Source organism: Acidovorax sp. GW823-FHT01C06 (assembly GCF_058798375.1).
Genome location: NZ_JBXAKN010000001.1, coordinates 560,398 through 616,447, shown reverse-complemented (window position 1 = coordinate 616,447; position 56,050 = coordinate 560,398). Strand labels below are relative to the sequence as shown.

50 protein-coding genes (1 of these 50 cut by a window edge) are annotated in these 56,050 nt (G+C 68.7%); 26 read left to right on the top strand and 24 right to left on the bottom strand.

The annotated features are described in order from the left end of the window. Positions 1-212 carry the start of a cation diffusion facilitator family transporter gene (locus AC1RCS_RS02825; RefSeq protein ID WP_218340562.1) on the bottom strand. The gene continues 739 nt to the left of window position 1, outside the view, so the window shows 212 of its 951 coding nt (coding positions 1-212); its start codon is at positions 210-212; the stop codon falls past the left edge of the window. Positions 213-330: 118 nt separating this feature from the next. On the opposite strand from AC1RCS_RS02825, the gene AC1RCS_RS02820 reads away from it, so the two are divergent. From AC1RCS_RS02820 to AC1RCS_RS02805, 4 genes are all read left to right on the top strand, one after another. After that, positions 331-1,920, top strand: coding sequence for an ATP-binding protein (locus AC1RCS_RS02820; RefSeq protein ID WP_492246324.1), 1,590 nt, complete (start codon positions 331-333; stop codon positions 1,918-1,920). Beyond that, positions 1,917-2,540, top strand: a complete 624-nt coding sequence (locus AC1RCS_RS02815) for a response regulator transcription factor (protein WP_218340564.1) — start codon at positions 1,917-1,919, stop codon at positions 2,538-2,540. Before AC1RCS_RS02820 ends, AC1RCS_RS02815 begins: the two co-directional genes overlap by 4 nt. A 185-nt stretch (positions 2,541-2,725) precedes the next feature. After that, positions 2,726-3,223 carry a GlcG/HbpS family heme-binding protein gene (locus tag AC1RCS_RS02810; RefSeq protein WP_218293099.1) on the top strand — a complete coding sequence of 166 codons (498 nt, stop codon included), beginning with the start codon at positions 2,726-2,728 and terminating at the stop codon, positions 3,221-3,223. A gap of 86 nt (positions 3,224-3,309) precedes the next feature. Beyond that, positions 3,310-4,008: an ankyrin repeat domain-containing protein gene (locus tag AC1RCS_RS02805; RefSeq protein ID WP_492246323.1), complete on the top strand. Its 699-nt coding sequence runs from the start codon at positions 3,310-3,312 to the stop codon at positions 4,006-4,008. A 48-nt stretch (positions 4,009-4,056) separates the two neighbouring features. Here AC1RCS_RS02805 and AC1RCS_RS02800 read toward each other — a convergent pair whose 3' ends face one another. From AC1RCS_RS02800 to dbpA, 4 genes are all read right to left on the bottom strand, one after another. Beyond that, positions 4,057-4,875 (bottom strand): amidohydrolase family protein, encoded by an 819-nt coding sequence (locus tag AC1RCS_RS02800; RefSeq protein WP_218293097.1) that lies wholly within the window; start codon positions 4,873-4,875, stop codon positions 4,057-4,059. Positions 4,876-4,878: 3 nt separating this feature from the next. After that, positions 4,879-5,889, bottom strand: coding sequence for a tripartite tricarboxylate transporter substrate binding protein (locus tag AC1RCS_RS02795; protein ID WP_492246322.1), 1,011 nt, complete (start codon positions 5,887-5,889; stop codon positions 4,879-4,881). A 122-nt stretch (positions 5,890-6,011) separates the two neighbouring features. Continuing rightward, positions 6,012-6,755: a GntR family transcriptional regulator gene (locus tag AC1RCS_RS02790; protein WP_492246321.1), complete on the bottom strand. Its 744-nt coding sequence runs from the start codon at positions 6,753-6,755 to the stop codon at positions 6,012-6,014. A 197-nt stretch (positions 6,756-6,952) separates the two neighbouring features. Further along, entirely contained in the window at positions 6,953-8,356 is a 1,404-nt protein-coding gene (dbpA, locus tag AC1RCS_RS02785) for an ATP-dependent RNA helicase DbpA (protein WP_492246320.1), read from the bottom strand. A 139-nt stretch (positions 8,357-8,495) separates the two neighbouring features. Between dbpA and AC1RCS_RS02780 the strand changes: the two genes are divergently transcribed. From AC1RCS_RS02780 to AC1RCS_RS02770, 3 genes are all read left to right on the top strand, one after another. Next, positions 8,496-10,595 (top strand): putative bifunctional diguanylate cyclase/phosphodiesterase, encoded by a 2,100-nt coding sequence (locus tag AC1RCS_RS02780; RefSeq protein WP_492246319.1) that lies wholly within the window; start codon positions 8,496-8,498, stop codon positions 10,593-10,595. Positions 10,596-10,661: 66 nt separating this feature from the next. Next, a complete protein-coding gene (locus AC1RCS_RS02775) occupies positions 10,662-12,143 on the top strand; it encodes an AMP nucleosidase (protein WP_218293092.1) in 1,482 nt (493 codons plus the stop codon). A 30-nt stretch (positions 12,144-12,173) separates the two neighbouring features. Next, positions 12,174-13,310 carry a GGDEF domain-containing protein gene (locus AC1RCS_RS02770; RefSeq protein ID WP_218293091.1) on the top strand — a complete coding sequence of 379 codons (1,137 nt, stop codon included), beginning with the start codon at positions 12,174-12,176 and terminating at the stop codon, positions 13,308-13,310. Between the two features lie 27 nt (positions 13,311-13,337). Here AC1RCS_RS02770 and AC1RCS_RS02765 read toward each other — a convergent pair whose 3' ends face one another. Beyond that, complete coding sequence (locus tag AC1RCS_RS02765) at positions 13,338-13,964, bottom strand: FMN-binding negative transcriptional regulator (protein WP_492246318.1); 627 nt, start codon at positions 13,962-13,964, stop codon at positions 13,338-13,340. Positions 13,965-14,037: 73 nt separating this feature from the next. Further along, positions 14,038-14,844 carry a helix-turn-helix domain-containing protein gene (locus tag AC1RCS_RS02760; RefSeq protein WP_369641300.1) on the bottom strand — a complete coding sequence of 269 codons (807 nt, stop codon included), beginning with the start codon at positions 14,842-14,844 and terminating at the stop codon, positions 14,038-14,040. A 109-nt stretch (positions 14,845-14,953) separates the two neighbouring features. Between AC1RCS_RS02760 and AC1RCS_RS02755 the strand changes: the two genes are divergently transcribed. Continuing rightward, on the top strand, positions 14,954-15,895 hold the full coding sequence (locus AC1RCS_RS02755; RefSeq protein ID WP_218340572.1) for an ATP-binding cassette domain-containing protein: 942 nt from the start codon (positions 14,954-14,956) through the stop codon (positions 15,893-15,895). Between the two features lie 156 nt (positions 15,896-16,051). Here the strand turns inward: AC1RCS_RS02755 and purT are convergent, their stop codons facing one another. Then, positions 16,052-17,254 carry a formate-dependent phosphoribosylglycinamide formyltransferase gene (purT, locus tag AC1RCS_RS02750; protein ID WP_492246317.1) on the bottom strand — a complete coding sequence of 401 codons (1,203 nt, stop codon included), beginning with the start codon at positions 17,252-17,254 and terminating at the stop codon, positions 16,052-16,054. Positions 17,255-17,487: 233 nt separating this feature from the next. Here purT and AC1RCS_RS02745 point away from each other — a divergent pair, with 233 nt between their 5' ends. Continuing rightward, on the top strand, positions 17,488-18,063 hold the full coding sequence (locus AC1RCS_RS02745) for a DUF3455 domain-containing protein (protein ID WP_492246316.1): 576 nt from the start codon (positions 17,488-17,490) through the stop codon (positions 18,061-18,063). A gap of 86 nt (positions 18,064-18,149) precedes the next feature. Here AC1RCS_RS02745 and cynS read toward each other — a convergent pair whose 3' ends face one another. After that, positions 18,150-18,593, bottom strand: coding sequence for a cyanase (gene cynS / locus AC1RCS_RS02740; RefSeq protein ID WP_218340575.1), 444 nt, complete (start codon positions 18,591-18,593; stop codon positions 18,150-18,152). A gap of 142 nt (positions 18,594-18,735) precedes the next feature. Here cynS and AC1RCS_RS02735 point away from each other — a divergent pair, with 142 nt between their 5' ends. Genes AC1RCS_RS02735 through AC1RCS_RS02725 form a run of 3 tightly spaced genes read left to right on the top strand, consistent with a single transcriptional unit; the run spans position 18,736 to position 21,452 of the window. Next, positions 18,736-19,590 (top strand): ABC transporter permease, encoded by an 855-nt coding sequence (locus tag AC1RCS_RS02735; protein ID WP_218293084.1) that lies wholly within the window; start codon positions 18,736-18,738, stop codon positions 19,588-19,590. A 15-nt stretch (positions 19,591-19,605) separates the two neighbouring features. After that, positions 19,606-20,100 carry a hypothetical protein gene (locus tag AC1RCS_RS02730; RefSeq protein ID WP_492246315.1) on the top strand — a complete coding sequence of 165 codons (495 nt, stop codon included), beginning with the start codon at positions 19,606-19,608 and terminating at the stop codon, positions 20,098-20,100. Continuing rightward, positions 20,097-21,452: a GAF domain-containing protein gene (locus AC1RCS_RS02725; RefSeq protein WP_492246314.1), complete on the top strand. Its 1,356-nt coding sequence runs from the start codon at positions 20,097-20,099 to the stop codon at positions 21,450-21,452. The genes AC1RCS_RS02730 and AC1RCS_RS02725 overlap by 4 nt, the downstream gene beginning before the upstream one ends. A 4-nt stretch (positions 21,453-21,456) precedes the next feature. Here AC1RCS_RS02725 and AC1RCS_RS02720 read toward each other — a convergent pair whose 3' ends face one another. Continuing rightward, a complete protein-coding gene (locus tag AC1RCS_RS02720; protein ID WP_492246313.1) occupies positions 21,457-22,194 on the bottom strand; it encodes a hemerythrin domain-containing protein in 738 nt (245 codons plus the stop codon). 190 nt (positions 22,195-22,384) lie between these two features. Continuing rightward, on the bottom strand, positions 22,385-23,974 hold the full coding sequence (locus AC1RCS_RS02715; RefSeq protein ID WP_218340580.1) for a GMC family oxidoreductase: 1,590 nt from the start codon (positions 23,972-23,974) through the stop codon (positions 22,385-22,387). Between the two features lie 116 nt (positions 23,975-24,090). Between AC1RCS_RS02715 and AC1RCS_RS02710 the strand changes: the two genes are divergently transcribed. The 10 genes from AC1RCS_RS02710 to AC1RCS_RS02665 all read left to right on the top strand — a co-directional run bounded on the left by AC1RCS_RS02710 (position 24,091) and on the right by AC1RCS_RS02665 (position 32,999). After that, positions 24,091-24,939, top strand: a complete 849-nt coding sequence (locus AC1RCS_RS02710) for a 3-hydroxybutyryl-CoA dehydrogenase (protein ID WP_492246312.1) — start codon at positions 24,091-24,093, stop codon at positions 24,937-24,939. 83 nt (positions 24,940-25,022) lie between these two features. Continuing rightward, positions 25,023-25,844 carry a crotonase/enoyl-CoA hydratase family protein gene (locus AC1RCS_RS02705; protein WP_492246311.1) on the top strand — a complete coding sequence of 274 codons (822 nt, stop codon included), beginning with the start codon at positions 25,023-25,025 and terminating at the stop codon, positions 25,842-25,844. A 174-nt stretch (positions 25,845-26,018) separates the two neighbouring features. Continuing rightward, positions 26,019-26,483: a MarR family winged helix-turn-helix transcriptional regulator gene (locus tag AC1RCS_RS02700; RefSeq protein ID WP_218293077.1), complete on the top strand. Its 465-nt coding sequence runs from the start codon at positions 26,019-26,021 to the stop codon at positions 26,481-26,483. A 77-nt stretch (positions 26,484-26,560) separates the two neighbouring features. Then, positions 26,561-26,977: an organic hydroperoxide resistance protein gene (locus tag AC1RCS_RS02695; protein WP_218293076.1), complete on the top strand. Its 417-nt coding sequence runs from the start codon at positions 26,561-26,563 to the stop codon at positions 26,975-26,977. Between the two features lie 3 nt (positions 26,978-26,980). Continuing rightward, complete coding sequence (locus AC1RCS_RS02690) at positions 26,981-27,364, top strand: DUF1304 domain-containing protein (protein ID WP_369641293.1); 384 nt, start codon at positions 26,981-26,983, stop codon at positions 27,362-27,364. Positions 27,365-27,512: 148 nt separating this feature from the next. Beyond that, positions 27,513-28,271 (top strand): metallophosphoesterase family protein, encoded by a 759-nt coding sequence (locus AC1RCS_RS02685; RefSeq protein ID WP_218293074.1) that lies wholly within the window; start codon positions 27,513-27,515, stop codon positions 28,269-28,271. Positions 28,272-28,382: 111 nt separating this feature from the next. Beyond that, positions 28,383-29,834 (top strand): protein kinase domain-containing protein, encoded by a 1,452-nt coding sequence (locus AC1RCS_RS02680; protein ID WP_492246310.1) that lies wholly within the window; start codon positions 28,383-28,385, stop codon positions 29,832-29,834. Positions 29,835-29,908: 74 nt separating this feature from the next. Then, the gene (locus AC1RCS_RS02675) at positions 29,909-31,009 is read left to right on the top strand and encodes a DUF2855 family protein (RefSeq protein ID WP_492246309.1); all 1,101 of its coding nucleotides are present in this window, start codon (positions 29,909-29,911) and stop codon (positions 31,007-31,009) included. A 45-nt stretch (positions 31,010-31,054) separates the two neighbouring features. Continuing rightward, positions 31,055-32,119 (top strand): serine/threonine protein kinase, encoded by a 1,065-nt coding sequence (locus AC1RCS_RS02670; RefSeq protein ID WP_218293071.1) that lies wholly within the window; start codon positions 31,055-31,057, stop codon positions 32,117-32,119. A gap of 199 nt (positions 32,120-32,318) precedes the next feature. After that, the gene (locus AC1RCS_RS02665; RefSeq protein ID WP_492246308.1) at positions 32,319-32,999 is read left to right on the top strand and encodes a response regulator transcription factor; all 681 of its coding nucleotides are present in this window, start codon (positions 32,319-32,321) and stop codon (positions 32,997-32,999) included. A 41-nt stretch (positions 33,000-33,040) separates the two neighbouring features. Here the strand turns inward: AC1RCS_RS02665 and AC1RCS_RS02660 are convergent, their stop codons facing one another. From AC1RCS_RS02660 to AC1RCS_RS02650, 3 genes are all read right to left on the bottom strand, one after another. Then, complete coding sequence (locus AC1RCS_RS02660) at positions 33,041-33,661, bottom strand: exosortase H-associated membrane protein (RefSeq protein WP_492246307.1); 621 nt, start codon at positions 33,659-33,661, stop codon at positions 33,041-33,043. A gap of 27 nt (positions 33,662-33,688) precedes the next feature. After that, positions 33,689-34,303, bottom strand: a complete 615-nt coding sequence (gene xrtH / locus AC1RCS_RS02655) for an exosortase H (protein WP_492246306.1) — start codon at positions 34,301-34,303, stop codon at positions 33,689-33,691. A gap of 147 nt (positions 34,304-34,450) precedes the next feature. After that, positions 34,451-38,068, bottom strand: a complete 3,618-nt coding sequence (locus AC1RCS_RS02650; protein ID WP_492246305.1) for an IPTL-CTERM sorting domain-containing protein — start codon at positions 38,066-38,068, stop codon at positions 34,451-34,453. Between the two features lie 310 nt (positions 38,069-38,378). On the opposite strand from AC1RCS_RS02650, the gene AC1RCS_RS02645 reads away from it, so the two are divergent. After that, on the top strand, positions 38,379-38,687 hold the full coding sequence (locus AC1RCS_RS02645; protein ID WP_218293068.1) for a hypothetical protein: 309 nt from the start codon (positions 38,379-38,381) through the stop codon (positions 38,685-38,687). Positions 38,688-38,833: 146 nt separating this feature from the next. On the opposite strand, the gene htpG is transcribed toward AC1RCS_RS02645, so the two are convergent. Then, positions 38,834-40,810, bottom strand: a complete 1,977-nt coding sequence (gene htpG, locus AC1RCS_RS02640; protein WP_492246304.1) for a molecular chaperone HtpG — start codon at positions 40,808-40,810, stop codon at positions 38,834-38,836. Between the two features lie 329 nt (positions 40,811-41,139). Here htpG and aqpZ point away from each other — a divergent pair, with 329 nt between their 5' ends. Further along, positions 41,140-41,835: an aquaporin Z gene (gene aqpZ, locus AC1RCS_RS02635; RefSeq protein WP_492246303.1), complete on the top strand. Its 696-nt coding sequence runs from the start codon at positions 41,140-41,142 to the stop codon at positions 41,833-41,835. Positions 41,836-41,846: 11 nt separating this feature from the next. On the opposite strand, the gene AC1RCS_RS02630 is transcribed toward aqpZ, so the two are convergent. The 7 genes from AC1RCS_RS02630 to AC1RCS_RS02600 form a co-directional block, all read right to left on the bottom strand. Then, a complete protein-coding gene (locus tag AC1RCS_RS02630; RefSeq protein WP_218293065.1) occupies positions 41,847-42,782 on the bottom strand; it encodes an exopolyphosphatase in 936 nt (311 codons plus the stop codon). A 111-nt stretch (positions 42,783-42,893) separates the two neighbouring features. Beyond that, positions 42,894-44,183, bottom strand: a complete 1,290-nt coding sequence (locus AC1RCS_RS02625; protein WP_492246302.1) for an esterase/lipase family protein — start codon at positions 44,181-44,183, stop codon at positions 42,894-42,896. A gap of 64 nt (positions 44,184-44,247) precedes the next feature. Next, complete coding sequence (locus tag AC1RCS_RS02620; RefSeq protein ID WP_255591278.1) at positions 44,248-45,273, bottom strand: pseudouridine synthase; 1,026 nt, start codon at positions 45,271-45,273, stop codon at positions 44,248-44,250. Positions 45,274-45,379: 106 nt separating this feature from the next. Beyond that, entirely contained in the window at positions 45,380-47,725 is a 2,346-nt protein-coding gene (locus AC1RCS_RS02615) for a putative bifunctional diguanylate cyclase/phosphodiesterase (RefSeq protein ID WP_492246301.1), read from the bottom strand. Continuing rightward, on the bottom strand, positions 47,725-48,303 hold the full coding sequence (locus AC1RCS_RS02610) for a methylamine utilization protein (protein WP_492246364.1): 579 nt from the start codon (positions 48,301-48,303) through the stop codon (positions 47,725-47,727). Before AC1RCS_RS02610 ends, AC1RCS_RS02615 begins: the two co-directional genes overlap by 1 nt. A gap of 68 nt (positions 48,304-48,371) precedes the next feature. Then, complete coding sequence (locus tag AC1RCS_RS02605; protein ID WP_492246300.1) at positions 48,372-49,268, bottom strand: DUF4394 domain-containing protein; 897 nt, start codon at positions 49,266-49,268, stop codon at positions 48,372-48,374. 91 nt (positions 49,269-49,359) lie between these two features. After that, positions 49,360-49,503, bottom strand: coding sequence for a hypothetical protein (locus tag AC1RCS_RS02600; protein WP_492246299.1), 144 nt, complete (start codon positions 49,501-49,503; stop codon positions 49,360-49,362). A gap of 159 nt (positions 49,504-49,662) precedes the next feature. Here AC1RCS_RS02600 and AC1RCS_RS02595 point away from each other — a divergent pair, with 159 nt between their 5' ends. Next, positions 49,663-51,366, top strand: a complete 1,704-nt coding sequence (locus tag AC1RCS_RS02595; protein WP_492246298.1) for a methyl-accepting chemotaxis protein — start codon at positions 49,663-49,665, stop codon at positions 51,364-51,366. A gap of 13 nt (positions 51,367-51,379) precedes the next feature. Here the strand turns inward: AC1RCS_RS02595 and AC1RCS_RS02590 are convergent, their stop codons facing one another. After that, a complete protein-coding gene (locus AC1RCS_RS02590) occupies positions 51,380-52,105 on the bottom strand; it encodes a Crp/Fnr family transcriptional regulator (RefSeq protein ID WP_255591280.1) in 726 nt (241 codons plus the stop codon). A gap of 172 nt (positions 52,106-52,277) precedes the next feature. Here AC1RCS_RS02590 and AC1RCS_RS02585 point away from each other — a divergent pair, with 172 nt between their 5' ends. Further along, positions 52,278-53,465 (top strand): ABC transporter substrate-binding protein, encoded by a 1,188-nt coding sequence (locus AC1RCS_RS02585; RefSeq protein ID WP_492246297.1) that lies wholly within the window; start codon positions 52,278-52,280, stop codon positions 53,463-53,465. Positions 53,466-53,547: 82 nt separating this feature from the next. Here the strand turns inward: AC1RCS_RS02585 and AC1RCS_RS02580 are convergent, their stop codons facing one another. Further along, a complete protein-coding gene (locus tag AC1RCS_RS02580) occupies positions 53,548-55,953 on the bottom strand; it encodes a glycosyl hydrolase family 18 protein (RefSeq protein ID WP_492246296.1) in 2,406 nt (801 codons plus the stop codon). Positions 55,954-56,050 lie beyond the last annotated feature (97 nt).

Here is a 56,050-nt window from a genome sequence, read left to right as displayed (position 1 = left end):
GGGCGCTGCGCCACGGTCACCATCGCCAGCGCGAACATCGCGCTGGCCAGGTTGACGAACGACTCCATCGCATCCGACAGCAGCCCGACCGACCCCGTCACCAGCCAGGCCAGGGTCTTGAGCAGGATGGTGACCACGGCCACCGCCACGGAAGCCCACAGCAGGTTGCGGGGCGAGAACCAGCGATGGACCACGGGGGCAGTTGCAGGCATGAGAGAGGCATCCAGACGCGACAGGGGAAACGGAAACCGGCGAGCGCAGCCGATTACACCAGAGCCAGAGAGGCTGCGCCGCGCAGCCACCGCCAGGGCCCCATGCCAGAATCGGCGCATGACCAGGGCATGGCGCCGCCGTTTCGCGCGGGTTCATTTCACCGGCCTGCTGCTGTGGGCCGTGGTGGCCTGCGCGGGCGCGGGCTGGCTGGTTCACGCGCGCCTGCAGCAGCTGCGGGAGGCCTTCGAGACCGATGCCCGCATCGTGCACCGGCTCCTGAGCCAGCGCGTGGTGCAGCACGACGCGGTGATGGCCACCCTGGCCCTGCTGCAGCCTCCGGAGCCAGGCGCCACCCCGGATGCCGCGCGCGCCACCGAAGAGGCCACGGCAGCCTCCCCGCTGCCGCGCCTGCCTTCGGTCTACCCGCAGATCCTTTCCGTGCTGCAGCGGCCTGCGGGGGGCGCATGGCCCACCGCGCTGCAGCCGGCCCTGGCGGCCGCCGAGGCCGCATCGCGCCAGTCAGGCCATGCCGAAATGGCACTGCCCGACCTGCCTGCGGGCCGCTACCACCTGGTGCTGGCCAGCCCCCCCGCAAGCTATGCGCTGCAGATTGACCTGCGCATGACCATCCCCCGGGACGAATGGCCGATGGCCATGGACAGCAGCCCGGTGCGCGTCACGCTCGCCCAGGGCGGCACGGCCTTCGTCGTGCAGCCAGGCCGCACGGAACCGGGCCGCTGGGGCCTGGGCTGGTCGTATGGTTTTCACAAACTGCTCGCGGCGCCGAGCCAGCCCCTGGATGTGGTGGCGCAGCGCCATGTGGGCCTGCGCGAGCTTCCCTGGCTGGGCATGCTGGGCTGGTGCGTGCTGACCGCCGCGCTGTGGGCGGCGGGCCGGGCGCTGTGGCGCCAGCGCATTGCGCGCCAGCGGGCGGAAGAGCTGCTGCGGCTCGGCCAGGTCGCCCGCCTGAACACCCTGGGCGAGCTGGCCGCGGGCATGGCCCACGAGCTGAACCAGCCGCTCACGGCGCTGCTGTCCAGCACCCAGGCCGCGCAGCGGCTGCTGGCGGACGACCCGCCGGATCTGGAGACGGCCCAGACGGCCATGGCGCGCGCGGTGGAGCAGGCCCGGCGTGCCTCCACGGTGGTGGGCCGCCTGCGCCGCCTGGTGGAGCGACCCGACCTGTCGGCGCAGGCCCAGCCGCTGCACCTGGCCACGGCGCTGCAGGATGTGCTGCACCTGCTGGAGCCCGAGCTGGCGCAGCGCGCCATCGCGGCCGAGGTGACGGTGGCGCCCGACCTGGCGCCCGTGCTGGCCGAGCCCGTGGCCTTGCAGCAGATCATCCACAACCTGCTGATGAACGCCATGCAGGCCATGGAGCAGGTTCCCCCCGCCGAACGCCGGCTCACGCTGCGGCTGTCGGCGCGGGATGGCACGCGGATCGCCCTGTCGGTTCGCGACCACGGCCCCGGCGTGCCGCCCGAGGCCCGCGAGCATCTGTTCGAGCCCTTCTACACCACGCGCTCGGGCGGCCTGGGGCTGGGCCTGACACTGTGCGAAAGCCTTGCCCAGGCCATGGGCGCCAGCCTGGAACTGGCCCCTGCGGCGCCAGGCAACGCCGCCGCCCAACGCGGCGCCGAGTTCGTGCTGGTGCTGCCCGCGGCGCCTGGCACCCCTGCCGCCGCGCCACCCTCTCCGCAGCCATGAGCGACAGCGCCACCTCCCTTTCCCCCCTCATTCACCTGGTGGACGACGACGCCGCCGTGCGCGACAGCCTGGGCCTGCTCATCAGCACCGTCGGGCTGCGCGTGCAGACCTGGGCCGACCCGCATGCCTTCATGGCCGGGTTTGACCGGGCCAGCATCGGCGCCATCGTGCTGGATGTGCGCATGCCCGGCATCAGCGGCCTCGCGGTGCTGGAGCAACTGCTGGCGCAGGGCGTGGACCAGCCGGTGGTCCTGCTCACCGGCCACGGCACGGTGGAGATGTGCCGCCGCGCCTTCAAGACAGGCGCGGCGGAGTTCCTGGAAAAACCGGTGGATGACGAGGTGCTGATCGAAGCCCTGCAGAACGCCGTGCGCCAGCATGTGCGTTCGCGCGAACGCCACCAGGCCGACCAGCAAGCCCGCGAGCGCTACGCCCAGCTCTCGGGCCGCGAGCGCGAGGTGCTGGGCCTCATCGTCGAGGGCCTGACCAACAAGGAAATCGGCCGGGTGCTGGCACTCTCGCCCCGCACGGTGGAAACCCACCGCGCCAACCTGTTCGCCAAGCTCGGGGCCGAGTCGCTGGCGCAACTGATCCGGCGCTACGCCGCCCTGGTGCAATAGCCAGCCCGCGGGCTGCGGATGCGGCCTTCAAACCGCCCACCGCCTGGCGGGCACTGCGTAGTTCTACGGAGGCTCTGGCGTAGGCGTACGAATGGCCGGAATCCACGCCGTTTCCTACAGTTCTCCCACGGCGCCACAACGGGTGGCACCGGACCCGAAACCACCGAACGCCCACGGAGAACACCATGCAGAACACCCTTGCCAAAGCCGCCGCCCTCACCCTTTCCCTGGCCGCCTGCGCCGCTGCCAGCGCCGAAGGCGTGCGCACCGAAAAGAACATCTCGCTGGACCTGGCCAACCAGATCGCCGCCCACACCGTGGCCGCGTGCACGGCCTCCGGCTACAACGTGACCGCCACCGTGGTGGACCGCGCCGGCACCGTGCGCGCCGTGCAGCGTGCCGACAACGCCGGCCCCCACACGCTGGAAGCCAGCCGCCTGAAGGCCTACACCTCGGCATCGGCCAAGAACACCACGCTGGCCATCATGGAAGGCTCGCAGAAGAACCCCGCCGCCGCCAACCTGGGCCAGATCCCCGGCTACCTGCTGCTGGGCGGCGGCGTGCCCCTGAAGGTGGGCAATGAAGTCATCGGCGCCGTGGGCGTGGGCGGCGCGCCCGGCGGCCACCTGGACGAGCAATGCGCCATGGCCGCCATCGCCAAGGTGGCGGACCAGCTGAAGTAAGCCCACAGCGCAGCGCCCCGTCCTGGGGCGCTCGCCCGCTGCGCAGACACCCGCCAAAGCACCACGAACCGCTGAAGGGACACGCCATGAACCGACACACCGCAATGCCCCTGGCCCTGGCCCTGGCCGCTGCCCTGCTGCTGGCGCAGCCCGCCCAGGCGCAGGTGGCGCCCACCGCGGCGCAAACGGCGGCCTACCAGGGCCTGCACGCCGCCGCCGCGCGCGGCGATGTGGGCATGCTGCAAAAGCTCGTTGCGGCACGCGCCGATGTGAATGCCCGCGATGCCCACGGCCGCACGCCGCTGCACGTGGCCACGTTCGCCCGCCAGCGCGATGTGATCCGGCAGCTGGTGCAGGCCCGGGCCGATGTGAATGCGCTGGAGAACGACCGCTACGACGCCGTGACCATCGCGGCGGTGGCGGACGACGAAGACACCCTGCGCCTGCTGCTGGCCCTGGGCGCCCGCGCCGGGCAGGTGACGAGCCGGTACGACGGCACGGCACTGATCGCCGCGGCCCACCTGGGGCACGACGGCGTGGTGCGCCAGCTGATCGCCGCCGGCGCTCCGCTGGACCATGTGAACAATCTGCACTGGACGGCGCTGATCGAGTCCATCGTGCTGGGCGACGGAGGCCCGCGCCACCAGGCCACGCTGCAGGCGCTGCTGCAGGCCGGCGCCAGCCATGCGCTGACCGACCGGCAGGGCAACACGCCGCTGCAGCTGGCCCGCCAGCGGGGCTTCAGCGAGATGGTGCGGATGCTGGAAGCATCAGGCGCCAGGTAGGTAGCCAGCGGATGCGGGATGCACCCGTGCGGGCGCACTGCCCCCACTTCAGCGGTACAGCGCTGCGCCCGCCATGCGCACCCTGTCGGCGCGTACCGCGCCCAGGGCATTCACCACCGGCTCCCACACACTCGCGTAGGCGGGCATGGAGTCCGGTGCAAATGCGGTATGCGGCCAGTCCGAACCCCACACCAGCCGCTCCCCCGCCAGCCCGGCCACGCGGCGGATCGCATCGTGCAGTTCGGCGTAAGGCGCCGCGGCCTGCAGGCGGTACCAGCCTGACAGCTTGATCCACGCCCCCAGGCCGGCCAGCCTTGCCAGAGCCTGCCAGGCCGCATCGTCCAGCGCCAGGGCCGCATGCATGCCCGCCAGGTGGTCCAGCACGCAGGGCAGGCCCGTTTGCGCATGCAGCTGGGCGATCTGCGCCAGCTGGGCAGGCGCCGCATACCACTGCACATGCCAGCCCAGCGCCTTCAGGCGGGGCGCCAGCGACTGCATGGCCTGCGCCCCGTTGCCCACCGGGGACACCAGATTGAAACGCACGCCGCGCACGCCCAGCGTGTGCATGGTCTGCAGCGCGTCATCGGCAATGTCGGTATCCACCACGACCACCGCGCGGTGCCGACCCGGCTCGCGCGCCAGGGCCTCGAGCACAAGCCGGTTGTCGGTGCCGTACACGCTGGGCTGCACCAGCACGAGGTGCCCCACGCCCAGCCTCGCGGCTTCGGCCTCAATGCGTTCGAGGGGCTGGTGCGCGGGCTGGTAGTGCCCGGCCTGGACCGGGGCGGCGGCATCAAAGACATGGACATGCGTGTCCCATCCCTCCGGGACATCCCGCAACGGCGCGGAGGGGTCCAGCGCACCCATGGGTCAGCCCACCACGATCTTGCGCTCGCGGATGACCTTGCTCCATTGCGCTTGCTGGGCCTGGATGAACCTGCCCGCGCTGGCCTGGGTCGCGTCGGGAAAGGCATCGCCGCCCAGCGCGCGGATGCGGCCCAGCACCTCGGGGTCGGCCAGCGCCTTGCGGATGGCGTTGACCAGCTGCGTGCGCACCTCGGGCGCAATGCCCGCCGGGGCCAGCACCGGATTCCATTCCAGCACTTCGTAGTCGGCCACGCCGGCCTGCGCCATGGTGGGCACATCCGGCAGCGATCGGGCGCGCAGCGCACTGGTTACCGCCAGCGGCCGCAGCTTGCCCGCCTGGATGTGGCCCAGGGACGAGGCCACATTGGCAAAGAACAGCGGCACCTGCCCGCCCATCACGTCGTTCATGGCGGGGCCGCCCCCCCGGTAGGGAATGTGGGACAGGCGCACGCCCGTGCGCTCTTCAAACAGCGCCCCGGCCAGATGCTGGGCCGAGCCATTGCCGGACGACGCATAGGCCACCTCTTCGGGCTTGGCCTTGGCGCGTGCGATGACCTCCCTGACGGAGTTGACACCGAAGCCCGGGTGGCACACCAGCACGTTCGGAAAGGTCGCCAGCACGGCCAGCGGCACAAAGGCGGTGTTGCTGTCGTAGGGCAGCTTGGGATACAGCGATGGATTGACGGCGAACGACGACGCATCGAGCAGCAGGGTCGTGCCATCCGGCGCGGCGCGGGCCACGGCCGATGCGGCCAGCTGGCCGCTGGCGCCGGGCTTGTTGTCCACCACCACGCCCTGCCCCAGCGCTTCGGCCATGCGGGGCGCGATGATGCGCGCCATCAGGTCGGCGCCGCCGCCTGCGGGGTAGGAGACGACCAGGGTCACGGTGCGCCCGCCCCCCACGCCCGCGGCGTGGGTGCGCACCCAGGGCGCTGCCAGCGTGACACCCACGGCAGCCAGCGCCGCACGGCGCGACAGATCTGGTGAATTCAGAGGATCGGATAGATGGTGCATACGGGTCTCCTTGGTTTCGTCTTCAGTCGTTCATGGGAGTGCGCCGGGAGCGGCGCGCCCCAGGCCGGCAGGCGCAGCGGCACGGGCCTTGCCAGGCCCGTGGCACCGCACAGGGGTGCCGTTCATGTAATGGTCACGGTGTAGTGAAAGGCGTGGGCATCGCCGCGCGTGGTGCGCCATTCGATGCAGCGCCCGCCCAGGTCGTAGGCGGCCCGTTGCACCACCACACCCGGATGGCCTGCGGCCAGCCCCAGGTGGACGGCCTGCGGGGCTGTCAGCACAGCAAAACCAATGTCGTCCACGGCCCGGTGCACATGCACACCGCAGCGGCGCGCGAACATGGGGTACAGCAGGTCGTCCCACTCGGCGGTGTTTCCTTCTGCCAGGGGCGCAAACACATCCAGCGGCAGCCACAGGTCTTCTAGCAGGCAGGGCTGGTCGGCCAGCAGGCGCAGGCGCTGCAGCCGCAGCACCATCTCGCCCGTCGCCAGGCCCAGCCTGCGGGCCACGGCGGCCGGGGCCGCCACGCGCTGGCGCGACAGGATGCGCGAGCGCGGCATTTCGCCGCCGCCGCTGTCAAACCGGAAAAACCGCAGCATCGAGGCGCCGGCAATGCCCTGGCGCACAAAGGTGCCCCGGCCGTGGATGCGCTCCACCAGCCCTTGCGCCACCAGGAGTTCCAGCGCACGGCGCATGGTGCCCAGCGCCACCTGGTGCTCCGTGGCCAGCAGGCTTTCTGCCGGCAGGGCCGAGCCGGGCGGCCATTCGCCGGCCACCACGCGGGCACGCAGTGCAGCCGCCAGGGCGGCGTACCGGCTCAGGCCCGGGGAGGAATCCAGCGCCACGACTTTTGAATGGGAGATCATGGCAAAGAACTATAGTCCTCTATAGGTCTTTGCACAATAAGTGAATACCACAGGCACGGCGGCGGATGCCCAGGCTTCGGGATGGGGTCCCGTTGCGGACGATCAGCTACCCACAAAAAGGAGCAAAAAAAACCGCCGGACAAGGCCCAGCGGCATTTGCCATCCTGATGGGGGGTGCCCCCACCGGCAAGCCGCCATCAATCCGTCACCAGGCGGGCCTTCACGGCCTTGCCCTTCACCCGGCCCTGGTTCAGGCGCTGCACGGCCTGGGCGCCGATGGCGCGGTCCACCGCCACGTAGGTGGAGAAGTCGTTCACGTTGATCTTGCCGATCTGCTCGCGGGTGTAGCCCATCTCGCCGGTCAGCGCGCCCAGCACATCGCCCGCGCGGATCTTCTCCTTGCGGCCGCCGATGATCTGGATGGTGACCATGGGCGGCACCAGCGGGCCGCTGCCCGCGGGCGTGAGCTCCGCCACCGGGAACCAGCGCGATTCGCGGCCCTGCAGCACCTCGATCTTGCCCACGCTGCCCATCTCGTCCAGGCTGGCCAGGTTGAGCGCCAGGCCCTCGGCGTCGCCCCGGCCCGTGCGGCCGATGCGGTGGATGTGCACCTCGGGGTCGGGCGTCACGTCCACATTGATCACGGCCGCCAGGTTGGCGATATCGAGCCCGCGCGCCGCCACGTCGGTGGCCACCAGCACCGAGCAGCTCCTGTTGGCGAACTGCACCAGCACCTGGTCGCGCTCGCGCTGCTCCAGCTCGCCGTACAGCGCCAGCGCGCTGAAGCCCTGCGCCTGCAGCACGCCCACCAGGTCGCGGCACTGCTGCTTGGTGTTGCAAAAGGCGATCGACGATTCGGGCCGGAAGTGGTTGAGCAGCTGGGACACCGCGTGCAGGCGCTCGCTGTGCTTCACCTCGTACCAGCGCTGCTCGATCTTGCCCTCGGCATGCTGGGCCTGCACCGTGATCTGCACCGGCGCCTTCATGAACTGGGCGCTGAGCTTGGCGATGCCCTCGGGGTAGGTGGCCGAGAACAGCAGGGTCTGGCGGGCCGAAGGGCACTGGCGCGCCACGGTGGCGATGTCGTCGAAGAAACCCATGTCGAGCATGCGGTCGGCCTCGTCGAGCACCAGGGTGTTGAGCGCTTCCAGCGAGAGGTGCTGGCGCTCCAGGTGGTCCATCACGCGGCCGGGCGTGCCCACGATGATGTGGGCGCCGTGCTCCAGGCTCAGCGTCTGGGCGCGCAGCGGCACGCCGCCGCACAGGGTCACGACCTTGATGTTCTCTTCCGCGCGCGCCAGGCGCCGGATCTCGGTGGTCACCTGGTCGGCCAGCTCGCGCGTGGGGCACAGCACCAGCGCCTGCACGGCGAAGCGGCGCGGGTTGAGGTTGGCCAGCAGGGCCAGGGCGAAGGCGGCGGTCTTGCCGCTGCCGGTGCTGGCCTGGGCGATCAGATCCTTGCCCAGCAGCGCGGGCGGCAGGCTGGCCGCCTGAATCGGAGTCATTTGCATGTAGCCCAGCTGCTGCAGGTTGGACAGCATGGCAGGGCTCAGGGCCAGCGTGCTGAAGTCAGTGCCGGCTTGGTTTTCTTTGGAGGTCATGGCCCGATTATCCCGCCCGGGGTATCCGGGCAACTACCTTGCACGCGCGCAAGGTCTATCGGCTATAACGGAAGAACGTGCTGGCGATCTCCACGGGGCCGCGTGCAGACCTCCACACCTTCTCAGCACCGGGTGGGACATGCCAGATTCAATCAACGCAGCCAACGCCCCTGGCCAGGGGGGCTCCAGCGACTCGCTGCTGCGCCTGATCGCCGATTCCGTGCCCGCATTGATGGCGTACTTCGACCTGCCCGGCCTGCGCTGCCAGTTCGCCAACCAGGGCTACGCCGCCTACAACGGCCACACGACCGAATCGATCTTGGGGCTCACGGTGCAGGAAGCCATTGGCGACAAGGCCTGGCAGGTGATCCAGCCGCATGTGGAGCGCTCCACGCGCCGCGAGCACGTGAAGTACACGCGCGAGCAGATCCTGCCCAATGGCGAGACGCGCATGATCGAGGTCAACCTGATCCCGCACTTCGGCGCCGGCTCGCAGCAGCTGGGCTCGTTCGTGCTGATCACCGACATCACCGAGCGCTGGCGCGCGGAACGCCAGGTGCGCCAGAGCGAAGAGCGCATGCGCAAGTTCACCGAGGCCACGGACGAGGCCATCGTGTTCCACCGCGACGGCATCATCACGGACGGCAACGAGGCGCTCACCCGCCTGGTGGGCTACGGGCTGCAGGAGGTGCTGGGGGTCTCGATCTTCCACTTCATCAGTCCCGAATGGCGGGCCGTGGCGCTGGACTACACCCGCAGCGGGCGCGAAGACCCCTACGAAGTGACCATCCGCCACAAGGACGGGCATGCCATCCCCGTCGAGGTGGTGGGCAAGACCATGCCGCTGCACCATGCGGACTACCGCATCGTGGTGGTGCGGGACATCACCGCGCGCAAGCAGGCGCAGGAGCGCGAGGCCTTCATCGCGCTGCACGACACCCTCACGCAGTTGCCCAACCGGCATTTCCTGATGGAGCAGCTGTCGCAGGTGCTGTCGCTGGCGCGCAGGCGCCACGGCCGCGCGGCCGTGCTGTTCGTGAACCTGGACCATTTCAAGACGGTGAACGACTCGCTCGGCCACCACGCGGGCGACCAGTTGCTGTGCAACGTGGCCGAGCGTCTGCGCCAGGGCGTGCGCGATGCCGACGTGGTGGCGCGGCTGGGCGGCGATGAGTTCGTGGTGGTCCTGACCGACGTGCAAAGCCCCGATGACGCCGCCAGGGTGGCCGACAAGCTGCTCGACTCCATGCACGGCGTGTTCACGCTCGACCAGGTGCCGCTGACCGTCTCGCCGTCCATCGGCATCAGCCTCTTTCCGGAGCATGCCGCCACCGGCGACGCTCTGCTGCGCTGCGCCGACGCGGCCATGCACCACGCCAAGGAAAGCGGCCGGGGCAACCGCCAGTTCTACGAACCCAGCATGGAGGCCAGCGCCATCGATGTGCTGCAGCACGAGCGGCTGCTGCGCGAGGCCATCGTCCACAACGCCTTCGTGCTGCACTACCAGCCCCAGATCTGCTTGGAAGACGGCTCGCTGCGCGGCTTCGAGGCCCTGGTGCGCTGGCGCCATCCCCAGCGCGGCCTGGTCGGGCCGGATGAGTTCATCACCTTCTCGGAATCCCGCGGCCTCATCACCCCCATTGGCCGCTGGGTGATGCGCGAGGCCTGCCGCCAGCTCCGGGAGTGGCAGGACCAGGGCTTGGCCATGGTGCCGGTGGCGGTGAACCTGTCGGCCCTCGAATTCCGCCAGCGCGACGTGGCGGGCGAGATCGCGGCCATGCTGCACGAGACCGGGCTGGCACCGCAGTACCTGGAGATCGAACTCACCGAATCCGTGCTGATGCACCAGACGGGCCAGGTGCTGGACACCCTCAATGCCCTCAAGGCACTCGGCGTCGGAATCTCCATCGATGATTTCGGCACCGGGTACTCATCGCTGGCCTACCTCAAGCGCTACCCGATCGACAAGCTCAAGATCGACCGCTCCTTCGTGGTCGACACCCCGGACAACGCCGACGACGTGGCCATCGTCACCGCCATCATCCAGATGGGCCGCAGCCTGCAGATCAGGACCGTGGCCGAGGGGGTGGAGACACAGGCGCAGGTGGATCTGCTGGCGGGCCTGGGGTGCGACCTGATCCAGGGCCATCTGGTGTCGGTGCCCCGGGACGCCGCGTCCATCCTGCGCTGGATGCGCGACTTCCACGGCCTGGAGCCCCTGCTGGCGGTCAATTCCTGAGGCCCTCCGCGGCCCCGGCGCCAGCCCGTCACACAAACACGTTCCCGGCTTGTGGACAATAGGGGCATGCCCCTCATTCCCGACTTCATCGCCCCCACCCGCCACACCGACCCGGCCGAAGCGCTGGCCCAGGTGCAGCGCATCTACCAGCAACAGATCGGCCACCTGCGCGATGCCATGCAGCGCTTCGTGGCGGGCGAGACGCCCGAAAGCGCGGTGCGCGCGTTCTATCCCTTCGTGCGGGTGCACACCACCACGGTGGCACGGGCGGACTCCAAGCTGGCCTACGGCTTCGTGGAAGGCCCCGGGCGGTACGAAACCACCCTCACCCGCCCCGACCTGTTCGCCAACTACTACGCCGAGCAGTTCCGCCTGCTGCGGGCCAGCCACAACGTCGAGCTGGAGGTGGGCACCAGCGCGCACCCCATCCCCATCCACTTCTCGTTCGCCGAGCACGACCACATCGAGGGCACGCTCACGGCCGAGCGCCGCATGCTGATGCGCGACGTGTTCGACCTGCCGGACCTGGCGGCCATGGACGACGGCATCGCCAACGGCACCTGGCAGGCGCGCCCGGGCGAGGCACAGCCGCTGTCGCTGTTCACCGCGCCGCGCGTGGACTACTCGCTGCACCGCCTGCGCCACTACACGGGCACCGCGCCCGAATGGTTCCAGAACTTCGTGCTGTTCACCAACTACCAGTTCTACATCGACGAGTTCGTGCGCCTGGGCCACGCCGAGATGGCCAGGGAAGACAGCGAGTACGTGGCCTTCATCGAGCCCGGCAACGTGGTCACTCGCCGCGCGGGCCTGCCCGCGCAGCCGGGCGACGAGCTGGGCATCGCCCCGCCGCGCCTGCCGCAGATGCCCGGCTACCACCTGGTGCGCAAGGACGCGAGCGGCATCAGCATGGTCAACATCGGCGTGGGGCCGGCCAACGCCAAGACCATCACCGACCACATCGCCGTGCTGCGCCCGCACGCGTGGATGATGCTGGGCCATTGCGCGGGCCTGCGCAACAGCCAGCAGCTGGGCGACTATGTGCTGGCCCACGCCTACGTGCGCGAGGACCACGTGCTGGACGAGGAACTGCCGCTGTGGGTACCCATCCCGGCGCTGGCCGAGATCCAGATGGCGCTGCAGCAGGCCGTCGCCGACGTGACGCGGGTGCCGGAGGACCAGCTCAAGCGCATCATGCGCACCGGCACCGTGGCCAGCACCGACAACCGCAACTGGGAACTGCTGCCCGACAACATGCCCCAGCGCCGGTTCAGCCAGAGCCGCGCCGTGGCGCTGGACATGGAAAGCGCCACCATCGCGGCCAACGGCTTTCGCTTCCGCGTGCCGTATGGCACCCTGCTGTGCGTCTCCGACAAGCCGCTGCACGGCGAGATCAAGCTGCCGGGCATGGCCAACCACTTCTACCGCGAGCGCGTGGACCAGCACCTGCGCATCGGCATGCGCGCCATCGAGATCCTGCGCAACGGCGGCGTGGACAGGCTGCACAGCCGCAAGCTGCGCAGCTTTGCCGAAGTCGCCTTCCAGTGACGACAAGAAAGAAGCAGCGCCCCGTCTCCCATGCCCCTGGACTTCCTCACGCTCATGGCGGCGATGGCCGCCAACCTGTTCATGATCTCGGCCGTCCTGCCGCTCATCATGGGGCGGGATGTGAGCCGCGCCGCACGCCACGTGCAGGCCAGCATGCTGCTGCAGGCGCTGGCCTGGGCCGCCATCATCGCGTCGTCCTCGCTATGGGACCGGGCGCTGTCCACGCTGTCCATCGCATGCAACGCCGCTGCCCAGTGGATGCTCTACCGCGCGCTGGAAGAATGGCTGGGCCCCCGCCCCCTGCGGCGTGTGCTGCTGGCGCTGGTGGTGGCCGCGCCGCTGGGCTACACGCTGGGTTTTGACCACTACGCCTGGCGCGTGGGCTGGGCCAACGGGCTGATGGCGGTCATCCTGTGCATCGTGGCGCGGGCCACGCTGTACCCGCTGGTGCTCGCCGACGTGCGCTGGCGCAGCCTGCTCCTGGGCTGCCTGGCCACCTCGGCCGCCTTCACCCTGGCGCGCGGGCTGCTGGGCGCCTTCACCGACGAGTACCCCAGCTTTCGCACGCCGCACCCGGTCAACCTGGCCGCGGCGCTGGCCACCAACGTGAGCCTGGTGCTGGGCACCGTCGCCGTGCTGGTGGCCTGGCGGTACGAGGCAGAGCAGAAGCTGCGCACGCTGGCCATGACCGATGGGCTCACGGGCCTGCTCAACCGCCGAGGCTTCACCACCCAGGGCGAAAACCTGCTTTCGCATGCATGGCGCCACCGGCTGCCGCTCACCGCGCTGATGCTGGACCTGGACCACTTCAAGCAGATCAACGACACCCACGGGCACGACGCGGGCGACCGTGCGCTGCAACTGTTTGCGCGGCTGCTGGGCGACACCTGCCGCAGCGGCGACCTGATTGCGCGGCTCGGGGGCGAGGAGTTCGGCGTGCTGATGCTGCACAACACGGCGTCGGCGGGCGTCTCGTTCGACCGGCGCCTGCGCCACAAGCTGCATGACGCCAGCGCGGCAGAACTGGGCTTCATCCTGGACTACAGCGCCGGCATGGCCGTGCTGCAGCCCGGAGAATCCAGCCTGGCGGCCCTGATGGCACGGGCCGACAGCGCGCTCTACGACGCCAAGGCCACGGGCCGCGGCCGGCTGACCGCCGCCACCTGAAGACCACCTCCGGGCTACGGCAGGCGGTCAGGGAACGATCAGCGCCGCGACATCGTGCGCCGCCCCCTGGCGCTCCAGCGCCAGGTGCGCGACGAGACTGGACCGGTCCGCGGGCGTGCGCTGCTGGGACAGGAAGCGCTTGCCCTCGAGGCGGGTGACTTCGATCTCGAAGCCCCGCAGATGCAGCGCCGCCTCGTCGATGAAGGCGGGCGAGGCATCGTGCAGGGACCACGGCTGCGCGCGGTGCGCCTCCTGGGACGCCGTGAGCGCGGCAAGGTGGTCCCTCATCCAGCCGCCGTCGTCGACGAAGCGGATGCGCCCCCTGGCTTCCACCGCCACATAGTTCCAGCTGGGGGCCAGGCGCGCGCTGCGCTGGCCGTTCACGTACCAGCGCGGAGAAATATAGGCATTGGGACTCTGGAACACCGCGAGCACCTCCGCGCCCTGCGGGACAGACCGCTCCAGCGTGTGCATGCGCGCCACATGGCCCTGAAGCAGCCCCAGGCCGCCGCCTTCGGCCAGCAGCAGAAGCGGAAGCAGGTGGGCCTCCAGGCCCGCGTGCGCCGCCGCGACCACGGTCGCCAGGGGGTAGGAGCGCACCAGGCCCTGCAGTTCGCGGACATCGTCGATGGAGAAGAGGGATTGGCTGTACATCGCACGGGCTCAAAAAAAGAGGGAAGTCTGGCCGTTGCGCACGCGCGCGTCTTGAAGGTTTCGGCCAACGCCGTCAGGGCAAGCAGGGCGCCCGCCGGACCAGCGGCGCCGGTGCCGGCGCGGCGGGCGTGAAGCCCCCGTAGCGGCGGAACTCGCGGGTCATGTGCGCCTGGTCGGCATAGCCCGCCGCCAAGGCGACCTCGCCCAGCGAAGGGCGGCCGGCCTGCAGCAGGTCCATGGCGCGCTGAAAGCGCAGGATGCCCGCCAGGCTCCGCAGGGGCAAGCCCGCCACCGCCGCCATGTCCCGGCGCAGCGTGCGCGAGGAGGGTACGGCCCAGCCGCCACCGCCTTCCTCCACGGTCTGGCCCTGCCGCACCATCTGCTCGATGGCCGCAAGCGCCCGACCCTGGGCCGCTGCCACCGAGGCCCGGGCCGCCAGCGCGCGGGCGGTGGAGCGCAAGGCCTGCTCCACGCCCCGCAGCGTGCGCGCCTGCAGCAAGGGGTTGGTGGCACAAGAAGGACCCAGCATCCGCGCGGCCTCGGCGCCGAAAACCGTCCGGTTGCGCAGCGCCCCGGGCGCCGTGCCCAGGCAGGCGCCGCCCCAGCCCATGTGAAAACGCACCCCGAGGACGACCGTCGCGGCGCGCAGGCTCACGAACGCGGGCTGGTCGGCGGGGCCCGCGATCACCGGCCAGACGGACGCCACCATGCCATCGGGCCGCAGGGCGCAATGCACCACCAGGTCCATCCTGCCGTCCGGCAGCACCAGTTGCCGGCCTTGGGCCGCCGCGTCGTAGCGCCAGACGGCTTCGATCCGGGTCGCATCCAGGGCGTCCAGTGGCAATTCGACATAGTTGGTATCGGCGGGGCTGGGTTTCATGGTGCAGGCAGGATGGCGCATTTCTCGTTCAAAGGGGCGGGCGCTCTGCGGGGGGGCGGCCATCATCCGCCGCGCGGCCCGGGGTGCCAGCATGGCACACAATCAGGCCATGACCGCACTCTTCGAAGCCCTGCAACTGCGCAAGCGCTATGGCAACACCACCGTGGTGGACGATGTCTCCTTTTCCATCGCTCCCGGCGAATGCCTGGGCGTCATCGGCCCGAACGGCGCGGGCAAGACCACCACCATCCGCATGTGCCTGGGCCTGACGGCGCCCGACGGCGGTGCGGTGCACTTCACACCCGCGCCGGGCGGCGCCCCGCTGCACATGCCGCGCGATGCCCTCGCCATCAAGGCCCAGCTGGGCGTGGTGACCCAGTTCGACACCCTGGACCCCGACTTCACCTGCGCCGAGAACCTGCGCGTGTTCGGCCGCTATTTCGGGCTCAAGGGCGCGGTGATGGACGAGCGCGTGCCGCGCCTGCTCGACTTCGCGGCGCTCACGCACAAGGCGAACGCCAAGCCGGGCGAACTCTCGGGGGGCATGAAGCGGCGCCTGAGCCTGGCCCGCGCACTCGTCAACGACCCGCGCCTGCTGCTGCTGGACGAACCCACCACGGGGCTGGACCCGCAGGCCCGCCACCTCATGTGGGAGCGCCTGCAGTTGCTGCTCCAGCAGGGCAAGTCCATCCTGCTGACCACCCACTTCATGGACGAGGCCGAGCGCCTGTGCTCGCGCCTCCTGGTGCTGGACCACGGCAAGAAGATCGCCGAGGGCCGCCCGCGCGAACTGATCGCGCAGCACCTGGAGCCGGACGTGGTGGAAGTGTTCGGCGTGGGCGCCGTGGCGCTGGCCGAGAATGCCGCCCTGCGGGCCCTGGCGGCGCGCGTGGAGATCAGCGGCGAGACGGTGTTCTTCTACACCCAGAACGCAGGGCCCCTGCTGCAGGCGCTGGGCGCGCACCCGCACCTGCGCACCCTGCACCGGCCGGCCAACCTGGAGGACCTGTTCCTCAAGCTCACGGGGCGGCAGATCCGCGAGGATGGCTGAACTGAAGTCTGGATCAGTGCACTCCGGTGCGCCACGCTTCACGCAACGGCGAAAACTGACGCAGCGCAAGCCGGTGCCACCGTGGAACTGGCTTTGCCAGGCCACGGCTGGCGTCCCCCTCCCGCGAAGCGAGACAGAGGGAAGGCGCGAAGCGGCTCAGGGGGTGCGTGGTTTCACCTTGCTGGCCGCCAGCTTGGCATTGGTGCGCGCCGTCTCCACCTCGGCCGCACGCGCCAGTGCCACGCCCATGCGGCGCTTGGCAAAGCTCTCGGGCTTGCCGAACAGGCGCAGGTCGGTGCCAGGCACGGCGAGGGCCTCGTCCACGCCGTCGAACACGATGCCCTGGGCCTCCACGCCGCCGTAGACGACGGCGCTGGCGCCGGGGTTGCGCAGGCTGGTATCGACTGGCAGGCCCAGGATGGCGCGGGCGTGCAGCTCGAACTCGCTCTGGTGCTGGGTGCACAGCGTGACCAGGCCGGTGTCGTGCGGGCGCGGGCTCACCTCGCTGAACCACACCTGCTCGCCCTTGACGAACAGCTCCACGCCGAACAGGCCCTGGCCACCCAGGTTGTCCGTGACCGCCTTGGCGATCTGGCGCGACTTCTCCAGCGCGGCCGGGTGCATGGGGTGGGGCTGCCAGCTTTCCACGTAGTCACCGCTCACCTGCACATGGCCGATGGGGTCGCAGAAGCTGGTGGCGATCTGGCCGTCCGCGCCCACCGAACGCACGGTGAGCTGGGTGATCTCGTAGTCGAAGTCGATGAAGCCCTCGACGATGACACGGCCATGGCTCACGCGGCCGCCGGCCATGGCGTAGTCCCAGGCCTTTTGCACGTCGGCGGGGCCGTCGATCTTGCTCTGGCCCTTGCCGGAGCTGCTCATCACGGGCTTGACGATGCAGGGGTAGCCGATTCCGGCATCGATGGCCGCCTGCAGTTCCTCAAGCGAGTTGCAGAACTTGTACGGGCTGGTGGGCAGGCCCAGCGTCTCGGCGGCCAGCACGCGGATGCCTTCACGGTCCATGGTCAGGCGCGCGGCGCGGGCGGTGGGGATCACGCGCACGGTGCCGGCGGCTTCCAGCTCTTCCAGCATGGGCGTGGCGATGGCTTCGATCTCGGGCACCACCAGGTGGGGTTTCTCGGCCTCGATCAGGGCCTTGAGCTGGGCCGGGTCGCTCATCGTGATGGTGCGCTGGTGGTGGGCCACCTGCTGGCCGGGGGCGTTCTCGTACCGGTCCACGGCGATGGTTTCCACACCCAGGCGCTGCAGCGCGATCAGCACCTCCTTGCCCAGCTCGCCCGAGCCCAGCAGCATGACTTTGGTGGCATGGGGCGACAGCGGGGTTCCGAGGGTGGTCATGGGAGGTTTTCCAGAAAAAAGTGAGGACGGGCGGCAGAAAGGGTCGTGAAGCCGCGGCGATCGGCCAACTTTAATGCACGGGTTGCGCGCCCCGCCACCCCGGCCACAGGGCGTGCGGACTATTTTTTGCGCCGGGTGGATCCAGGCGGCGCTGGCGCGCGTACTCCCAGGGGCAGCAGACCGTTCTTGGGACCGCTGCGCTTTTTCAACCCACTGAAGAAAAGGGAAATACCATGCACACCCAGCCATTGCGCTCCCGTTTCGCGGCCCTGACGGGCGCACTTGCCGCCACGGCCCTGCTGGCCGCCTGCGGGGCGATGAAGCAGCCCACCCCCAGCCCCATGTTCTCGCAGGACAGCCTGCCGGACGCCATCAAGGTACCCGCCGGCAACCGGGTCGCCATGGAAACCGTCGGCGTGGGCGACATCACCTATGAATGCCGCGACAAGGCCAACGCGCCCGGCCAGACCGAATGGGTGTTCGTGGGCCCCAAGGCGGTACTGAACGACCGCAGCGGCAAGCAAGTGGGCACCTACTACGGCCCACCCGCCACCTGGGAGTCGGCCGATGGCTCCAAGCTGACGGCCACCCAGTTGGCCGTGGCTCCATCGGGTGCAGGCAACCTGCCCTACCAGCTGGTCAAGGCCAACCCCGCCATGGGCGGCGGCGCGATGGCAGGTGTGACCTTCATCCAGCGCGTGGCCTTGAAGGGCGGCGTGGCGCCTGCCTCGCCCTGTGCGGCCGCCAACAAGGGCGAGCGGCAGAGCGTGAAGTACCAGGCCGACTACATCTTCTGGAAAGCGGCGTAGGCCGCTGCCCGCCCCGCCGCGCCCCGCTCCGCGCATCCATCCGCATTGCGGGGCCAGCGCGTGGGGGTAGGGATTGATGGCACGCCCTAGTACTGCTTGTACGGCAGGAACTTGCCCGACAGCACCACCTTCACGCGGTCGCCCTTGGGGTCGGCCTCGCGCGTGATGTCCATGCTGAAGTCGATGGCGCTCATGATGCCGTCGCCGAACTCCTCGTGGATCAGTTCCTTGATGGTCGTGCCATACACGCTCACGATCTCGTACCAGCGGTAGATCAGCGGGTCGGTGGGCACGGGCGTGGGCAGCGAGCCCTTGTAGGGCACGACCTGCAACCACTTCTGCTCCTCGGCCGTGAGGCCGAAGATCTTGCCCAGCACCTTGGCCTGCACGGGCGATGCGGTCATCTGGCCCAGGCACAGGGCGGTGGTCCACTCCTTGGACTGGCCGACCTTCCTGGCAATGGCATCCCATTGCAGGCCCTTGGCGACCTTGGTGCTGATGATCTTCTCGGTGACGTCGTTGCGGTTCATGGGGGCTCCTTGGGGGCGGGTGTCGGATCAGTGCGCTATGGCACGACCGCAAGCAATGCCCGTGCCTGCCGGCCCCACGGGCCCGTGGGGCGGTGGACACGGCCACCTATCCACCCCCGGCCCGACACAGCACAATAAGCCCATGCAATCCGTATCCCCCTCCACGGCAACCGCTGCCGCCCCGCCCCTTGCCTCCGTCTGGCGCGCGCCCAGCCTCTCGGCGCGCTGGTGGCCCGTGTTCCTGCGAAACCTGCTGGTCTGGCGCAAGCTGGCCATCCCCAGCCTGGTGGGCAACATCGCCGAGCCGCTGATGTGGCTGGTGGCGTTTGGCTACGGCATGGGCGCCCTGGTGGGACAGGTGAACGTGGGGACGGCGGGCGGCGCGACGACGCAGGTGCCGTACATCCTGTTCCTGGCCAGTGGCTCGATCTGCATGAGCGCGATGAACGCCGCCAGTTTCGAGGCGCTGTACTCCGCCTTCTCGCGCATGCATGTGCAAAAGACCTGGGACGGCATCATGAACGCGCCGGTGCGGCTTGACGACGTGGTGCTCGCCGAAATGCTGTGGGCCGCCTTCAAGGCGCTGTTCACGGTGACGGCCATCCTGGGCGTGATGCTCGCGCTCTCCATCAGCCACAGCCCCAAGCTGCTCGTGGCCTGGCCGGTGCTGCTCTTCGTCGGCATCATGTTCTCCAGCATCGCGCTCATCTTCAACGCGCTCGCCAAGGGCTACGACTTCTTCACCTACTACTTCACGCTGGTGCTCACGCCCATGATGTTCCTGTCGGGGGTGTTCTTCCCGCGCGAGCAGCTGCCGCCCATCGTGCGCGCCATCTCGGACTGGCTGCCGCTGACCAATGCGGTCGAGCTGGTGCGGCCCCTGTTCATGGACCAGTGGCCTGCCAATGCGCTGCGCCACGGGCTGGTGCTGGTGATGACCACGGTGGTGGCCTTCTGGGTGGCCCTGGCGCTCACGCGCAGGCGCTTCAAGGCCTGAACCGGCGGCACCGCCATGGCCCTTCCCCCGCTGCTGGATCCGGACCGCATGGCCATGGTCGCCAAGGGCGTGTCGGCCATCGTGGCATCGTGCAACGCCCAGCTGCAGCCGAGCATCATGCGCGCGGTCGGCTCCCACATCAGCGCGGACGGGCATCAGGTCACCGTCTTCCTGCGCCGCAGCCAGTCGCGGCAACTGCTGCAGGACATTGCCGAGACAGGGCAGATCGCCGTCGTCTTCAGCGAGCCGTCCACGCACCGCACGCTGCAGCTCAAGGCCAGCAGGGCGGTGCAGCGCCCGGCCGCCGCCGCCGACACGCCGCTGCTGGAGGCGTACCTGCGCTCCATGGAACACGAGGTGGGCCTGGTGGGGTACGGTCCGCGCTACGTGGGCGCGATGCTGGCAGCGCCGCTGGCGGACGTGGTCGCCGTCAGCTTCACGCCGGCCAGGGCCTTCGACCAGACACCGGGGCCGCGCGCGGGCGCCGCGCTGCCCGCGCCGCAGCCATGAGCCAGCCCCTCCTGTCCCTGCACACGATCCGCCCCTGCCTGGAAGGAGCGATACCGGCCGTCATGGCCACCTGCGACGCCGATGGAACCCCCAACGTCGCCTACATCTCGCAGGCGGTGTACGTGGACGAAGGGCATGTCGCCCTGTCGTTCCAGTTCTTCAACAAGACGCGCCAGAACATCCTGCGCAACCCCCGCGCCTCGGTGCTGGTCCTGGACCCGCGCACGGCCAGCTTCTACCGCCTGCACCTCGTCTACCAGCGCACGGAAGCCACGGGCCCGGTGTTCGAGAGCATGCGCGCGCAGCTGGCGGGCATTGCCTCGCACGCGGGAATGGCGGGCGTCTTCGAACTCAAGGGGGCCGACATCTACGCGGTGGACCGCATCGAATCCGTGGCGGGCGAGAGCCTGCCTCCGCCAGCGCCGCGCCCCGGCATGCTGCACGCGATGCGGGCCTGCAGCGAGCGCATGGCCCGCTGCACCGCGCTCGACGAGCTGCTGCAATGCACCCTGGGCGCATTGCGCGAGCAGCTGGACATCGAGCACGCGATGGTGCTCCTGCTCGACGCGCCTTCCAGCCAGCTCTACACGGTGGCCAGCTGCGGCTACGCAACCTCGGGCGTCGGATCGGAGATCCGCCTCGGCCAGGGGGTGATCGGCGTCGCGGCCCAGGAAGGGACACCCGTGCGCATCAGCCATTTCACCAATGCCGCCCGCTACAGCCACGCCATCCGCGAGAGCCTGGATGCCCATGCCGGCACCGGCGATCCCCAGCCCGCCCGCGGCCTGGACATTCCCTACCCGGGCCTGGCCCAGCCGCACAGCCAGGTGGCGGTGCCCCTGATGTCCGCCGGGCGCCTGCTGGGCGTGCTGTTTGCCGAGAGTCCCCAGGACATGCGGTTTGGCTTCGAGGATGAAGACCTGCTGGTGGCCATTGCGGGCCAGCTGGCTGCCGCCATCGACCTGCTGCAGGCAGCGCCCGATGCGACCGAGCCCCTGCCCGCCCCCGCTGTAGCAACGCCAGTGAGCGGCAGCGCGCTGCGGGTGCGCCACTTTGCGGCCAATGACAGCGTGTTCATCAACGACGACTACCTGATCAAGGGCGTGGCAGGAGCCATCATCTGGAAGCTGCTGCGCGACCACCAGCACACCGGGCGCGTGGACTTCACCAACCGCGAACTGCGGCTGGACCCCACCCTGCGCCTGCCCGATGTGGCCGACAACCTGGAGGCCCGCCTGCTGTTGCTGCAGCGCCGCCTGCAGGAGAACTGCCCGCACATCCATATCGAAAAAACAGGGCGCGGGCGTTTTCGGCTGTGCGTGCTGCGCCCCGTGGTGCTGGAAGACGCCTGACGCCTCAGTGCACCAGACCAGGCACCACCGGCAGGCCCAGGCTGCGCATCAGCTTGGTCCACTCGGGCTGCGTGAGGTGCGGCTGCACTTGCGCCAGCACTGCGGCCAGCACGGGGGCGGGCGCACGCTGCTGCATGTCCGACAGCATGGCCGTGCGCTCGGCCGGTGACATGTAGGGCACCATCCAGCGGGCTACCACCATCATTTCGTGCGGCGGGATCGAGGCCACCAGCGCATCGTGCACACCCGCCAGTTCCGCGTCGGTGTAGCACTGCCAGAGCACGCGGTTGTGCGCAGTCTCTTCCTCGTGCATGTGCTCGAAGTTGTGTGCCACAAACAGCGCCAGCTGGCGGTACAGGGCCAGGGTGGCCGCAGCCCGTGCGGGCTTGGCACAGGCCATGAGGTGGTTCACCCCGTCTGCCAAGGCCGTGATGGCCTGTTCGTGCTCCACATGCTCACCCGCAATGCTCTGGCTGGAGCCGGGCTGGCGCGCCTCCATGGCGGCGTGCACAAACTGGTTCTCGTGGTGCAGGTGCGCGCGGCACAGGTCCAGCAGCTGCATCACACGGTCGCAGGTGTGGGCGAACTCCAGGTCGTCGTCCACATCCATGCGGCCCAGGCCCAGCAGCGTGTCGGCCATGAAGGCGCGCAGCGCCTTGTGGATGCTGGCGTACATGTCCATGCGGGGAGCGGCGGGCTGGGCTTGGGTCAGTGCGGCAATTTCGCGGGCATCAATCTTCATCTGCTTCTTTCATGGCCTCGTGGGGCCTCTCAACACCCTGCTTCTAGGGGTGCCGGGCCGGGTGCACCATGCACCCGCTTCCATGAAAAGAAGTCTAGAAAAGCGCGGCCGGTTTGCCTGTTAAAAACTCCTTAAGCAGACCTTCTTCGAACCTTAAAAACCGCGTTCAGTGCCACAAATGTGAATTCCTTCACACCCGCGCACGCAGCAGGTCCACCGCCTTCTCCGCGATCATCACCGTCGGTGCGTTGGTATTGCCGCTCACGATGCGAGGCATGATGGACGCGTCCACCACGCGAAGGCCCGACAGGCCATGCACGCGCAGTTCGGCATCCACCACGTCCATGGGCCCCGTCCCCATGCGGCAGGTTCCCACGGGGTGGTAGATGGTGTCGGCGTACTGGCGGATGAACTGCTCGATCTCCACGTCGGTGCGCGCGTTGGCGGATGCCGCCAGCTCCTTGGCGCCGAACTTCGCCAGCGCAGGCTGCGCGAGGATCTCGCGCGTGCGCTGGAAGCCGCGCACCATGCGCCGCATGTCATCGGGGTCGGCGAGGAACTGCGGGTCCACCAGCGGCAGGGCCATGGGGTCTTTGCTCGCCAGCGTCACCGAGCCCCGGCTGCGCGGCTGCAGCAGGCACACGTGGGCCGAGTAGCCGTGGCCGAACACCGTCTTGCGGCCGTGGTCCACGAGCTTGCCGATCACGAAGTGCAGCTGCAGGTCGGGCGCGGGTTCGGACGGATCGCTCTTGATGAAGCCACCGGCCTCGGCGAAGTTGGTGGTCAGCATGCCCGTGCGGCTGCGCCGCCATTCGCGGATGCCGCGCAGGGTTTGCGCCATGCCCGAGAGCGACAGCCCGAACAGGTCCTTGAGCGCGGGCGCATCCATGACCTGCACCACGTCGGGATGGTCGTGCAGGTGCGCGCCCACGCCGGGCAGGCCATGCAGCACCGGGATGCCGTGGCTTTGCAGCTGCGCGCCCGGCCCCACGCCGGAGAGCATGAGCAGCTGCGGCGACAGCAGCGCCCCCGCGCTCAGCAGCACCTCGCGCGAGGCCTTCACCTGCCGCAGCGCGCCGCCCTGGCGGTATTCCACGCCCACGGCGCGCCGGCCGTCAAACAGGATGCGGGTGGCCTGCGCGCCGGTGACGACCTGGAGGTTGGGCCGTGCCAGGTGCGGCGTGAGGTAGCCCTTGGCGGCGCTGTGGCGCTCGCCGTTCTTGTGCGTGACCTGGTACGGCCCCACGCCCTCCTGCGTGGCGCCGTTGAAGTCGGCGTTGTACGGATGCCCGGCCTGCACCCCCGCGTCGGCGAAGTACTGGCTGAAGCGGTTTGGCGCGCGCAGGTCCGCCACGTTGAAGGGGCCGCCCTGGGCATGCCAGGCATCGGCGCCGCGCTCGTTGTTCTCGGCACGCAGGAAGTAGGGTTTCACATCCTCCCAGCCCCAGCCGGGATTGCCCTGGGCGGCCCAATGGTCGTAGTCGGCATGCTGGCCCCGGATATAGACCATGGCGTTGATCGAGCTGGAGCCCCCGAGCACCTTGCCGCGCGGCTGGTAGCCGCTGCGGTGGTTCAGCGCGGCCTGCGGCGTGGTGTTGAAGCCCCAGCCGTTGAGTTCGAACTTGGCCATCACGGCCAGCCCCGCGGGGCAATGGATGAGCACGCTGCTGTCGGCCGGGCCTGCTTCGAGCAGGCAGACCCGCACGGCGGGGTCTTCGGTCAGCCGGCCCGCCAGGACGGAGCCCGCCGAACCGCCGCCAATGACGATGTAATCGAACATGTTGTGTTGCCTCCTGCGCCGTACATGGCGGCGGTGTGGAGGCACGATAACCGAACGGGCGTTCGATTCGCTTTACCATGCTGCCCGTCTGTTTCACTTTGAAGAGAGCTCTCTATATGACGATTCGAACGGTTGGCATCATCGGCGCGGGCACCATGGGCAATGGCATTGCACAGGCCTGCGCGGTCTCGGGCATCGACGTGGTGATGGTCGACATCTCCGATGCCGCGGTGCAAAAAGGCCTGGCCACGGTGTCGGGCAGCCTGGACCGCCTGATCAAGAAGGACAAGATCACGGCGGCCGACAAGGACGCGGCGCTGGCGCGCATCAAGGTCTCCACCAGCTACGACGACCTCAAGGCCGCGCAGCTCGTGATCGAGGCCGCCACCGAGAACTACGAGCTCAAGCTCAAGATCCTCAAGCAGGTGGATGCGCTGGTCGCGCCCGAGGTGCTGATCGCCTCGAACACCTCCTCGATCTCCATCACCAAGCTGGCCGCCGCCACGTCGCGTGCCGACCGCTTCATCGGCATGCACTTCTTCAACCCCGTGCCCATGACGGCGCTGGTGGAGATCATCCGCGGCCTGCAGACCAGCGATGCCACGCACGACGCCGTGAAGGCCCTGGCCGAGGCCCTGGGCAAGAGCCCCATCACCGTGAAGAACGCACCCGGCTTCGTGGTCAACCGCATCCTGGTGCCGATGATCAACGAGGCCTTCTTCGTGCTGGCCGAGGGCCTGGCCACGCCCGAGGACATCGACGCGGGCATGAAGCTCGGCTGCAACCAGCCCATCGGCCCGCTGGCGCTGGCCGACATGATCGGCCTGGATGTCTGCCTGGCGGTGATGGACGTGTACCTCACCGAGTTCGGCGACAGCAAGTACCGCGCCTGCCCGCTGCTCAAGGAAATGGTGGCCGCCGGCCGCCTGGGCCGCAAGACCGGCCAGGGCGTTTACACCTACTGAGGACCCCAGGCGCGCTGTCCCCCCGGGGACGGCGCGCCCATCGCGTTGGGTTTTCAATCATGGGCAAGGAGACATTTGCGCCCATGACCAGCAGCATCACCCCCACCACGCCCCCGGCCGAAGGCTGCATCGACACCCAGGTGCTCGGCCACATCCTGCTGATCGGCATCAACCGCCCGGCCAAGCGCAATGGCTGGACGCCGCCCATGTTCCGCCAACTGGCCGAGGCCTACACCCGGCTCGACGATGACCCAGAGCTGCGCGTGGGCGTGCTGCATGCCTTTGGCGACCACTTCACCGCCGGGCTGGACCTGCCCGCCGTGAGCGCCTACATGCAGCGCGGCGAAAAAGCCATCCCCGAAGGCCTGGTGGAGCCCCACGACTACGGCCTGCCCGGCTACCGGCGCCGCAGGAAGCCCATGGTGGTGGCGGTCAAGGGCATCTGCTTCACGGTGGGCATCGAACTGATGCTGGGCGCCGACATCGTGGTCGCCGCCGATGACTGCCGTTTCTCGCAGATGGAGGTGCAGCGCGGCATCATGGCCACGGGCGGCGCCACGCTGCGCATGGCCGAACGCGCGGGCACCGGCAATGCGCTGCTGCATTTGCTGACCGCCGACGAGTTCGGAAGCAGCGAGGCGCTGCGCCTGAACTTCGTGCAGAAGGTGGTGCCCGCCGCGCAGGTGCTGGACGAGGCCATCGCCATCGCCCGGCGCATCGAGGCCCAGGCGCCGCGGGCCGTGGTGGCCACGCGGCTCAACGTGCTCAAGGCCATCGAGCAGGGGCAGGCCGCCGCGGTGGCCGATTTCATTCCCGTGCAGAAGCAGCTGGCCAACAGCGAGGATGCGGCCGAGGGCGTGCGCGCCTTCGTTGAAAAGCGGCCCGCGCGTTTCACCGGGCGTTGACGGCCCGCCGCGGCCAGGCCGGGCCGGGCCTCTTGCGCCTTGATGGCACGCGCGCCGCGCGCGGATAGCACCGCGGGCGAAAGGCCGCCGCGTCCGTCCGCAAAAACCAATCCAGCAACAAAAGATTACACAATTCAATTGCACACAATTAAATTGCACCGCACAATCCACCCCATGGCACGCAGCAACACTTCCACCACCCCCAGCCCGGCAGCGCTGCGCCTGGACAACCAGGTGTGTTTCGCGCTGTATTCCGCCTCGCTGGCGATGACCAAGCTGTACAAGCCCCTGCTGGAGGCCGTGGGCCTGACCTACCCCCAGTACCTCGTGATGCTGGTGCTGTGGGAGCAGGACGGCGTGACCGTCTCCGACCTCGGCGAGCGCCTGTTCCTCGACTCGGGCACGCTCACCCCACTGCTCAAGCGCCTGGAGACCTCGGGCCTGATCGCCCGCATCCGCGATGCGCAGGACGAGCGCCGCGTGCGCATCAGCCTCACGGCCCCGGGCCGGGCGCTGCGCGACAAGGCGGAAAGCATTCCGCCCTGCGTGCTCGAAAGCAGCCAGTGCACCCTGCCCGAGCTGACCGCCCTGACCGGCCAGCTCAAGACCTTCCGCGACCGGATCAACCCGCCGCGCTGACCCTTTTCTTTCACCGTTCGTTTCCACCCCTCGTCCGCATCGCGGACATTCATTGACCCACTGCAAAGGAAGACACCATGACGCAACTCGAAAAAGTCCTCTACACCGCCAAGGCCCACGTGACCGGTGGCCGTGACGGCGCCGCCAAGACCGATGACGGCCGCCTGGACGTCAAGCTGTCCTCGCCCGGCACCTCCGGTACTGGCACCAACCCCGAGCAGCTGTTCGCCTCGGGCTACGCAGCCTGCTTCATCGGCGCGATGAAGGCCGTGGGCGGCAAGATCGGCATCCCCGTGCCGCAGGACGTGTCCATCGACGCCGAAGTGGACCTGGGCCCCATCCCGAACGCCTACGGCATCGCCGCGCGCCTGGCCATCAGCCTGCCCGGCCTGGACAAGGCCACGGCCCAGAAGCTGGTGGACGCAGCCCACCAGGTCTGCCCCTACTCCAACGCCACGCGCGGCAACATCGACGTGACCATCACGCTGGTGTAAGCCATGGGCCGGCTGCTGCTTCCCCGCATCGCGGTGGCCCTCGTGGCCATCGAGCATGTGTACATCCTGGTGCTGGAGATGTTCTTCTGGAACAAGCCCCTGGGCCTGAAGACCTTCAACCTGACCCAGGAGCTGGCCGATGCCACCGTGACGCTGGCGGCCAACCAGGGGCTGTACAACGGCTTCCTGGCCGCCGGGCTGTTCTGGGGGCTGTTCACCGGCAACCGGCTGTTCAAGATCTTCTTCCTGGGCTGCGTGATCGTGGCCGGGGTCTTCGGCGCCGCCACCGCCGTGCCCAAGATCTTCTTCACCCAGGCGCTGCCGGCCATCATCGCCCTGGCCCTGGTGCTGGCCCTGGACAAGCCCGCGCGCCAGCGCAGCCTGTAGTAGCTACAAAAATCATAGCTTCCAGCGCTTGTCTGCCAAGCACTGGAAGCTATCTTTACATGCGGCATGGCGCTCCCCGGCGCCCGGCCCGCGCGCTGCAAGCTGGCATTCAGCCACGCGCGCGATGATGGTGCCCAATACTCGCGCCATGAAGACCGCCCTCCTCTCCGACATCCACGCCAACCGCCAGGCCCTGGACGCCTGCCTGCAGCATGCCCGCGCGCAGGGCGCCCAGCGATTCGCCCTGCTGGGCGACCTCGTGGGCTACGGCGGCGACCCCGTGGCCGTGGCAGACCAGGCCATGGCGCTCGCGCAGAACGGCGCGCTGTGCGTGCTGGGCAACCACGACGCCATGGCGCTCGCGCCGCCCGCGACGCCCCGCAACCGCGCAGAGCTGGGCGCGCGGTGGACACACGACCGCCTCGCGTCGCGGCACCACGCCTTCCTGCAGGCCTTGCCGCTGACCGCGCGGCTGGGCGGCAACGCCCTGCTCGTGCACGCCAGCGCCGACGCACCTGCCCAGTGGCGCTACGTGGACGACTCCAACGCGGCCGAGCGCTGCATGATGGCGGCGCAGGCCATCGACCCCGCCATCCGCTATGTGTTCTGCGGCCATGTGCACGAGCAGGTGCTGTACTTCCTCACGCCCACCGCCAAGCTCATGCGCTTTGCGCCCGAGCCCGGCGTGCCCGTGCCCGTGCCGCCACACCGCCAGTGGCTCGCCATCGTGGGCTCCGTGGGCCAGCCGCGCGACGGCGACGCACGCGCCATGTACGCGCTGTTCGACGACGCGGCGGCGCAGATCACCTTCCACCGGGTGCCGTACGACCACCTGGCCGCCGCGGCCGCCATCCGCGCGGCGGGCCTGCCCGGCTTCTATGCGGACCGCCTGGAAAAAGGCCAGTAGGGATGAAACACCCCCCTGAGCGGCTGCGCCGCTTCTCCCGCCCCCGCATCGCTGGGGGATGCGGGCAGGGGGACGGCGCCAGCGCGGCACGCGGCGCAAGGGAAAATCAACATGAAACTGCTTGAGCCCGGCACCGAGATCGACGGCTTTCGCGTGGTCGAATGCATCCACGCGGGCGGCATGGCGCATATCTATGCCGTGGAGTACGCGCAGGCAGGCCGCAGCCCCGGCTTTCCGATGGCGATGAAGATCCCGCGCATGACCGCAGGCGACGGCGCGGAGAACATCGTGGGCTTCGAGGTCGAACTGCAGATCCTTCCGGTCCTCACCGGCCCCCACGTGCCGCGCTTCGTCGCCGCCGGCGACCTGGTGCGCCTGCCCTACCTCGTCATGGAATACGTGCCGGGCCAGACGCTGCAGCACTGGCTGGACGGCGCCGCCGGTCCGGGCATGGCGCCCACCCCGCCAGAGACCATTGCGCGGCTGGGCGCGGCCATTGCCCACGCCGCGCACAGCCTGCACCAGCAGAACGTCTGCCACCTCGACCTCAAGCCGGCCAACGTGCTCATCAAGAGCGACGGCGACGCCGTGCTGCTGGACTTCGGGCTCTCGTGCCACGCGCACTACCCCGACCTGCTGGCCGAGGAAATGCGCCAGGCCGTGGGTTCGCCCACCTGGATCGCCCCCGAACAGGTGGTGGGCGTGCGCGGCGACCCGCGCAGCGACATCTTCGCCATCGGCGTGATGCTGTACGAGCTGGCCACCGGCGAGCTGCCCTTTGGCTCGCCCACCACGCAGGGCGGCCTGCGCCAGCGGCTGTGGATGACGCCCGCGCCCCCCCGCAAGCACCGCGCCGACATCCCGCCCTGGCTGCAGGAAGCCATCCTGCGCTGCCTGGAGCCCGAGGCCGCCAGCCGCTACCCCTCGGCCGCCCACCTGGCGTTCGACCTGACCCACCCGGCGCAGGTGCCCATCACCGCGCGCGGCCAGCGCACGCAGGGCACGCCGCTCACCACGCACCTGCGCCGCTGGGTGCGCGCGGCGGGCATGCACTACCAGCCCAGCCCCCTGCCCGCGCAGCAGATCGAGGAGACTCCCATCCTCATGGTGGCCGTGCCACATGCCGACGTGAGCGATGCCACGCTGTATTCGCTGCGCCAAGCGGTCGCGCGCTCGCTGGGCATCCGGCCCGGCGCGCGCCTGGCCTGCGTGACGGTGATCTCGCCCTCGGCCAGCAGCACGAGCGACAGCGAACGCAGCGAGACCACGCTGCACCGCCAGCACATGGCGCGCCTGCGGCAATGGGCGCAGGGGCTGGACCTGTCGGGCCACCACGCGAGCTACCACGTGCTGGAAGCCAGCGACGTGGCCCAGGCGCTGGTGCGCTACGCCGCCAGCAACCACGTGAGCATGATGATCCTGGGCGCGGCCACCCACGGCCTGCACACCCAGCGCTTCATCGCGACGGTGCCCATGCGCGTGGCGCGCGACGCGCCCTGCACCGTCATCCTGGTCAAGCAGTCGCTTCCGTTCGAGCAGCTGGCGCACCCCCTGGGCGGCTGAGCGGCCGGGCCGCGCTGTCGCGCAGGCGGCGCGGGCATCTTGAGCCGGTGGGGGGTTTCGTTTAGCGTCGCGGCATGAGCACCACCACCACCCTCCTCGTGCGCCAGAACCAGCTGGCCACCACCCGCCTGTGGGCCGCCGAAGAACCCGCCCTCGCCGAGGGCCAGGTCCGCGTGCGGGTCGAACAGTTCGCCCTCACGTCCAACAACATCACCTATGCCGCGCTGGGGAACATGCTCAACTACTGGCAGTTCTTCCCCACCAGCGAGCCCGGCTGGGGCATCGTGCCCGTGTGGGGGTTTGGCACGGTGACCGAGTCATCGCACCCCGACGTGGCGGTGGGCGAGCGGCTGTACGGCTACTGGCCCATGGGCACCCAGGCGGTGCTCTCGCCCCAGCGCGCCAACGCGGCCGGCTTCAGCGACGGTGCCCCCCACCGCGCGGGCCTGCACGCCGTCTACAACCACTACCTGCGCACCCGCACCGACCCGCTGTACCGCGCCGACAACGAGGACGTGCAGGCGCTGCTGCGGCCGCTGTTCATCACCTCGTGGCTCATCGACGACTTTCTGGCAGACCAGCAGTTCTTCGGCGCCAGGCGCATGCTGCTGTCCAGCGCGTCGAGCAAAACGGCCTACGGCACCGCGTTCCAGCTGGCGCAACGGGGCGGCATCGAGGTCGTGGGGCTGACGTCGCCGGGCAATGTGGCCTTCTGCGAAAGCCTGGGCTGCTACGACCGCGTGGTCACCTACGACGCGCTGGAATCGCAGCTCGACGGCGCCACGCCCAGCGTGTACATCGACTTCGCGGGCAGCGTGGGCCTGCGCCAGCGCATCCACGCCCACTTCACGGGCCTGGCCTACAGCTGCTCGGTGGGTGCAAGTCATGTGGGCGATCTGGGCGGCGCCGGCCAGCTGCCCGGCCCGCGCCCGGTGATGTTCTTCGCGCCCGCCCAGGTCAAGAAGCGCCACACCGACTGGGGTGCGCAGGGCCTCAACGACCGCCTGGTGGCGGCCTGGAACCAGTTCAGCGCCGCCGTACAGACCGCCTCCAACCCCTGGCTGGTGGTGCACAACCATGAGGGGCCCGAGGCCACGCAGGCGCTGTTTGCCGCCGTGCTGGCCGGCAGCGGCGACCCGCGCGCCGGGCACATCGCCACCATGCTGCCCCGCTGACACGCAACGCGCGGGACATGCCGGGGCGGGCGGCGACAATGGGGCATGACCCCATTGCCTCCCGACACCGCGCCCGACACCCGCCCCCCCGCCGACCAGCACCCCTACGCCCGCCTCACTCCCGACCAGGTGCTGGACGCGCTGGCCGGCGTGGGCCTGTATGGCGACGGGCGCCTCATGGCCCTGTCGTCGTACGAAAACCGGGTGTACCAAGTCACGCTGGAAGACGGCGAGCGCGTGGTGGCCAAGTTCTACCGCCCGGGCCGCTGGAGCGAGGCGCAGATCCTGGAAGAGCACGCCTTTGCCGCCGAGCTGATGGCCGCCGAGGTGCCCGCCGTGGGGCCCCTGGTGCTGAACGGCAGCACCTTGCACCAGCACGACGGGTTTGCGTTTTCGGTCAGCCCCTGGCGCGGCGGCCGCCAGCCCGAGCTGGATGACTTCGAGGTGCTCGAATGGATCGGCCGCTTTCTCGCCCGCATCCATACCGTGGGCGCGGCCCGGCCGTTTGTGCACCGCCCGCTGCTGGACGTGCAGACCTTTGGCACGGCGTCGTACGACTGGCTGCTTGCCCGGGAAATCATCCCGCTCGACATGCAGGCCCAGTGGAAGGCCCAGTGCGAAAAAGCTCTTGAATTGATAGCTGCCAGCGCTTATCCATCAAGCGCTGGAGCCCCATTTAGCTTGAAAGATGCCACCCCCATCCGCCTGCACGGCGACTGCCACCCCGGCAACATCCTCTGGACGCCGCTGGACGAATGGGGCCGGGGCGGCCCGCACTTCGTGGACCTGGACGACGCCCGCATGGGCCCGGCCGTGCAGGATCTGTGGATGCTGCTGTCGGGCGACCGGCGCCAGCGCACCCACCAGCTCGGCGCCCTGATCGACGGCTACGAGCAGTTCCGCGGCTTCGACCGCCGCGAGCTGGCGCTCATCGAGCCGCTGCGCACGCTGCGCCTGATCCACTACAGCGCCTGGCTCGCGCGCCGCTGGCAGGACCCGATCTTCCCGGTCAACTTCCCGTGGTTCGGCACCAGCGACTACTGGCGCGGGCAGGTGGACATGCTGATCGAGCAGATCGAGGCCATGCAGGAAGAGCCCCTGTCCGCCTGAGGCAGCCCCGCGGCCTGCGTGCCGCGCCACGGGGTTCACGCCGCGGGTGCCGGCGATGCCCTTGGCGCCTCTTCATTGCAAACGATTGTCAACCCGTGTGCACGCGGGTGCGATGTCGCGCACCATCAGAAAAACGACCTTCAAGAAGGGCATTTTTCTGACTTGCGAAGGGCCTCCAGGCCCGAAGACTCACACCACCATGCGCATTGCCGTCCTCAACGACGACCCCCTCCTGCCCGACATGATCAAGGGCGCCCTCGAGCGCCTCCACCACGTGTGCCACTTCTATGCCAGCGGCGCGAGCCTGCTCAAGGACGTGCGCCACGAGACCTTCGATCTGCTGATCGCAGACTGGCATCTTCCCGACATGAACGGGATCGAGGTCATACAGCGCATGCGCGAGATGATCGGGCACCAGCTTCCCATCCTGCTGGTCACCCGGCGCAACGAGGAGCGCGACGTGATCGAGGCCCTCAACCGGGGCGCCGACGACTTCATGACCAAGCCGGTGCGCATGGGCGAGCTGGTGGCACGCGTCTCGGCCCTGCTGCGGCGGGCCTACCCGCAGACCATGGGCGAGGCGCTGGTCTTCGGCCCCTACCGCTTCGACGCGGAGCGGCGGCTGCTGACCCTGCACGGCGCTCCGCTGGCGCTGAAGAACCGCGAGTACGAACTGGCCCTGTTCATGTTCCGCAACGCGGGGCGGCTGCTGTCCCGCGCGCACCTGCGCGAAGTCGTGTGGGGCGAAATCAGCGAGGCGGCTTCGCGCTCGCTCGACACCCATGTATCGCGCCTGCGCGCCAAGCTGCAGCTGACCCCGGGCAACGGCTACACGATCACGTCGGTATATGGCATGGGATATCGGCTCGATGTGCCGTAACCACCCCGGAGCCTGAGCCTGGGACCCGTGCCGCCAAACGCTCAGGACCTCGACGGCGCCGCCTTTACAAGCGATTCGCGCCAACCACGCACCAGCACGTCGCGAACGAACCGCCGGTCCAGCCACAGCCACAGGAGGATGGGCACCAAGGTGGGCAAAATCAGTGAGCCCATCTGGTATCCGTAGACGATGGCCTCCATCTCCCACTGGGAAATTCGCAGAAACCGGATGTTGGTCTGCGCGGCCATCACGATCTGCATCAGGAGGGACAGGATGAAACTGAACACCTGTGCCGGCAGCAGCAGCACGTAGCCGATCACGGCACGCCCCACACGGCCCTTGCCGCGCGCGGCGAACAACAATGCCAGAAGTATCGGGAATCCATAGGCGTAGCGCGCAGGGTTGCCGTCGACGGTCACCTCTGCCCACCGGCCTGCCGCCTGGGGCACGGGAACCGCCACCGAAGTATCCACCTCCACATTCCCTGGTGTCACCCGGACCTGGCGGACCCATATGGGCGCACCCTGCTCCAGCGCAACGTGCGACAGCACGCCCACGGGATATGCGACCCAGGCAGATACCTGCGACCACAGTGCCGTAAGAACAATGATCCAGCCAAACGCAGACAGGACGAAGACCGTGAGCGGAGAAGGACGGCGCATGGTGTTTCTCGGGTTCATTCCGGCGGATCAGGGCCGCACTGGCGGCGAGAGGTCCAACGAGGTGCTCACCAGTGCGTTGCCAGGCCCCTCCACGACGGAGGAGGGCTGGCGCGGTGGCGGGGCGGGCGGCTCGTCAGGCGGCGATGGAGGCTCTGGGGGCTGCTCGGCCTTGGTTCCGGCACGCACCCACAGCAGCCACACGATCAGCACATCCAGCATGATGAGCGCTTGCCACAGGTACTCGTGCGCGAAGTTGAACACCTGGGTGTTCCACTGGCCGATATAGAAAAGGCTGATGACCCGGACCACATTGAGCCCCTGCACGGCCACGAAACCGGCAGCGAGCCCCAACAATTTGTGCCGCAGACTCGACGGAAAAGCGATCACCGCGGCAAACAGCACGATGCAGGCTTCCACCCCGTTGCAGCCGGGCTCGATGGACACGCCGAACCCGGTGGCTGTGTTCCAAAGCACCTTGCCAGCGGCAGCCGCGGTCGAATCGAACAGCGTGACCAGCGCAACGCAAATGCGCGCCAGCAGGGCTGTCCACGGCAGGATGACGTGCTGCTGCACGGCGCTCAGCATGTTGATGCCGAACAGGGTGAGTTGGATTGTGAGGAAGAGCAGAAAGAAACGTAGCATAGAAAAAATCAGGATATCTTCACCCAGCAGAGAATTCTGCCGCAGGTGACAACCGCCCAATCACGGCCGTCGCTGCACGCAAAAGAGCCGGATGCCCATGACAGCATACCGGCTCTCGAACAGCGTCAGCGCTGTTACCCTGGTGGATCAGCGACGACGCTGTAGCACCGCTTCACGCAAAGCCAGCGAGGCCAGCAGCATCGAAAGCAAGATGATGCCCCATTCGGAGAGCGTCGGAATAGAGGATGCTGGCGGGTTGCCCACCGTTTTTGGTGTGGTCGAGCAGTTGTTGCCGCCCACCGGGTCGCCAGGCATATCGACGCAAGCGGTATTGTTCACAGTAGCCGGCCCCGTATATGGGGAGTCGACCCGAACTCGGACCGTAAAGTCCACGGAAGCGCCTGCCGCCAAGTTGGAAACCACGCACACCACCTGGCGAGACGCGCCGTCATACGAACAACCCGGCGCCGACACGAACGCAAGTCCTACTGGCAGAGCATCCGTGACCTGCGCGCCATGGGCCGGCACCACGTCACGGCCACTTCCCGCCAGTTGCGTGTTGGTCACACGCAGCGTGTAGTCAAACTCAGTGCCGGGCATTGCCCTGGACGCACTGGTGCTTTTCGTGATGCCCAGATCGATTTCGTTGCCGGCTGCGGGTGCACCACGGCTCGTCGTCGTGTCTTCGTCGACTACGTTGTTGGTCGTCTGCGTTTCGTTCTCATCCACAGCCACGGTTACGTGGTTGCCCTGGGTACCGGAGTACGCCCCAGCGGTGATGATGCTCTCTGCCCTCATTCGATAGGTCAGCACGACTTGGTTGGATACGCCCAAGCCAATGGTGGGGAACGTGCACTGCAGGGTTCCCGACATAGCCCCCAGAGCGGGCTCCGTACAGCCCGTGGTCGGCACGCTAGCCCCCGCAACGGTCGCAGTCAGATTGCCTTGGTAGCTGAACCGTGCTGTGTTGCCTGCGTTCGGGAAGGTATCCGTCATCACCAGGTTGGTGCCGATGGAAGGGCCGGCGTTGCGGATGGTGACGGTGTACATCGTCTCCGAGCCCAGGGGGACCGGATCCACGCTGTCGGTTTTCTGCACCAGGATGTCCACCAGAGAGGCGATCACGTTGGTGGTGATGCTGGACGAGTTGTTGGTGGTATCGGTTTCGGTGTCGCCCGCGCCCACCGCCACATTCACGGTATTGCTAATAACGGTGTTCAGCGCGGCGGCCAGCGGACGCACTGTGAAAGTGACCGTGCGGTTGCTGTTGGCAGCCACATTCATCCATGTGCAGCCGAGCGTGCCGCCGACGGAGTCCACAGCAGGCACAGTTGCGCATGTTCCACCGTTCGATGGCGTGCCCACACTCACGAAAGCGGTGTTGGGTGGCATGACGTCCGTGATGATCAACTCGTTAGCGGTGGATGGCCCGCCATTTCGCGCCGTCACCGTGTAGATCGTGGGCTGACCCACGCGCACGTTGCTGCTCGGATTCACCGTCTTGGTGACTGTCGCATCTACGCGCGGCTCCACGTTGCTGGAGATGGTGACGCTGTTGTTGCCGCGGTCTGGGTCGCCCACGTCCAGCGAATTCACCGACGCCGTATTGCTGCGAGCAAGCACCGTCGCAGTGGTGTTGTTGGGGCGCACAACGATGGTCACCGTGGCGGTGCCGCCATTTGCTGCCAGCGTGCCAAGGTCGCAATCAACGACTTGGGAGATACCATTCAGAGGGTATGGGCCCACTGGCGAACAGGAGCCTTGCGAGGTGGCAATGCTTTGGAGCCCCCCGGTGCTGACAAGGTTGTTGACCGTGTCGTACACATGCACATTCGTGGCGTTCACCAACGGAGATAGATTGGTAGCAACGAGTGTGTAGGTGAGATTCTGACCCACCACCACTGATCCAGGATTTGCGGTTTTGGTGATCTGCAAGTCAGCAGAATTCACACCCGTCGTGCCCGTGACACCGGTCGCGACACAGTTGTTTTGGAACCCTGGCGCATCACCGGCCTCCACGGGGCCGCTCCCGCTCAAGGCAAGGCAAGCACCGTTGTTCAAGGTGCCCGCAATGGTATTTGTAGCAGGGATGCTCAGCGTGGGCGCGTTGCTGTTAACGCCCAGGTTGCTGCTGCTGCGTGTGTGCGTACAAGTCACCGTGTCTGGACCGACCACCGGCAGCGCGGGACAACTCCATTCCGAGCCTGGAGGCAAAGCTGCCAACGACATGCCATTCGGAACGGTTTCGGTCACGGTGATAGTCTGCCCCGTAAGCACCGGCATCGGCCCGTAGTTTCGCACCACGATGTTCCAGTTGTAGGTGGTGCCCGTTACTACCGGATTGACGCTGGAGCTCTTGGAGATGCCCAGATCGGCAGAGTTGTTCACGGTGACGGTGCTGGTGTTGTTGGAACCGTCCGAATCGGTCTCGTTTGCCAAGACAGTTCCCGTGTTCGGAATATCTCCGATACCGGTAACGTCTGCCACCAGTGAAATGGCGGGCAAGCTGGTGAACGGCCCCCCGTTGTAGAAGCCAGGATAAGTGCAGGTCAGTCGGCCTGCAACGGTGACGCCGAAGTCGCAGACCCAGGGCGCGCCTGCGCTATGGCTCGCGTACGTCAGCCCGGCAGGCAGTGTGTCGATCACCGTCACGCCAGAGGGCGGCGCGCCACCCAATTGCCGCGCGGTCAGAACAAATGATGCCTGGGTGCCACCGCCGGCAGCGGCCAGCGTGGCCGTCTTGGTAATGGCCATGTCGGCACCTGCGGTGAGCGTCACTGTCTCGGTGTCGACGTTGTCGGTGGTATCGCCATCCGGAAAGTCGGACCTGACGTCAAAAGTGCCTTCGACTGCGCCTGTGACGTTAGCAACCGCCGGCACAGTGATGTTGGGGAAACTGGCTCCAGGGGCCAATCCATCATTTCGAGAGCAGGTGATTTCCGTGCCCGCCCCGCCACCCGCAGGGGCAGTGCGCGGATAGCCACCGGAAGGTTGGCAGTCCCAACCTGTACCAGTCGGTCGACTCGTGACAGTGGAGCCTGTTGGCACGTTGAAGGTGACTCTGGGCGATTGGCCCGACGGCAGGGCATCCGGCCCGCCGTTGTTTGTTACGGCGAGCGTGTAGGTGTAAGGCGTGCCAGCCGCGATAGGTCCTGCTGCGGAGGCGGTGGCCGAGATGGCCAGGTTGGCTGCCGCAACCGCAGTGATGTTGCGTGTCAGGGCGTTGTTGCCGGTATTGTTATCGGCAGTGTCAGATGTGAGTTCTGCCGAATTGGGCCATACGGCGGCAGAAGGCAGCCGCACTTGCAAAGTGACCGTGCGCGAGCCGGGGTACGGTATCGACGCCCAGGTACAGGCATAGGGTGCCACTGCAGTGCAGGTTCCGCCGGCGCTTGCGGTCATGCTGACAAAGGTGGAGCCCGCAGGGATGGTGTCGGTCAGCTTGACATTGGATGCGGGAGACGTTCCGTTGTTGTTGACCGTCATCGTGATCGTGGCCACACCCCCAGCTGGCACAGGATCAGGCGTCACCACGTGCTGAGCCAGCACCATGTCAGCGGACTGCGCCAGGGCGGCCCCGGCAAACAACCCGCTGGCCAGCAAGAGCCAGCGGAAGCGGCGCACGGCGCGCTGCGCGGGCGCAGCCGCAGGAACCTCGCGTGCCTGCGCGGTGGCATCGCTGGCAGGCTGCATGGACCCGCTGGATGTCTGCGCGCGCCAGGGAGCGCGGCCGCTCGTCCATAGTCGCGTCAATCGATAGGGCATTGAATTCTCCTGAAGTGGATGGCTCGAACTTCCGGCCACGCCGCGACCTCACCAGGCCCCTCAGGGCTGGCAAAAAATGCGAGGGAGTGCGTGAACGCGCCTGGGCCGCCATGGGCAAAGGCAGGGCCTGAATTTATCGAGCGCGGCAGGCGTAATCCGCGCAGAAACAATCGTTAACGTTCGTGAACCGTATTGCGTATTGTTTCCACCACGCCGGCCGTGGCGCGCAGGCGCCCCCGGGCAGTGGACCGGTTCCACGGCACTGGGCTATGCTGCGCCATCCCAGATCCCCCAGCGAGTTGCCCCGGCCATGAAGGATTTGTTCCGCAACCTCTTTTCCATCCGCCAGCAGCGCCGGCCTGCCCCGGTGGGGCCCTTGCCGGCGGTGGGCACGTTCATCATCCGGGGGCCGGTCAAGATGGCGATCACCTGCCCCGTGCCGCCCGAGCTCTGGGACTGGCTGGTGCTCTCGGGCTGGCGCAACCTGCCCGTCAAGAATGACCGGCGCAAGGGGCTGCTGGCGCCGCAGGGCGCGCTCAAGGAGCTGATCGACGCCGACCCGCAGGAGCGCAACCGCGCGCACGACCGCCTGCTGGAGCAGGCGCGGCCGGAGGATTGAGGCGCACCGCCCCCGCCCGCTGGCGCGGAGGACGCCAGCGCCGGCGCAAAAAAACCCCGTGATGCCGTGGCATCGACGGGGTTTGCTCTATTTTTAATAGCTATCGGCGCTTGATGGCCGGGTGCCAGAAGCCTATTTCATCCCTGTCACACCAGCAGCGCATTCACCCGCCGCACGTAGGCCGCCGGGTCTTCGGGCAGGCCGCCTTCGGCCAGCAGCGCCTGGTCGAACAGGATGTGCGCGAGGTCGTGGAAATGCACGCTGCCGTCGAGCTTCTTGACCAGCGCATGCTCGGCATTGACCTCCAGCACGGGCTTGGTCTCCGGGGCCTGCTGGCCCGCCTGCTTGAGCATGCGCGCGAGCTGGGTGCTCATGCCGTCGTCCTGCACCACCAGGCACGCGGGTGAATCGACGAGGCGCGTGGTCACGCGCACGTCCTCGGCCTTGTCCTTGAGCGCCTCCTTGAGCTTGGCGAGCACGGGCTTGAAGGTCTCGGCGGCCTCTTCGGCGGCCTTCTTCTCGGCCTCGTCCTGCAGCTTGCCCAGGTCCACCGCGCCCTTGGCCACGCTTTGCAGCGGCGTACCGTCGAATTCGTGCAGGTAGTTCAGCGCCCACTCGTCCACGCGGTCGGTCATGAGCAGCACCTCGATGCCCTTCTTCTTGAAGACTTCGAGCTGCGGGCTGTTCTTGGCCGCGGCCAGGGTGTCGGCGGTGATGTAGTAGATGGCCTCCTGGCCTTCCTTCATGCGGGCCTTGTAATCGGCAAAGCCCACGGTGGCGGTGTCGCTGGTGGTGGACGCAAAACGCAGCAGCTTGGCCAGGCGCTCGCGGTTGCCAAAGTCTTCGCCCAGGCCTTCCTTGAGCACGGCGCCGAATTCGGCGTAGAACTGGCTGTACTTGCCTTCCTTGGCCTTGTCGTCGGCGTCGACCACGTCCGTCACACCGTCGTCGCCCGCCGTGGCCTCATGCTTGTCGTGCTTGGCCAGGTCTTCCAGCATGCTGAGCACGCGCTTGGTCGAGCCTTCGCGGATGGCGCGCACGTCGCGGCTTTCCTGCAACAGCTCGCGGCTCACGTTCAGCGGCAGGTCGGCCGAGTCGATCACGCCCTTGACGAAGCGCAGGTAGGTGGGCATCAGCGCCTCGGCGTCGTCCATGATGAACACGCGCTTGACGTACAGCTTCACGCCGGCCTTCTTGTCGCGGTTCCACAGGTCGAACGGCGCCTTGGCGGGGATGTACAGGAGCTGCGTGTACTCGGTGTTGCCCTCAACGCGGTTGTGCGCCCAGGTCAGCGGGGCTTCATGGTCGTGGCTGATGGTCTTGTAGAACTCGGCGTACTGCTCGTCGGTCACGTCCTTCTTGGGGCGGGTCCACAGGGCGCTGGCCTTGTTGATGGTTTCCCACTCGCCGGTCTTGACCATGGCGCCCGGCTGGCGGCCGCCGTTCTCGTCCGAAGGGTTGATCAGCTCGCCGTCTTTCCACTCTTCCTTTTCCATCAGGATGGGCAGGCTGATGTGGTCCGAATACTTGGCGATGACGGACTTGAGCTTCCAGGCGTTGAGGTATTCCTCGGCGTCGTCGCGCAGGTGCAGGATGATGCTGGTGCCGCGCTGCGGACGGGTGATGGTTTCCACCTCGAAGTCACCCGTGCCGCCGCTCACCCAGCGCACGCCCTGGTCGGCAGGCAGGCCCGCGCGGCGCGACTCGACCGTGATCTTGTCGGCCACGATGAAGCCCGAATAGAAGCCCACGCCGAACTGGCCGATGAGCTGCGCGTCCTGCTTCTGGTCGCCCGAGAGCTTGCCCATGAAGTCCTTGGTGCCGCTCTTGGCGATGGTGCCCAGATGCTCGATGGCCTCCTGCTGGCTCATGCCGATGCCGTTGTCGGTGATGGTGAGCGTCTTCGCGTCCTTGTCGAAGGTCACGCGCACTTCCAGGTTGGGAGCGTCCTCGAACAGCGCGGAATTGTTCAGGCCTTCGAAGCGCAGCTTGTCGCACGCGTCCGAGGCGTTGGAGATCAGCTCGCGCAGGAAGATCTCCTGGTTGGAGTACAGCGAGTGCGTGACAAGGTGCAGCAGCTGGGCCACTTCGGCCTGGAAAGACAGGGTCTGTTTGGTGCTCATGGTGTCTTGGAGATTGCTGTGTAAGGTGCAAGGGAACGCCTTTCACGGGCCACGGGGGTGGCGAGGAAAGGCGTTCGCGCGTGTTCACCTCGGGGCGGACTGGCTGATTTCAAGGGTGTTTCGCACACGGCGGCCTCCGGCGCGGCCTGCCGTCCGTCCCTGCAGGCGGCGGGCAGGCGGGGCCGGGCGCTGAAGATTGTTGACAATTTGCAGGCAACTGGCAGTATTTTTTGTCATTTGCCACCCATAAGATGCACGCGCCGCCGCTGTTCCGAAGGGAGCAGCCTTCCAGAACCCTGTGCCCTTTTTTCTTTCGGAGCCGTCCTGCCATGCCCACATCCCTTCAAAAATGGTCCGCCGAGTTCCTCGGCACGTTCTGGCTGACCCTGGGCGGCTGCGGCAGCGCCGTGCTGGCCGCGGCCTTTCCTCAGCTGGGCATTGGTTTTGTCGGCGTGTCCCTGGCCTTTGGCCTCACGGTGCTGACGGGGGCCTATGCCCTGGGACCGATCTCGGGCGGGCACTTCAATCCCGCCGTGTCGGTGGGGCTGGCGCTGGGTGGCCGCTTCAAGGCGTCCGAGCTGCCCGGCTACGTGGTGGCTCAGGTGCTGGGCGCCATCGCCGCGGCGGGCGTGCTGTACCTCATCGCCACCGGCAAGCCGGGCGCGGACATCGGGGGTTTCGCCACCAACGGCTATGGCGAACACTCCCCCGGCGGCTATGGCCTGGTGGCCGCCGTGGTGACGGAGGTCGTGCTGACGGCCGTGTTCCTCATCGTGATCCTGGGCGCCACGGCCAAACGCGCGGCCAGCGGCTTTGGCGGGCTGGCGATCGGCCTGTGCCTCACGCTCATCCACCTGATCTCCATCCCGGTGACCAACACCTCGGTCAACCCCGCGCGCAGCACCGGCCCGGCGCTGTTTGGCCCGGCCTATGCGCTGTCGGAACTGTGGGTGTTCTGGGCAGCGCCCATCGCAGGCGCGCTGCTGGGCGCCGCCATCTACCGCGCGCTGCTCAGCGACGACTGAGGGGGCGGGTTTCAGCCCTCGATCGTGATGCGCTGCACCAGCGTCTGCAGGATCTTGTCGGCCTTGTCGTTGGCCACCTGGCAGGTGCCCGCGGCCGCATGCCCGCCGCCGCCAAACTCCAGCATGAGGTTGCCGATGTGCACCTGGCTGCTGCGGTCGAGGATGGACTTGCCCGTGGCGAACACCGTGTTCTGCTTTTGCAGGCCCCACATCACGTGGATGGAGATGTTGCACTGGGGGAACAGCGCGTAGATCATGAAGCGGTTGGTGGCCCAGATGGTTTCTTCCTCGCGCAGGTCCAGCACCACCAGCTTGCCGATGCGGATGGCGCAGCGCTGCAGCTGCTCCTGGGCCTTGGGGGCATGGTCGCGGTACAGCTGCACGCGCTCCTGCACGTCGGGCAGGGCCAGGATGTCGGCGATGTCGTGGTCGCGGCAATACTGGATGAGGTCCATCATCAGCGCATAGTTGCTGATGCGGAAGTCGCGGAAACGCCCCAGTCCCGTGCGCGAATCCATCATGTAGTTCAGCAGAACCCAGCCCTGGGGATCCAGGATGTCTTCGCGGGAGTACTGGGCGGAGTCGGCCTGGTCCACCGCCGCCATCATTTCGTCGGTGATGCGCGGAAAGGCCGCCTTGCCGCCGTAGTGGTTGTAGACCACGCGGGCCGCCGACGGCGCATGGGCCTCGATGATGTGGTTTTCGTCGCGCCGGCCCGAGTTGCGCACGGTTTCCGATTCGTGGTGGTCGAAGACCAGGTGGGCCCCCGGCACATAGGGCAGGTTGGTGGTGATGTCGCGGCTGGTGATGGCGATCTTGCCGTCCTGCATGTCCTTCGGGTGCACGAAGGTGATCTCGTCGATGAGATTGAGCTCATTGAGCAGCACGGCACACACGAGGCCGTCGAAGTCGCTGCGGGTTACCAGCCGGTATTTCACGTCGCTCACTAGTTTCTCCTTGTCACATATTCATGGCCACATGGTAGCCGCGGGCCAAGGCCCCACAAGGCCGTTGGCATGGAAAAGCGGACCACCGGACCGCTTTTCTCCCTTTGCCGCTCACGCGGGCCGAAGCCACTGCTCCAGCTGCCGCGCCACGCCCGCATCGCCCAGCAGCGCCAGATGGCCCATCCGGTGGAACACGGCCTGCCGATCCTTGGCAAAACCCAGGGTCCGCCGCGCATCATCGTGGATGCCCAGGGCACTGTGCAACGGCACCAACCCGTCGCCCACCAGCCGCTCAGCCACCGGACTGCGCCGCGCGGCCAGCGTGGCGGCGACGGCATGGCAGGCCACGCCCTCGGGCAGCGGCACCGGAACGCGCCGGTCAGGCTGCCGGTGAAAGCGGTCGCGCCCCTGCCCGTCGGATTCCAGCACGTGGCCGTGGCGCAGGTCGGTGATGCCCGCGCTGCGCAGCTGCGCCAGCCGTGCGAAGGGGCGCGAATACGGCGTGCTGCCCAGCAGGATGTCCACCCAGTGGCCGGCTTTTTCCAGCGGCGCGCCATGGTGGGGCGTGCCCAGGCACACCAGGTGGCGCAGCAGCGCCGGCCAGCCCAGCCCCTGCGCCACCGCCTGGTGGCACGCACTGCGCGCGACCAGCCCGCCCATGCTGTGGGCCAGCACCGCCACCTCCGTCACGGGCACCGGCCAGTCCCTCACGAGGGATTCCAGCTGCGCCGCGAGCTCCGCGCCATTGGCGCAGGTGTGCAGGCCCGTGTTGTAGCGCAGGTAGACCGGCGTGCAGCCCAGCGCCTGCGCGAGGTAGGCGCCATGGTCATGGCCGCCGTGCCGCCACTGCAGATCGTTCATGCACAGGCCGTGGACCAGCACCAGCACCTTGCCGGTGGCCGCGCCGCTGGCGGCCAGGGCGGGCAGGTCGAGCGGCAGCCCCTCCCGGTGGAACCCCATGCGGGTGCACAGCGGGTTGCCGTCGCGCTGGAGGCGGTCCCCCATCACGCCGTTGAGGGCGGCCAGCACGGCCTCGCGCTCCCACTGCACGCCGGTGTGCGGCACGGCAGGCTCGAAAAACGGCTCCAGCCGCGCCAGGCCCGCCTGCAGCCCCGCATCCACGAGCCATGTCACGCCCCGAATGCTCTGGTAGACCAGCCCCGTGAGGCCCCGCGCCTGCCCGGGCTGCGCCCCGCCAGGCAAACCCAGGGTGCCCAGCACCGACTGGTGCACGCCCTCTGCCACGCGGCTGATGCCCGTGGTGGCCTGCGTGGCCAGCCGTGCCACGCCGCGCAGGTCGGAAACGCGCAACTGCCGCAGGGGGCCCGGCGTGGAGGGTTCGGCGGGGCGCCTTGCCCCGGGGCCGGCTGCATTGGCGCCGCGGCGCGGTGATGGGGACATGGGTGGAAAGGCTCCGTTCAGGAATGGTCAAGCGACACAGGAAGAAGCCGGGGCGCCCGGCCTGTCAGAACCGTTCGCCGGGAGAAAGGTAGCGCCACTGCCCGACCGGCAGGTTGCCCAGGGTGACACGGCCGATGCGAATGCGCTTGAGCCCCACCACCTTGAGCCCCACCAGCTCGCACATGCGGCGGATCTGGCGCTTCTTGCCTTCGGTGAGCACGAAGCGCAGCTGCTCGGGGTTCTGCCAGTCGACCTGGGCGTGCTTGAGCGGCTGGCCGTCGAGCGCCAGGCCGTGGCACAGCCGCGCGAGCTGTTCGCGCGGGAAGGCCGACTGCACGTCGGTGGCGACATCGCCGTACTGCACGCGCACGAGGTACTCCTTGTCCACCGTGGAGTCCTCGCCGATGAGCTGGCGCGCCACGCGGCCGTCCTGGGTGAGAACGAGCAGGCCCACCGAATCGATGTCCAGCCGCCCGGCCGGCGCCAGGCCACGCAGCTGCGGCGGCGAGAACCGGTTGCGGCTGGGGTCGTCGCGCCAGTGCGTGCGGGGGTTGATCAACGCCACGGCGGGCGTGTGGCCGTCCTCGGCCTGCCCGCTCACATAGCCCATGGGCTTGTGCAGCAGGATGGTGACGCGCTGCTCCTGGAACCCCTGGGCGACCTTGTCGACCTCGATGCGGTCGGTGGGCAGCACCTGCACGCCCATCTCCGCGACCTCGCCATTGACCTTGACCCAGCCCTGGGCGATCCAGTCATCCGCCTCGCGCCGGGAGCACATGCCCAGCTCGGCCATGCGCTTGTTCAGGCGGGAGCTGACCAGGCCGTTGGGTGCCACGGTGCGTGCGGCAGGAGGGGGTGCCTGCCGCACCGGCGCGACAAAGCCACCCGACGCCGTGCGGTAGGTGGGCGGTGCGGGCGCGCGGGAGGGCCGGGGCGGCGGCGCGGGACGGGCGGGCGCTGCCTTGGCCGCCTTGGCTTCGATGACGGGACGGCGAAGCACGGGGCGCGGCGCGGGTGCGGACGGGCCGCCGGCATCCGGGGCGGGAGCCGCCGCGGGGCCGGCGGGCGGACGGGAACTGGAAGAGGACATTGCGCGTATTTTCGCCTGTGGGCCGCACGGGCCTTGCGGGCCCGGCGCGGAAAGGCCGGCCGGCGGTGCCTCTGCGGCATCCGCCTCCGGTGAAAAACCGGACAGCTTACCCCTGGCGCGCCTGCCAGGCCAGGAAATCATCGACGGGCAGGGGCCGTGCAATGTGGTAGCCCTGCGCCTCGTCGCACGCCAGTGAGCGCAGCCGCTCCAGGATGTCCGCGGTTTCCACGCCCTCGGCCACCACGCTGAGCCCCAGGTTGTGCGCCAGGTCGATGGTCGAGCGCACGATCATCGCGTCGTCCTCGCCCGCCGCCATGCCCATCACGAACGATTTGTCGATCTTGAGCTCGTCCACCGGCAGGCGCTTGAGGTAGGCCAGCGAGGAGTACCCCGTGCCGAAATCGTCGATGGAGAGCTTGAAGCCCTGCTGGGACAGGCGGTTGAGCATGGCCTCGGCGCGCTGGGGGTCGTCCATGATGGCGCTCTCGGTGATCTCCAGGCAGAAGGCGCTGGCGGACACGCCATGGCGCACCAGGATGTCGGCCAGCCGCGCGCTGAGCTCCGGGTCCAGCAGGTCGCGCGTGGACAGGTTGACCGAGACCCTGAGCGGCAGGCCCCGGGTGCGCGGGTCGGCCAGCAGGCGCGCGACCTCCTCGAACATCCACAGCGTGAGCTGGCGCACAAAGCCCGTCTGCTCGGCGAACGGGATGAACTGCATGGGCGGCACCAGGCCGCGCTGCGGATGCTGCCAGCGCACCAGGGCCTCGGCGGCCAGGCCGGGCTGGCCGCGCAGCGCCACCTTGGGCTGCAGGTACAGGCGCAGTTCGCGGTGTTCGACGGCGCGGCGCAGTTCGGTCAGCAGGGACAGGGTCTGCGTGCTGGCCGAATCGAACGACGCGTCGTACTGCAGCGCCCCGCTGAGCTTGCGCTTGGCGGCGTACATGGCGATCTCGGAACGGCTGAGCAGCGTGTCGGCATCGTCCGCGTCGCCTGGCCAGCAGGCAATGCCGATGCCGGCGCTCAGGTCCACCGTCTGGTCCTCGAAGGCCAGCGGCTCCTCGAACGAGCGCGTGATGCGCAGCGCGGTGTCGTGGGCGGCGGCCGCATCGGCGCCCTGCAGCAGCACGGCGAATTCGTTGCCGCCCAGGCGTGCCACCATGTGGCCGGGCAACGGCACCTGCTGGCGCAGGCGCTCGGCCACGGCCTGCAGCAGGCGGTCGCCGAAGGCATAGCCGAGCACGTCGTTCACATGCTTGAAGCGGTCCAGGTCGAGCGTGAGCACGGCCAGCGGCTGCGGTGGCCCTGCCGCCACGCCGCCCGCGCCCGCGATCGCCTGCACCACCGCTTCGCGAAAGCGCTCCCGGTTGGGCAGTCCGGTGAGCCGGTCCCAGTAGGCCAGGCGGCGGATTTCCGTTTGCTGCGCGCCGATGTCCACGCGCATATGGTCGAACGAGCGCGCGAGGTTGCCGATCTCGTCGCTGCGGGCGGTGTGCGCCAGCGGCACGTCGTACTCGCCGCGCGAGAGGCGCTGCGTGGCGGCCAGCAGCGAGCGCAGCGGCGTGGTCAGGCGCTGCGCCACCAGCCCCGTGCCCACCGCGAACAGCAGCACGCCGGCGACGGTGATGATGGCCAGCAGCACCTGCAGCTGGCGGTAGGGCGCGAGCACCTCGTCCACCGAGCGCAGCAGCAGCGCCTGCACCTCGCCGCCCACGCTGTGCAGGCGGATGGTGCGCGCCAGCAAGGTGCCTTCCGGCGTCTGCAGTTCACCCGAAGCAATTCCCTGGCGCTGCAGCAGCGCCAGCGGGCCGGGCGGCAGCGTGCTCACGGGCACCTGGACCGAGCCGTCCGCGCCCTGGACGACCAGCGCCACATGCACCGACAGCAATTGCCGCATCTCGTCGGCCAGCGGCTGGTGGATGGGAAAGCCCATCAGCACCCAGCCGATGACCACCGGTGCGCGCAGCGGCACCATCACGAACTGGTAGGGCACGCCGTCCATCACCGCGATCTGGCTGCCCTGGGCCTGCGCGGCCAGCGGCGGCACCAGTTCGCGCAGGGTGGCCGGAAACGCCTCCATGCTGCCCGACAGGCTGACCGCGCGCAGCGCGAGGTCGGTGCCCAGCAGCGCCGTCACGGCGGCGCCGATGCGGCTGCCGTGGTTCTCCAGCACGGACTGGATGGTTTCCTCGTCGCCCGAATTCACGGCGGAGCGAAAGCCGTAGTCGGCCGCGAGCAGGGCCGAGCCCTGGCGCAGCTTGTCGGCGTTCTGTTCGAGGAGCCGGCGCCAGACGTTCTCGTCCAGGTCCAGGGCCTGGGCGATCTGGGCGCGCGCATTGCGCTCGATGGTGGCGCGCACCACCGCAAAACCCGCCGCCTGCACGATGAGCAGCAGCAGCAGCGAGAGTCCCACCAGCCGCAGGATCAGGCTGCGCCGCAGCAGGCGCAGCTGCATCAAGGCTGCAACCCCGCCAAACGCACCGACGCGGCGGCGCCGCCGGCGGCGGGCACCGTCAGCGCCTGCTCCTGCGCGGGGGCGCCCACCGGCAGCCGCGTGTGCCAGGCGCGCAGCGTGTAGGTGCCGGGCGGCACATTGTCGAGCTGCGCCCTGCCCGTGGCGGCGGAGCTGCGCGCGTAGTGCGGGGTGTCCACCACCAGGATCCAGCCCACCATCTGGTCGTGGATGTTGCAGCCGAGCACCACCACGCCCGGCCGGTCGAACAGCACGGGATTGGAGGGCGTACCGGTGTAGAGCTTGAGCTCGAATTTCTTGGCGGGCGAGAACGAATAGACGTGGTGGCGCACCGAGTCATGGTTGGGAAAGCGCACCTCGGTGCCCACCGGCACCACGAGCACGCCGGGCACGAACCTTCGTTTCTCCTGCGCCATCTCCACACTGGCCAGCGGCCGGGCCTGCCGGGCCGCGTCGGCCGAGTCGAGGAACACCACGGCGTCGGCCAGCGGCTTGCCCGCGGTGTCCAGCACGTCCACCTGCACCGTGGCACCCCGCGCCGCCGTGGCCAGGCCCGCCATGCACGCACCGGCCAGCAGGAACGCGGCCACCGGGCGCCCGGTGCGGCGCGCGGGAAAGCAGGCATGCGTCATGGTTCGATGGCCATGCCCAGCAAGGGCGCGCCCTCGCCCACCCTGCCCAGCGCACGGGTGGCGCCAGTGTCCAGGTTCACCAGGTGCAGCCGCGTCTGGCCGTCGGCCGGCGTGCGCACGGCGATCAGCGCGGTGTTGCCGACATCCGAGATGTCGAACGACACATCGGTCAGGGGCCCCAGGCCCAGCGGCCCCACGGTGCGCAGCTGGCCGGTGTTGGGCGACACCACGGGCGTGGCGCCTTCCCGCGAGCCCTGCGTCACCAGCACGCCGAGCGCACGGTCGATGGCGTAGTTGGTGGTGAGCTTGCCGTCCTGCGCGTTGTAGGTATAGGCGGCGCCCGCGATATCGGGCGCGCGGCCGGCGTTCGTGTCGCTCCAGGCATAGCGCAGGGCCGGGTCGGGCTGCACGCCCTCGACGGCCGGGTCGCCGTCCACCACGGCGCCGGTGTCCGGGTGCAGCCGCAGGTTCTGGCCCGCGTTCGAGACGACGCGGATGCGGTCGGCCACGGGGTTGAAATCAAAGCCGAAGGCCGTCCCCCGCAGGGCCAGGACGGCCGGCGTTGGGCCCACGGGGCGCAGGGCCCCGGTGGGGATGTCGAGCGTGTACAGCCGCCCCGCCTGCGAGAGCGCATACAGCACGCCGCGCGCCACGCGAAAGTCCAGGCCCACCAGTCGCTCGCCCGGGGCCAGGCCCGTCACGGAGCGGCGCTCCAGGATGCGCTCCGGCTGGCCGGCATGGAAGGTGATGAGCTCGTGCGACGCCGTGACCGCGACGACCAGTTCGCGCTGGTCCGGCCCGGGCGCGGGTGCCGTGGCGCAGCTGGCGAGCGCGGCGACCACCAGCGCGGCGGCGGCGGCGCGGCACGCCAGGGGGAGGGAAAGCGGGTTCATCCTGAGGCCTCACATCTGTAACGGGTTTATACATGATGGGGTGCGCCACCGGGAGCCACCGGCCAACGAAGCACCCGCCAAATGCTACCAATCAAATAGCAAAAAACCCAATGCAATACGCCGCCTTGCTGCGTTTTCCTTCATTTTCCACAGCCTCCACCCCGCCTTCTGCCCTGCGGGAGTGGTGCACGCCCTGGAAGGCCATTTGTAACAAACGCCCATGCACAACGGGCATGGCGCCATCCGCAAGCCTCATGACACTTCTTGTCAATTCTGCCTACACTGCCCTGGGCCGGCGTGCGGGTCGCGGCCGCCGGCCCGGCTGATGCGGGCCCCGTTATTGCTTTGCCTTGTGCATCCCGATCCATTGCACCCAGAGACCTCAAGGAACACCATGCCGGCCGCTTCATCACTCAAATCCCTGTCGATCTCCAGCCGGCTCGGCCTGGGCTTCGGCTGCATGCTGGTGCTGGTGGTGGCCGTCGCTGCCGTGGGCCAGCTTTCCGTGGGCAAGGTGCATGAGCAGATGCGCCAGGTCACCGGTGCCGGCGCCAGCAAGTCCAAGCTCGTCAACGGCATGCTGGAGAGCGTGAGCGCCATCGGCATCCAGAGCCGCTCGGCGGCCATGCTCAACGACATCGACCCCAAGCAGGCACACGAACAGATCGCTGCCATTTCCGCGACGCTCAAGGAATACGGCCGCCAGGAAACCGCCCTGGGCGAACTCCTCACCCCCGCCGGCGCCACGCCCGCCGAGATCAAGCTGCTGGGCGAGGTACAGGCGCTGGGCCGCAAGGCGCGCCCCGAGCTCGACAACGCGATCAAATCGGCCGACGACGGCGACACGGTGAGCGCGACCCTGGCACTGATGACCCGCGTGGCGCCCGTGGAAACCGCGTGGCGCGCCAAGCTGCGCGAACTCATCGAGCTGCAGAACAGCCTCAACGCCGACGCCACGGCCTCGGCCGAGCAGACCCAGAGCAACGCCCGCATGGTGGGCGGCCTGCTGGTGCTGCTGGCCATCGGGCTCGGCGCGCTGATCGCGTGGCGCATCACCGCCAGCATCACCGCCCCCATCGGCCGCGCCGTGGTGGTGGCGGAACGCATCGCGCGCGGCGACCTCACCTCGCAGGTGGAAGTGCGCATCCAGGACGAAACCGGCCGCCTGCTGGAAGCCATCGCCGCCATGCAGGAGCGCCTGCGCACGCTGGTGGGCGAGATCGGCCAGACCGCCGACTCCATCCTCGTGGCCAGTTCGGAAGTCGCCTCGGGCAACCTGGACCTGAGCCAGCGCACCGAGCAGACCTCGCACAATCTGCAGGGCGCGGCCACCGCGCTGGTGGACCTGACCGGCACCGTGTCGCAAAGCGCCGACTCGGCCCGCCAGGCCAACCAGCTCGCGTCCACCGCGTCCGACGCGGCCACGCGCGGGGGCGAGGTGGTGTCGCAGGTCGTGCGCACCATGGACACCATCAGCGCCAGTTCGCGCAAGATCGCCGACATCATCAGCGTGATCGACGGCATCGCCTTCCAGACCAACATCCTGGCCCTCAACGCCGCGGTGGAAGCCGCCCGCGCCGGCGAACAGGGCCGGGGCTTCGCCGTCGTGGCGGGCGAAGTGCGCAGCCTGGCCGGCCGCTCGGCCAATGCCGCGCGCGAGATCAAGGCCCTGATCGGCGCCAGCGTCCATCAGGTGCAGGAGGGCAGCACCCTGGTGAACCACGCGGGCAAGACCATCGAGGAGCTGGTGCTGTCGGTGCGCCGCGTGTCCGACATCATGGGCGAGATCACCGCCGCCACGCAGGAACAGAGCCAGCGCATCGGCCACGTGAGCCATTCGGTGGGCGAACTCGAGGAAATGACGCAGCAGAACGCCGCCCTCGTGGAGGAAGGGGCCGCGGCGGCCGACAGCCTCAAGGACCAGGCGGGCCGCCTCACCCAGATGGTGGGCACCTTCCGCCTCACGCGCGATGGCGGCGGCGAGAACCACTGGAGCGGCGGCGCCGCATCACCCGCGCCGGTGCCCGTACCGGCGCCCCCGCAGCGCGCCAGCCTGCAGCCCCCTTCGCGCGGCCAGCAACCCTCGCTGCCGGGCTGAGGCCCGCCGCCGCTCAAACGCCCTGCTGCAGCGGGAAGATGCTCGAGCGCAGCGCCAGCAGATCCAGCACGCGCAGGCCGCCGTATTCCACCCGGATCGCGCCCTGCGCCTCCAGCGCCGCCAGCGCCTCGTTCACGCGCTGGCGCGACAGGCCCACCAGATAGGCCAGCTCCTGCTGCGTGATGCGCAGCACCTCCCCCACGCCGGGGTACAGCACCGGGTTGAACAGCGATGCCAGGCTGCGGGCCACGCGCACGTCGGGGTTGTTCAGGCGGTCGATCTCGCGCGCGGCGATGAACTGGCCCAGCCGCTCGTTGAGCTGGTTCATCACGAAGCGGTTGAAGCCGATGGAGTGGTCCAGCAGCCAGTGGAAGCTGTCGATCGGCAACCCGGCCACCACGCTCTTGCGCAGCGCCTGGATGTTGTAGCGGTAGGGCTCGCGCTTCAAGGCCGTGCCCTCGCCAAACCAGCCCCCGGGCGGCAGGCCGGCGTAGGTCATGGTCTGCCCCTGCGCGTTGTCGCTGCTCATCTTGAGCAGGCCCTCCACCACGCCAAACCAGTAGGTCACCGGCCGCCCCACCCGGCAGACGTAGTCGCCCGCGTTGGCGTCCCCCACCAACAGCGACGCCACGGCCCGCTCGCGCTCGGCGGGCAGCAGCAGGCTCAGCCAGGGTATGCCGCCGAGCTCGTCCACCGTGGGCGGCCGGCGCCGCTGGTGGAGCGAAAGATCCTGGTTCATGCGTGAGTCCATGGCGGTGCGGGTCCGGGGGAGAGCGACAAAGGGGGCATGCGATGCGGGAATACCACGACCCGGATTGTCGTCAGAACGACAAAAAAATGTCAATTGTGACGGGATGATGTCGCCTCCCCAGCAGCCGATGCGCCCGCCTGGGCCACCCGAGGAGACACGCATGCCCGACAACCACCCGCCCGCAGGCCTGGCACGGCCAGCCATCCGCCCTTCGCCACGCCTTGCCCGGCGCCAGCTGCTGGCCGCGGCCGTCAGCCTGCCCTGGCTGGGACTGGGCAGCGCCCGCGCGCAGGAAGGGGCCATCCGGATTGCACAGTCCACCGCCCTCACCGGCCCGCTGGGCGATCTCGGCTCGGCCATGCACCAGGGCGCCAAGGCGGCGTTTGCAGGCATCAATGCACGGGGCGGCATCCACGGCAAGACCATCGAGCTGGTCACCCAGGACGACAGCTACGACGTGCCCAAGGCGCTGGCCAACGTGACGCAGTTCCTGGCCGATCCGGGCACCTTCGCGCTGTTCAACTGCATGGGCACGCCCATGATCGACGCCATGCTGCCCAAGGTGGTCGACAGCGGGATCCCGTTCTTCGCGCCGTTCACGGGCGCGCAGCTGAGCCGCACCAAGAGTGCCCGCAACGTGTTCAACATCCGCGCGAGCTACGCCGACGAGGCCGAAAAGCTGGTGCAGCACCTGTCCACCATCGGCATCCAGCGCATCGGCATCGTCTACCAGAACAACTCGTTCGGCAAAGAGGTGTTCACCGCCGCCAAGCAGTCGATGGACCGCCTCAAGCTGCCCGAGGCGCTGACCGTGACGGTGGAGAACAATGCCTCGGACGCGGGCACGGCGGCGGCCAAGCTGGCGGGCGGCAACCTCGAGGCCATCGTGATCGGCCTGGCGGGCAAGCCCACGCTGGAGTTCGTGAAGGCGTTCCGCGCCATCAAGCGCGGCGTGACGCTGTATGCGCTGTCGGTGATGGGCACGCCCGCCACCGTGAAGGCCCTGGGCGCGGACGCCACGGGCATGGCGATCTCGCAGGTCGTCCCGCTGCCCTCCAATGCGGTCATGCCGGTGGTGCGGGACTTTCAGGCGGCCTGGAAGGCGGCGGGCGCCACCGCAGAACCTTCGCACCTGGCGCTGGAGGGCTACATCAACGCCCGCGTGTTCGCCGAGGCACTGCAGCGCGCGGGGCGCAACGCCACGCGCGCCGCCTTCATCGATGCCACCTGGAACCTCAAGAAGTGGGACCTGGGCGGCTTCGAGATCCATGCCACCACCCCGGACCGCAACGCCTCGCGTTTTGTCGAGCTGACGCTGGTCGGGCGCGACGGGCGCTTCCTGCGCTGAGCCCGGGCCTCGGCGGCCTTCGGCCGTTCTGCCCTCCCCCGGCCACCGGACGGGCGCCGCCCGCCCCGTGGCGCGGGCGGAATCAGGGCACCTGAACCACCACCGCGGCGGACAGGGGGCCTTCGTTGCCGGACGCATCCAGCATGCTGACCTGGTAGCTGTGGCTGCCGCTGGGCGCGGTGGTGTCGGTGTAGGCCGGATCGGTGACCGTGGCGATCGCCACGCCGTCGCGGTACACCCGGTAGCTGGCGGCACTGCTTGCAATGAAGGACTTCTTGACCGCCTGCATCTGCGGGTTGGTGCCGGACTGCGGCAGATAGCCGTAGTTGATGGTCCACACCAGCGTGCCGCCCAGGCCCTGCTCGCGCACCCATTTGCCCTTCTCGGCGATGGAGCGCTCATCCTCGAAGCTCAGGTAGGTGACCGGCGTGGAGCCCCGGTACCAGGGCTGCGAGTACGTGATGTACCCCTGCTTGGCCACGTCGTCCCAGCGATACGCGGCGCCGGGCTGCCCGAAGGCGTTTTCCTCCACCAGGCGCTGGTAGTTGTTCATCCAGTCGCCGTTGTCCACCCAGCCCTGCATGCCCGTGAGGTCCTGGCGCGGCCCCGTCACCGGACGGGGGTAGTACACGCCGTAGAGCCCGATGCCAATGCCCAGCTTGGTGCGCGGTACGCCCGCGCTCAGGTAGGCCTGCACCGTGGAGGCGATGGACGTGGGGTGCAGGTCGCCCTCGCCGAACAGGGGGGAGTGGTGCCACGACTTCCAGCCCCAGTCGCCCGCCATGCTGTAGGTCATCAGGTTGTACTGGTCCACCAGCTCGGCCACCTGGGCGTGCCAGGGCGTGATGTCCGGCTGGTTCTTGTTCACCCAGAAGCCGGGCCAGCTCAGTTCCAGCGGCGCGTTCGGCGCCTGGTAGCGGGCACGCAGCGCCGAGGCGGCGCGCAGCTCGCGCAGCAGCGCCAGGGCCTGGGCGCGGCCGACCTCGGTGTCCAGCTTTTCTTCCCAGTCGATGTCCACGCCGTCGTAGTTTTTCTGCACCGCCTTGTCGAGGATGTTCTTGATGAAGCGTGCGCGCACCGTGGGGTTCGCCGTGGCGGCGATGAACCCCGCGCCATCGCTGTCCCCGCCCACCATCATCACCGCCTTGACGCCCGCCGCATGGGCCTTGGCGATCAGCGCGTCCTCCACGTTGGCCAGATGGCCCGTTCCGGCGCCCTCCAGCAGATCGCCCGCCTGTCCGCCGGGCAGCGAGCCCAGCGCGGGCGCATAGCGGCCGAACACGAAATGGGTCATGGTGGTCATGTCCACGGCGTCCGGCGGGAACAGGTTCCAGAACCAGCCCGCGTAGTAGCCATTGACCCACTTGCCGCTCTTGGTCACGGGGTTCCAGCCAACACGCACGCCCTGCTGGGTGGCCGTGGCGGTGACGCCGCCCACCGGGGGCAGCGGGTTGCCTGCGTCCACCGTCACGTTGACGAGCGCGCTGGTGGCCTGGCCCGCGCTGTTGACGCACTCCAGCGTGTAGGCGGCGCTGGCGGCAGGACTGACCTGCTCGCTGCCCTGCACCGGGCGCGCACCGCTCCAGCCACCCGAGGCGGTGCAGCCGGAGGCGTTCTGCGACTGCCAGTCCAGGCGCGCGCTTTCTCCCGGCCGGATGCGGCTGGGCGTCGCGGCGAAGCTGGCGATGGTGGGGGGCACCGGCGGCGGACTGTTGCGCACGAGGATCACCGTGGAGGCCCCGGTGGCGTCTCCCTGCGCGTTGCTGCAGCTCAGGCTGTAGGTGGTCGTCACCACCGGGCTGGCGGGGGCGGTGCCGCTGACGGGGCGGTCGCCGCTCCAGCCGCCGGATGCCGTGCACGTGGCGGCGTTCTCGGTGCTCCACGCCAGGGTGCTCGTGGCGCCAGCGTCAATGGTGCCCGGGTCCGCCCCGAACGACAGGATGCGTGGCGGCGCGGGCGGCGGCGGCTCGGCCCCGCCTTCGATGACGAGCTGGGCCAGGCCTTCTCCGCCGGCCTCGAAATACTCCATGCGCACCGTATGGTTGCCGGCCGCCAGGGGCAGTTCGGCCACGTCCATCGTGATGCCGTGCGGGGTCCAGTTGTCGATCACCCGCTGGCCGTTGACGAACACGCGCACGCCATCGTCGGTGAACGTCACGAACCGGGCGGTGCCGGCCGCAAAGGGCACCGAGGCCGTCCAGCGCGCCGAGAAACCGTCCACCGGCAGCCGGGGGTCGGGGCTGTCGGTCATCCAGTAGCGGTCGATCGGCCCCTCCTCGCAGCGGGTCAGCACCGGTGCGCCGGACAGTCCGGTATTGGGAAAGTACTCCGCCAGCCACTGGCCCGGCGCGCAACTGGCCTGCGCCATCGCGCTGCCGCCGGCCAGCATCCAGGAGGCGGCCAATAGCCGCAGCAGGGTCCCGGCATGGCGGGACCGGATGCGCCAGGAGCGCGCTGCGCGCTCCCTCGCCGCTGGTAGATGGGGCATGGTGAAATTTCTCCTGGAAGACAAGGCAAAGGGCAAAAGAAAACAAAAACGCCGCGCGGCAGAACGGTGTGATTCCTGAATCAAATGTGGCTTTGAC

Bases quoted from the DNA above. Each gene is read 5' to 3' on its own strand.
- AC1RCS_RS02755 (WP_218340572.1), top strand. From the start codon at position 14,954: ATGACCGCACTCTTCGAAGCCCTGCAACTGCGCAAGCGCTATGGCAAC.
- AC1RCS_RS02625 (WP_492246302.1), bottom strand. From the start codon at position 44,183: ATGTCCCCATCACCGCGCCGCGGCGCCAATGCAGCCGGCCCCGGGGCA.
- AC1RCS_RS02775 (WP_218293092.1), top strand. From the start codon at position 10,662: ATGCCCCTCATTCCCGACTTCATCGCCCCCACCCGCCACACCGACCCG.
- AC1RCS_RS02710 (WP_492246312.1), top strand. From the start codon at position 24,091: ATGACGATTCGAACGGTTGGCATCATCGGCGCGGGCACCATGGGCAAT.
- AC1RCS_RS02720 (WP_492246313.1), bottom strand. From the start codon at position 22,194: ATGAAGATTGATGCCCGCGAAATTGCCGCACTGACCCAAGCCCAGCCC.
- AC1RCS_RS02815 (WP_218340564.1), top strand. From the start codon at position 1,917: ATGAGCGACAGCGCCACCTCCCTTTCCCCCCTCATTCACCTGGTGGAC.
- AC1RCS_RS02645 (WP_218293068.1), top strand. From the start codon at position 38,379: ATGAAGGATTTGTTCCGCAACCTCTTTTCCATCCGCCAGCAGCGCCGG.
- AC1RCS_RS02595 (WP_492246298.1), top strand. From the start codon at position 49,663: ATGCCGGCCGCTTCATCACTCAAATCCCTGTCGATCTCCAGCCGGCTC.
- AC1RCS_RS02715 (WP_218340580.1), bottom strand. From the start codon at position 23,974: ATGTTCGATTACATCGTCATTGGCGGCGGTTCGGCGGGCTCCGTCCTG.
- AC1RCS_RS02675 (WP_492246309.1), top strand. From the start codon at position 29,909: ATGAGCACCACCACCACCCTCCTCGTGCGCCAGAACCAGCTGGCCACC.
- AC1RCS_RS02690 (WP_369641293.1), top strand. From the start codon at position 26,981: ATGGGCCGGCTGCTGCTTCCCCGCATCGCGGTGGCCCTCGTGGCCATC.
- AC1RCS_RS02615 (WP_492246301.1), bottom strand. From the start codon at position 47,725: ATGCAGCTGCGCCTGCTGCGGCGCAGCCTGATCCTGCGGCTGGTGGGA.
- AC1RCS_RS02770 (WP_218293091.1), top strand. From the start codon at position 12,174: ATGCCCCTGGACTTCCTCACGCTCATGGCGGCGATGGCCGCCAACCTG.
- xrtH (WP_492246306.1), bottom strand. From the start codon at position 34,303: ATGCTACGTTTCTTTCTGCTCTTCCTCACAATCCAACTCACCCTGTTC.
- AC1RCS_RS02695 (WP_218293076.1), top strand. From the start codon at position 26,561: ATGACGCAACTCGAAAAAGTCCTCTACACCGCCAAGGCCCACGTGACC.
- AC1RCS_RS02800 (WP_218293097.1), bottom strand. From the start codon at position 4,875: ATGGGTGCGCTGGACCCCTCCGCGCCGTTGCGGGATGTCCCGGAGGGA.
- AC1RCS_RS02660 (WP_492246307.1), bottom strand. From the start codon at position 33,661: ATGCGCCGTCCTTCTCCGCTCACGGTCTTCGTCCTGTCTGCGTTTGGC.
- AC1RCS_RS02680 (WP_492246310.1), top strand. From the start codon at position 28,383: ATGAAACTGCTTGAGCCCGGCACCGAGATCGACGGCTTTCGCGTGGTC.
- AC1RCS_RS02610 (WP_492246364.1), bottom strand. From the start codon at position 48,303: ATGGCGGGCCTGGCCACGGCGGCGCGGGGTGCCACGGTGCAGGTGGAC.
- AC1RCS_RS02620 (WP_255591278.1), bottom strand. From the start codon at position 45,273: ATGTCCTCTTCCAGTTCCCGTCCGCCCGCCGGCCCCGCGGCGGCTCCC.
- AC1RCS_RS02600 (WP_492246299.1), bottom strand. From the start codon at position 49,503: ATGCCCGTTGTGCATGGGCGTTTGTTACAAATGGCCTTCCAGGGCGTG.
- purT (WP_492246317.1), bottom strand. From the start codon at position 17,254: ATGACCACCCTCGGAACCCCGCTGTCGCCCCATGCCACCAAAGTCATG.
- AC1RCS_RS02760 (WP_369641300.1), bottom strand. From the start codon at position 14,844: ATGAAACCCAGCCCCGCCGATACCAACTATGTCGAATTGCCACTGGAC.
- AC1RCS_RS02725 (WP_492246314.1), top strand. From the start codon at position 20,097: ATGAGCCAGCCCCTCCTGTCCCTGCACACGATCCGCCCCTGCCTGGAA.
- AC1RCS_RS02665 (WP_492246308.1), top strand. From the start codon at position 32,319: ATGCGCATTGCCGTCCTCAACGACGACCCCCTCCTGCCCGACATGATC.
- AC1RCS_RS02670 (WP_218293071.1), top strand. From the start codon at position 31,055: ATGACCCCATTGCCTCCCGACACCGCGCCCGACACCCGCCCCCCCGCC.
- htpG (WP_492246304.1), bottom strand. From the start codon at position 40,810: ATGAGCACCAAACAGACCCTGTCTTTCCAGGCCGAAGTGGCCCAGCTG.
- AC1RCS_RS02805 (WP_492246323.1), top strand. From the start codon at position 3,310: ATGAACCGACACACCGCAATGCCCCTGGCCCTGGCCCTGGCCGCTGCC.
- AC1RCS_RS02705 (WP_492246311.1), top strand. From the start codon at position 25,023: ATGACCAGCAGCATCACCCCCACCACGCCCCCGGCCGAAGGCTGCATC.
- AC1RCS_RS02590 (WP_255591280.1), bottom strand. From the start codon at position 52,105: ATGAACCAGGATCTTTCGCTCCACCAGCGGCGCCGGCCGCCCACGGTG.
- cynS (WP_218340575.1), bottom strand. From the start codon at position 18,593: ATGAACCGCAACGACGTCACCGAGAAGATCATCAGCACCAAGGTCGCC.
- AC1RCS_RS02735 (WP_218293084.1), top strand. From the start codon at position 18,736: ATGCAATCCGTATCCCCCTCCACGGCAACCGCTGCCGCCCCGCCCCTT.
- AC1RCS_RS02650 (WP_492246305.1), bottom strand. From the start codon at position 38,068: ATGCCCTATCGATTGACGCGACTATGGACGAGCGGCCGCGCTCCCTGG.
- AC1RCS_RS02820 (WP_492246324.1), top strand. From the start codon at position 331: ATGACCAGGGCATGGCGCCGCCGTTTCGCGCGGGTTCATTTCACCGGC.
- AC1RCS_RS02795 (WP_492246322.1), bottom strand. From the start codon at position 5,889: ATGCACCATCTATCCGATCCTCTGAATTCACCAGATCTGTCGCGCCGT.
- AC1RCS_RS02700 (WP_218293077.1), top strand. From the start codon at position 26,019: ATGGCACGCAGCAACACTTCCACCACCCCCAGCCCGGCAGCGCTGCGC.
- AC1RCS_RS02580 (WP_492246296.1), bottom strand. From the start codon at position 55,953: ATGCCCCATCTACCAGCGGCGAGGGAGCGCGCAGCGCGCTCCTGGCGC.
- aqpZ (WP_492246303.1), top strand. From the start codon at position 41,140: ATGCCCACATCCCTTCAAAAATGGTCCGCCGAGTTCCTCGGCACGTTC.
- AC1RCS_RS02765 (WP_492246318.1), bottom strand. From the start codon at position 13,964: ATGTACAGCCAATCCCTCTTCTCCATCGACGATGTCCGCGAACTGCAG.
- AC1RCS_RS02605 (WP_492246300.1), bottom strand. From the start codon at position 49,268: ATGAACCCGCTTTCCCTCCCCCTGGCGTGCCGCGCCGCCGCCGCCGCG.
- AC1RCS_RS02585 (WP_492246297.1), top strand. From the start codon at position 52,278: ATGCCCGACAACCACCCGCCCGCAGGCCTGGCACGGCCAGCCATCCGC.
- AC1RCS_RS02685 (WP_218293074.1), top strand. From the start codon at position 27,513: ATGAAGACCGCCCTCCTCTCCGACATCCACGCCAACCGCCAGGCCCTG.
- AC1RCS_RS02790 (WP_492246321.1), bottom strand. From the start codon at position 6,755: ATGATCTCCCATTCAAAAGTCGTGGCGCTGGATTCCTCCCCGGGCCTG.
- AC1RCS_RS02730 (WP_492246315.1), top strand. From the start codon at position 19,606: ATGGCCCTTCCCCCGCTGCTGGATCCGGACCGCATGGCCATGGTCGCC.
- dbpA (WP_492246320.1), bottom strand. From the start codon at position 8,356: ATGACCTCCAAAGAAAACCAAGCCGGCACTGACTTCAGCACGCTGGCC.
- AC1RCS_RS02810 (WP_218293099.1), top strand. From the start codon at position 2,726: ATGCAGAACACCCTTGCCAAAGCCGCCGCCCTCACCCTTTCCCTGGCC.
- AC1RCS_RS02780 (WP_492246319.1), top strand. From the start codon at position 8,496: ATGCCAGATTCAATCAACGCAGCCAACGCCCCTGGCCAGGGGGGCTCC.
- AC1RCS_RS02745 (WP_492246316.1), top strand. From the start codon at position 17,488: ATGCACACCCAGCCATTGCGCTCCCGTTTCGCGGCCCTGACGGGCGCA.